General features: G+C 73.7%; 45 protein-coding genes, 7 pseudogenes and 1 riboswitch (2 of these 53 running past the window's edge). Of the genes and pseudogenes, 27 read left to right on the top strand and 25 right to left on the bottom strand.

Translation table 11 applies throughout. The features are described 5' to 3' along the window. Positions 1-881: the 3' portion of a bifunctional adenosylcobinamide kinase/adenosylcobinamide-phosphate guanylyltransferase gene (locus ACOBQU_RS28360; RefSeq protein WP_423630788.1), read on the top strand. Its footprint begins 328 nt before the window's first position; 881 of the gene's 1,209 nt are visible here — the last part of the coding sequence; its start codon lies beyond the left edge, outside the window; the stop codon is at positions 879-881. 10 nt (positions 882-891) lie between these two features. Here the strand turns inward: ACOBQU_RS28360 and ACOBQU_RS28355 are convergent, their stop codons facing one another. Beyond that, complete coding sequence (locus ACOBQU_RS28355; protein ID WP_423630786.1) at positions 892-2,004, bottom strand: class I SAM-dependent methyltransferase; 1,113 nt, start codon at positions 2,002-2,004, stop codon at positions 892-894. 255 nt (positions 2,005-2,259) lie between these two features. Here ACOBQU_RS28355 and cobT point away from each other — a divergent pair, with 255 nt between their 5' ends. From cobT to ACOBQU_RS28340, 3 genes are all read left to right on the top strand, one after another. Continuing rightward, complete coding sequence (cobT, locus tag ACOBQU_RS28350) at positions 2,260-3,303, top strand: nicotinate-nucleotide--dimethylbenzimidazole phosphoribosyltransferase (RefSeq protein ID WP_423630785.1); 1,044 nt, start codon at positions 2,260-2,262, stop codon at positions 3,301-3,303. 123 nt (positions 3,304-3,426) lie between these two features. Then, positions 3,427-5,202: a phosphatidylglycerol lysyltransferase domain-containing protein gene (locus ACOBQU_RS28345; RefSeq protein WP_423630783.1), complete on the top strand. Its 1,776-nt coding sequence runs from the start codon at positions 3,427-3,429 to the stop codon at positions 5,200-5,202. After that, on the top strand, positions 5,199-5,915 hold the full coding sequence (locus ACOBQU_RS28340) for a hypothetical protein (protein ID WP_423630781.1): 717 nt from the start codon (positions 5,199-5,201) through the stop codon (positions 5,913-5,915). Before ACOBQU_RS28345 ends, ACOBQU_RS28340 begins: the two co-directional genes overlap by 4 nt. Here the strand turns inward: ACOBQU_RS28340 and ACOBQU_RS28335 are convergent. After that, entirely contained in the window at positions 5,840-6,619 is a 780-nt protein-coding gene (locus ACOBQU_RS28335) for a hypothetical protein (RefSeq protein WP_423630779.1), read from the bottom strand. The two genes, ACOBQU_RS28340 and ACOBQU_RS28335, sit on opposite strands and share 76 nt — an antisense overlap. Positions 6,620-6,719: 100 nt before the next feature. Between ACOBQU_RS28335 and ACOBQU_RS28330 the strand changes: the two genes are divergently transcribed. The 4 genes and pseudogenes from ACOBQU_RS28330 to sucB all read left to right on the top strand — a co-directional run bounded on the left by ACOBQU_RS28330 (position 6,720) and on the right by sucB (position 12,798). Further along, positions 6,720-7,502: an adenosylcobinamide-GDP ribazoletransferase gene (locus ACOBQU_RS28330; RefSeq protein ID WP_423630777.1), complete on the top strand. Its 783-nt coding sequence runs from the start codon at positions 6,720-6,722 to the stop codon at positions 7,500-7,502. Positions 7,503-7,625: 123 nt separating this feature from the next. Continuing rightward, entirely contained in the window at positions 7,626-9,179 is a 1,554-nt protein-coding gene (locus tag ACOBQU_RS28325) for a leucyl aminopeptidase (protein ID WP_423630775.1), read from the top strand. Between the two features lie 386 nt (positions 9,180-9,565). Next, positions 9,566-10,954, top strand: coding sequence for a dihydrolipoyl dehydrogenase (gene lpdA / locus ACOBQU_RS28320; RefSeq protein WP_423630773.1), 1,389 nt, complete (start codon positions 9,566-9,568; stop codon positions 10,952-10,954). Positions 10,955-11,014: 60 nt separating this feature from the next. Then, positions 11,015-12,798: pseudogene (gene sucB, locus ACOBQU_RS28315) on the top strand (2-oxoglutarate dehydrogenase, E2 component, dihydrolipoamide succinyltransferase). Between the two features lie 84 nt (positions 12,799-12,882). Here sucB and ACOBQU_RS28310 read toward each other — a convergent pair. From ACOBQU_RS28310 to ACOBQU_RS28285, 6 genes are read right to left on the bottom strand one after another with little or no spacing between them, the layout of a single operon-like run. After that, positions 12,883-13,533, bottom strand: coding sequence for a contact-dependent growth inhibition system immunity protein (locus ACOBQU_RS28310; RefSeq protein WP_423630771.1), 651 nt, complete (start codon positions 13,531-13,533; stop codon positions 12,883-12,885). A gap of 16 nt (positions 13,534-13,549) precedes the next feature. Then, positions 13,550-13,849, bottom strand: a complete 300-nt coding sequence (locus ACOBQU_RS28305) for an RNase A-like domain-containing protein (protein ID WP_423630770.1) — start codon at positions 13,847-13,849, stop codon at positions 13,550-13,552. Between the two features lie 20 nt (positions 13,850-13,869). Continuing rightward, the gene (locus ACOBQU_RS28300) at positions 13,870-14,445 is read right to left on the bottom strand and encodes a hypothetical protein (protein ID WP_423630768.1); all 576 of its coding nucleotides are present in this window, start codon (positions 14,443-14,445) and stop codon (positions 13,870-13,872) included. A gap of 17 nt (positions 14,446-14,462) precedes the next feature. After that, positions 14,463-16,208 carry an RNase A-like domain-containing protein gene (locus tag ACOBQU_RS28295; RefSeq protein ID WP_423630766.1) on the bottom strand — a complete coding sequence of 582 codons (1,746 nt, stop codon included), beginning with the start codon at positions 16,206-16,208 and terminating at the stop codon, positions 14,463-14,465. Further along, the gene (locus ACOBQU_RS28290; protein ID WP_423630764.1) at positions 16,208-16,522 is read right to left on the bottom strand and encodes a WXG100 family type VII secretion target; all 315 of its coding nucleotides are present in this window, start codon (positions 16,520-16,522) and stop codon (positions 16,208-16,210) included. The genes ACOBQU_RS28295 and ACOBQU_RS28290 overlap by 1 nt, the downstream gene beginning before the upstream one ends. A 59-nt stretch (positions 16,523-16,581) precedes the next feature. Further along, positions 16,582-16,983: a WXG100 family type VII secretion target gene (locus ACOBQU_RS28285; protein ID WP_423630762.1), complete on the bottom strand. Its 402-nt coding sequence runs from the start codon at positions 16,981-16,983 to the stop codon at positions 16,582-16,584. Between the two features lie 350 nt (positions 16,984-17,333). Between ACOBQU_RS28285 and ACOBQU_RS28280 the strand changes: the two genes are divergently transcribed. The 3 genes and pseudogenes from ACOBQU_RS28280 to ACOBQU_RS28270 all read left to right on the top strand — a co-directional run bounded on the left by ACOBQU_RS28280 (position 17,334) and on the right by ACOBQU_RS28270 (position 22,259). Then, entirely contained in the window at positions 17,334-17,978 is a 645-nt protein-coding gene (locus ACOBQU_RS28280; protein ID WP_423630760.1) for a GntR family transcriptional regulator, read from the top strand. Between the two features lie 416 nt (positions 17,979-18,394). Further along, positions 18,395-21,090: pseudogene (gene aceE, locus ACOBQU_RS28275) on the top strand (pyruvate dehydrogenase (acetyl-transferring), homodimeric type). A 192-nt stretch (positions 21,091-21,282) separates the two neighbouring features. Then, positions 21,283-22,259 (top strand): annotated as a pseudogene (locus ACOBQU_RS28270) (helix-turn-helix transcriptional regulator). Here ACOBQU_RS28270 and ACOBQU_RS28265 read toward each other — a convergent pair. Continuing rightward, positions 22,250-23,185 (bottom strand): SDR family oxidoreductase, encoded by a 936-nt coding sequence (locus ACOBQU_RS28265; RefSeq protein ID WP_423630759.1) that lies wholly within the window; start codon positions 23,183-23,185, stop codon positions 22,250-22,252. The pseudogene ACOBQU_RS28270 and the gene ACOBQU_RS28265 sit on opposite strands and share 10 nt — an antisense overlap. A 133-nt stretch (positions 23,186-23,318) precedes the next feature. On the opposite strand from ACOBQU_RS28265, the gene ACOBQU_RS28260 reads away from it, so the two are divergent. After that, on the top strand, positions 23,319-23,840 hold the full coding sequence (locus ACOBQU_RS28260; RefSeq protein ID WP_423634764.1) for a DUF4240 domain-containing protein: 522 nt from the start codon (positions 23,319-23,321) through the stop codon (positions 23,838-23,840). A 101-nt stretch (positions 23,841-23,941) separates the two neighbouring features. Here ACOBQU_RS28260 and ACOBQU_RS28255 read toward each other — a convergent pair whose 3' ends face one another. Continuing rightward, complete coding sequence (locus ACOBQU_RS28255; protein WP_423630757.1) at positions 23,942-25,078, bottom strand: PP2C family protein-serine/threonine phosphatase; 1,137 nt, start codon at positions 25,076-25,078, stop codon at positions 23,942-23,944. Positions 25,079-25,193: 115 nt separating this feature from the next. Beyond that, positions 25,194-25,682 (bottom strand): GNAT family N-acetyltransferase, encoded by a 489-nt coding sequence (locus tag ACOBQU_RS28250; RefSeq protein WP_423630755.1) that lies wholly within the window; start codon positions 25,680-25,682, stop codon positions 25,194-25,196. Between the two features lie 182 nt (positions 25,683-25,864). On the opposite strand from ACOBQU_RS28250, the pseudogene ACOBQU_RS28245 reads away from it, so the two are divergent. After that, positions 25,865-26,742 (top strand): annotated as a pseudogene (locus tag ACOBQU_RS28245) (TIGR01777 family oxidoreductase). Between the two features lie 298 nt (positions 26,743-27,040). Beyond that, positions 27,041-28,480 carry an NAD(P)/FAD-dependent oxidoreductase gene (locus ACOBQU_RS28240; RefSeq protein ID WP_423630753.1) on the top strand — a complete coding sequence of 480 codons (1,440 nt, stop codon included), beginning with the start codon at positions 27,041-27,043 and terminating at the stop codon, positions 28,478-28,480. Between the two features lie 186 nt (positions 28,481-28,666). On the opposite strand, the gene ACOBQU_RS28235 is transcribed toward ACOBQU_RS28240, so the two are convergent. Further along, positions 28,667-30,109: a regulator gene (locus ACOBQU_RS28235; RefSeq protein WP_423630751.1), complete on the bottom strand. Its 1,443-nt coding sequence runs from the start codon at positions 30,107-30,109 to the stop codon at positions 28,667-28,669. A gap of 264 nt (positions 30,110-30,373) precedes the next feature. On the opposite strand from ACOBQU_RS28235, the gene lipB reads away from it, so the two are divergent. The 4 genes from lipB (at position 30,374) to ACOBQU_RS28215 (ending at position 33,501) form a co-directional block, all read left to right on the top strand. Continuing rightward, positions 30,374-31,189: a lipoyl(octanoyl) transferase LipB gene (gene lipB, locus ACOBQU_RS28230; protein WP_423630749.1), complete on the top strand. Its 816-nt coding sequence runs from the start codon at positions 30,374-30,376 to the stop codon at positions 31,187-31,189. 123 nt (positions 31,190-31,312) lie between these two features. Next, complete coding sequence (gene lipA / locus ACOBQU_RS28225; RefSeq protein ID WP_423630747.1) at positions 31,313-32,278, top strand: lipoyl synthase; 966 nt, start codon at positions 31,313-31,315, stop codon at positions 32,276-32,278. Positions 32,279-32,565: 287 nt separating this feature from the next. Beyond that, positions 32,566-32,769: a hypothetical protein gene (locus ACOBQU_RS28220; protein ID WP_423630745.1), complete on the top strand. Its 204-nt coding sequence runs from the start codon at positions 32,566-32,568 to the stop codon at positions 32,767-32,769. A 30-nt stretch (positions 32,770-32,799) separates the two neighbouring features. Then, the gene (locus tag ACOBQU_RS28215) at positions 32,800-33,501 is read left to right on the top strand and encodes a DUF4191 domain-containing protein (protein WP_423630743.1); all 702 of its coding nucleotides are present in this window, start codon (positions 32,800-32,802) and stop codon (positions 33,499-33,501) included. Positions 33,502-33,628: 127 nt separating this feature from the next. On the opposite strand, the gene ACOBQU_RS28210 is transcribed toward ACOBQU_RS28215, so the two are convergent. After that, positions 33,629-34,096 (bottom strand): RDD family protein, encoded by a 468-nt coding sequence (locus tag ACOBQU_RS28210; RefSeq protein ID WP_423630741.1) that lies wholly within the window; start codon positions 34,094-34,096, stop codon positions 33,629-33,631. 235 nt (positions 34,097-34,331) lie between these two features. On the opposite strand from ACOBQU_RS28210, the gene glnA reads away from it, so the two are divergent. Together glnA and ACOBQU_RS28200 are read left to right on the top strand one after the other, a co-directional pair. Then, positions 34,332-35,741: a type I glutamate--ammonia ligase gene (gene glnA, locus ACOBQU_RS28205; RefSeq protein ID WP_423630739.1), complete on the top strand. Its 1,410-nt coding sequence runs from the start codon at positions 34,332-34,334 to the stop codon at positions 35,739-35,741. Positions 35,742-35,988: 247 nt separating this feature from the next. Next, positions 35,989-37,814: pseudogene (locus tag ACOBQU_RS28200) on the top strand (TerD family protein). Between the two features lie 11 nt (positions 37,815-37,825). Here ACOBQU_RS28200 and ACOBQU_RS28195 read toward each other — a convergent pair. The 11 genes and pseudogenes from ACOBQU_RS28195 to ACOBQU_RS28145 form a co-directional block, all read right to left on the bottom strand. Then, the gene (locus tag ACOBQU_RS28195) at positions 37,826-38,569 is read right to left on the bottom strand and encodes a GAF and ANTAR domain-containing protein (protein ID WP_423630737.1); all 744 of its coding nucleotides are present in this window, start codon (positions 38,567-38,569) and stop codon (positions 37,826-37,828) included. Further along, positions 38,566-39,387, bottom strand: coding sequence for an ANTAR domain-containing protein (locus ACOBQU_RS28190; RefSeq protein ID WP_423630735.1), 822 nt, complete (start codon positions 39,385-39,387; stop codon positions 38,566-38,568). The genes ACOBQU_RS28195 and ACOBQU_RS28190 overlap by 4 nt, the downstream gene beginning before the upstream one ends. Positions 39,388-39,436: 49 nt before the next feature. Beyond that, positions 39,437-39,844, bottom strand: coding sequence for an STAS domain-containing protein (locus ACOBQU_RS28185; RefSeq protein ID WP_423630733.1), 408 nt, complete (start codon positions 39,842-39,844; stop codon positions 39,437-39,439). A gap of 111 nt (positions 39,845-39,955) precedes the next feature. Then, positions 39,956-40,785: pseudogene (locus ACOBQU_RS28180) on the bottom strand (ABC transporter ATP-binding protein). Beyond that, positions 40,782-41,831, bottom strand: coding sequence for a FecCD family ABC transporter permease (locus ACOBQU_RS28175; RefSeq protein ID WP_423630731.1), 1,050 nt, complete (start codon positions 41,829-41,831; stop codon positions 40,782-40,784). Before ACOBQU_RS28175 ends, ACOBQU_RS28180 begins: the two are co-directional and overlap by 4 nt. Then, positions 41,828-42,871 (bottom strand): ABC transporter substrate-binding protein, encoded by a 1,044-nt coding sequence (locus tag ACOBQU_RS28170; protein WP_423634763.1) that lies wholly within the window; start codon positions 42,869-42,871, stop codon positions 41,828-41,830. Before ACOBQU_RS28170 ends, ACOBQU_RS28175 begins: the two co-directional genes overlap by 4 nt. Before the next feature lie 148 nt (positions 42,872-43,019). Then, a riboswitch (cobalamin riboswitch) is annotated at positions 43,020-43,145 on the bottom strand. A gap of 75 nt (positions 43,146-43,220) precedes the next feature. Beyond that, positions 43,221-43,712, bottom strand: a complete 492-nt coding sequence (locus ACOBQU_RS28165) for a VOC family protein (RefSeq protein WP_423630729.1) — start codon at positions 43,710-43,712, stop codon at positions 43,221-43,223. 4 nt (positions 43,713-43,716) lie between these two features. Further along, positions 43,717-44,580 carry a helix-turn-helix domain-containing protein gene (locus tag ACOBQU_RS28160; RefSeq protein ID WP_423630727.1) on the bottom strand — a complete coding sequence of 288 codons (864 nt, stop codon included), beginning with the start codon at positions 44,578-44,580 and terminating at the stop codon, positions 43,717-43,719. A gap of 76 nt (positions 44,581-44,656) precedes the next feature. Continuing rightward, positions 44,657-45,631, bottom strand: a complete 975-nt coding sequence (locus tag ACOBQU_RS28155) for an asparaginase (protein WP_423630725.1) — start codon at positions 45,629-45,631, stop codon at positions 44,657-44,659. 91 nt (positions 45,632-45,722) lie between these two features. Beyond that, entirely contained in the window at positions 45,723-47,081 is a 1,359-nt protein-coding gene (locus tag ACOBQU_RS28150; protein WP_423630723.1) for a DUF2252 domain-containing protein, read from the bottom strand. 282 nt (positions 47,082-47,363) lie between these two features. Continuing rightward, positions 47,364-47,720 (bottom strand): hypothetical protein, encoded by a 357-nt coding sequence (locus ACOBQU_RS28145; RefSeq protein ID WP_423630721.1) that lies wholly within the window; start codon positions 47,718-47,720, stop codon positions 47,364-47,366. Positions 47,721-47,888: 168 nt separating this feature from the next. Between ACOBQU_RS28145 and ACOBQU_RS28140 the strand changes: the two genes are divergently transcribed. The 4 genes from ACOBQU_RS28140 (at position 47,889) to ACOBQU_RS28125 (ending at position 51,620) form a co-directional block, all read left to right on the top strand. Next, positions 47,889-48,257 carry an arsenate reductase family protein gene (locus ACOBQU_RS28140; protein WP_423630720.1) on the top strand — a complete coding sequence of 123 codons (369 nt, stop codon included), beginning with the start codon at positions 47,889-47,891 and terminating at the stop codon, positions 48,255-48,257. A 223-nt stretch (positions 48,258-48,480) separates the two neighbouring features. Further along, positions 48,481-49,518, top strand: coding sequence for a glutamine synthetase (glnII, locus tag ACOBQU_RS28135; protein ID WP_423630718.1), 1,038 nt, complete (start codon positions 48,481-48,483; stop codon positions 49,516-49,518). 374 nt (positions 49,519-49,892) lie between these two features. Then, positions 49,893-50,531 carry a winged helix-turn-helix domain-containing protein gene (locus tag ACOBQU_RS28130; RefSeq protein WP_423630716.1) on the top strand — a complete coding sequence of 213 codons (639 nt, stop codon included), beginning with the start codon at positions 49,893-49,895 and terminating at the stop codon, positions 50,529-50,531. 84 nt (positions 50,532-50,615) lie between these two features. After that, positions 50,616-51,620 carry an NAD-dependent epimerase/dehydratase family protein gene (locus tag ACOBQU_RS28125; RefSeq protein WP_423630714.1) on the top strand — a complete coding sequence of 335 codons (1,005 nt, stop codon included), beginning with the start codon at positions 50,616-50,618 and terminating at the stop codon, positions 51,618-51,620. A gap of 481 nt (positions 51,621-52,101) precedes the next feature. Here ACOBQU_RS28125 and ACOBQU_RS28120 read toward each other — a convergent pair whose 3' ends face one another. Next, positions 52,102-54,291 (bottom strand): MMPL family transporter, encoded by a 2,190-nt coding sequence (locus ACOBQU_RS28120; RefSeq protein ID WP_423630712.1) that lies wholly within the window; start codon positions 54,289-54,291, stop codon positions 52,102-52,104. A gap of 243 nt (positions 54,292-54,534) precedes the next feature. Between ACOBQU_RS28120 and ACOBQU_RS28115 the strand changes: the two genes are divergently transcribed. The 3 genes and pseudogenes from ACOBQU_RS28115 to ACOBQU_RS28105 form a co-directional block, all read left to right on the top strand. Beyond that, positions 54,535-55,812 carry a sensor histidine kinase gene (locus tag ACOBQU_RS28115; RefSeq protein WP_423630711.1) on the top strand — a complete coding sequence of 426 codons (1,278 nt, stop codon included), beginning with the start codon at positions 54,535-54,537 and terminating at the stop codon, positions 55,810-55,812. Further along, positions 55,797-56,446, top strand: a pseudogene (locus ACOBQU_RS28110) (LuxR C-terminal-related transcriptional regulator). Before ACOBQU_RS28115 ends, ACOBQU_RS28110 begins: the two are co-directional and overlap by 16 nt. Positions 56,447-56,531: 85 nt before the next feature. After that, a protein-coding gene (locus ACOBQU_RS28105) for a DUF1996 domain-containing protein (protein ID WP_423630709.1) crosses the window boundary here: on the top strand, positions 56,532-56,691 show its 5' portion. The gene runs 1,415 nt beyond the window's last position; only the first 160 of its 1,575 coding nucleotides appear in the window; it begins with the start codon at positions 56,532-56,534; its stop codon lies beyond the right edge, outside the window.

Below are 56,691 nucleotides of genomic sequence, written 5' to 3'. Positions count from 1 at the left end.
CGATGGACGCGCCCGGCACCGGCTACGAGGTGACGGGCCCCGACGGCGACCGGCTGCTGTACCTGCCGCCGGGCTGCGCGCCCGCCGGGACCGGCGGCGAGAACGGCACGCAGACCGCGTACGAGATGGTGCTCGCCGACGTGGCGGGCCGCCCCGACGGGCTCGCGCGGCTGCGGGCGACCGGGGCGGTGGGGCCGACGACGGACGTGATCGCGGTGCACGTCGGGCACGACGTGCCGTCGGGGCCCGAGCTGGCGCGCCGCCTCGCCGCGGCGGGGGCGCGGGCGGTGCCGGACGGGACGACGCTGACCGTCGGCGCGTACGAGGAGGTGCCGGACGTGCCGCGCCGCACGCTGGTCCTCGGCGGGGCCCGCTCCGGCAAGTCCGTGGAGGCCGAGCGGCGCCTGGAGGCCTTCCCGGACGTGGAGTACGTCGCCACGGGCGGCCTGCGCGGCGGTGACACCGAGTGGGCGGAGCGGGTCCGGGCCCACCGCGAGCGGCGCCCGGGCTCCTGGCGGACCACGGAGACCTGCGACCTGGTGCCGCTGCTCGCCGCGCAGGGGCCGCCGCTGCTGGTGGACTGCCTGTCGCTGTGGCTGACCCACGCCATGGACGAGGTGAACGCGTGGGACGACGACGAGTGGGCGGGCGGCGGCGAGCGCGCGCTGCGCAAGCGGGTCGCGGAGCTGACGGACGCGGTGCGGGCCACCCGCCGCACCCTCGTCGCCGTGTCGAACGAGGTCGGCTCCGGGATCGTCCCCGCGACCGCGTCGGGGCGCCGCTACCGCGACGAGCTGGGCCGCCTGAACGCCGCCTTCGCCTCGGAGTGCGAGCACGTACTGCTGGTGGTGGCGGGGCAGGCGCTGCCGCTGCGGGGGTGAACCCGGCCCGTCACTCCTCGGCGGGGCGGTGGGCGATGACGCGGTAGGTGTTGGCGAAGCCCGTGCGGGTCAGCAGCGGCGCCAGCAGGTGGTCGGCGGCGGCCGCCGCCGCGAGCAGGGGCACGGCCGCCCACCAGCAGGCGCGGCGCAGGCGGCGGCGGTGCGGCCCGGGGGCCTTGGCACGCCACGGCACGTCGGGGGCGGGGGCGAGGCGGCCGACGAGCAGGGCCGCCGCGGCGGTCAGGTCGGCGGGGACGTGGGCGGCGCGGCGGTCGGCGGCGACCACGGTGAGGCCGAGGCCGGTCAGCGCGTCGCGCAGGTTGGCGAGCGGCAGCAGGTGCGGGTGGCGGGGCTGGCCGTGCGCCGTCCACCAGCGGCCGAGCAGGCGGGCGGCGCGCGAGGCGGGGTCGTACGCCTCGATCACCAGGTGCCCGCCGGGGCGCAGCGCGCGGTGCGCGGCCCGCAGCTCCGCGCGCGGGTCGGCGGCGCGTTCGAGCTGGTGGAACAGGCTGACCACGTCGTAGCGGCCCTCCAGCCGGGGCGCGAGGTCCCGCAGCCGCCCCCGGTGGGCCTCCTCCACGTGCCCGGCCTCGCGGGCCGCCTCGACCTCGGTACCCGGGTCGAGCCCGTCGAAGGCGGTGTACGGCAGGACGTGCCGGGCGGCGGCCGGGAAGTGCCCGGCTCCGGTGTTGACGTCGAGCCAGCTCTCGGGCTCGGCGAGGCGGGCCAGCGCGCGGGCGCGGGCGCGGTGCCGCCGGGCGGCCAGGGCGTGGGCGACGCGGTGCGTGTGGGAGTGCGTGTGGGAGTGCGCGTGAGGGGCGTACGGGCAGTCGAGCGCCTCCTGGGCGTCGCGGCCGTAGACGTCGCGGCCCTGGGGCGTCAGGGGCGGGTTCTGGAAGACGTGCCCGCACGCCTGGCACTCGTCGAGGGTGAACGTGCCGGGCTTGCGGCCCAGGAGGTCGGTGGTGCGCAGGCGCGTGCGCGGGCGGTCCGCCCCGCACCAGGGGCAGTCGGCGCGGCGCGGCTCGTGGAACCGCTCGGTGCCCTGGGCGAGTTGGGCGAGCCAGGCCGGGCGGCGGGCGGCGACCCGCTGGGCGGCGGTGGCCTGCTGGGCGGCGTCCATGGCGGTACTCCTGGGGCTGACGGGGACGGCTCCGGGGGCCGCTGGGGGCGGGCGGGCTCCCGTGACGGGGGGGCGGGGGCGGGGGCGGTGCCCGCGCGGCCGCGCTGACTCCGCGGAGTCAGTGGATCACACGAGGTGACCCGCTCCGCCGGTTCGCCTGACGGCGTGTCACTTCGGGAGGGGCGGGGAACGGGGGCGCGGGAGCGCGCGGGGCCGTGCGCACGGGCGCACGGGCGCGCCGGTACTGTTCGCCGAATGAGCTCGCTGATTCTCGACGACTTCACCGACCTGATCGAGCGGCCCGACGGAGGGGTGCGCCGCGACGCCGAAGAGCGCAGGGAGCGCCAGGGCCTGCCGCCCGGCGCGCTCGGCCGCCTCGACGAGCTCGCCGAGTGGCTGTCGGCGGCCCAGGCGGCCGTGCCGGTCAAGCCGGTCACCCGGCCGCGGGCGCTGCTCTTCGCCGGTGACCACGGCGTTTCCGAGCTCGGCGTGTCCGCGCGGCCCGCGGGCGGCGCCGCCGACCTGGTGCGGGCGGTCCTGGACGGCACCAGCCCCGCGGCGGTGCTGGCGCGCCAGGTGGACGTGCCGGTGCGGGTCGTCGACATGGCCCTGGACTGCGATCCGGACGAGCTGCCCGCCGAGGTAGCGGGCCACCGGGTGCGGCGCGGCTCCGGGCGGATCGACATCGAGGACGCGCTCACCGTGGACGAGGCCGAGCGCGCGGTCCGCGCGGGCATCGCGCTCGCCGACGAGGAGGCCGACTCCGGCACCGACCTCGTCGTGCTCGGTGACATCAGCGTGGGCGGCACGACGCCCGCGGCCACGCTGATCGCGGCGCTGTGCGGCACGGACGCGTCCGTGGTGACCGGCCGGGGCGGCGCGCCGATCGACGACCTGGCGTGGATGCGCAAGTGCGCGGCGGTCCGCGACGCGCTGCGGCGCGCCCGGCCAGTCCTCGGCGACCAGGTGGAGCTGCTCGCCGCCGTCGGCGGGGCCGACCTGGCCGCGATGACGGGGTTCCTGCTCCAGTGCGCGGTGCGCCGTACGCCGGTGATCCTCGACGGGGTGGTGGCCGCGGCGGCGGCGCTGGTGGCGCAGCGGGTCGCCTTCCGCGCCCCGGACTGGTGGCTCGCGGGCCACGACAGCGGGGAGCCCGCCCAGGCCAAGGCCCTTGACCGGATGGCCCTGGAGCCGCTGCTCGGCCACGGCGTGAAGCTGGGCGAGGGGGCCGGGGCACTGCTGGCGGTGCCGCTGGTGCGGGCCGCGGCGGCGCTGTCCGCGGAGCTGCCGGAGGCCTGACGGCCGTACGCCCGCCCGGGCCCCCGTACGAAGGCGCACAGCGCACGGAGGCGCACCCCCCGCGCCTTCGTGCGCTCGGCGTGCACCCATATCACACCACAACACCCCATAAGATCCCCTTTTATGGGAGTCGAACGGTCGGAACGGTCAGCGGACACGAAGAACCCGAGGTCGACGCGGACTTCGCGGCGGGCCGCGGCGGCAGCCGTGTGGTACCTGCGGGCCGTCGCCTTCGTGAACTTCCTCAGCGCCGTCTGGGTCTCCCTGGGGCAGGACCTGCGGCGCCACAACACGGAGAACTACTTCACGCCGTACCTGCTCACGGCGGGCTTCGCGTCCGGTGTCTTCACGATGTTCCTGGCGATCACGATGCGCCGCCGCAAACGCGCCGCGTGGATCCTCAACACCGTACTGAGCGGCCTGTTCCTGCTCCTGTTCGCGGTGGCGATGCTCTTCCCGGAGATCAGGCAGTACGCGCAGAACTGGATCTCGCTGGTCCTCACCGCGGGCTTCGTCGCCGCGCTCGTCGTCGGCCGCCGCGAGTTCTACGCCAAGGGCGACCGCTCCAACCCGAAGCTGGCGGCGGCCGTCGCCGTCGGCGGGCTGCTCGTCACGTCGCTGCTCGCCGCGCTCCTGGTGACCGTCACCAACCACGCCCACGACGAGCAGCGCTCCACCTTCCTCGACCGCTGGCGCTACGGCACGATGCGCCTGGTGTCGCTGGCCGCCGACGACTCCCGGTTCCCGGGGATCTCCACGCCCGGCTGGGTCAACGTCACCATCAACGTCCTGAGCACGCTGCTGCTCATCGCCGTCCTGTACGCCGCGTTCCGCTCCCGCAGGGCCGTGGACCCGCTCACCGAGGACGACGAGGAGCGCCTGCGGGCGCTGCTCGCCAAGCACGGCGAGCGGGACTCGCTCGGCTACTTCGCGCTGCGCCGCGAGAAGAGCGTGGTGTGGTCCCCGACCGGCAAGGCCGCGGTCGCCTACCGCGTGGTGAGCGGCGTCTCGCTGGCCTCCGGCGACCCCATCGGCGACCCCGAGGCCTGGCCCGGCGCCATCGAGCCCTGGCTGGCCGAGGCCCGCGAGCACGGCTGGACCCCGGCGGTGATGGGCGCCAGCGAGGAGGCGGGCACGATCTACGCCCGGCACGGCCTGGACGCCCTGGAGCTGGGTGACGAAGCCGTCGTCGAGGTCGCCGAGTTCACCCTGGAGGGCCGCGCCATGCGCACCGTCCGGCAGGCCTACAACCGCGTCAAGCGCGCCGGGTACGAGGTGCGCGTCCGCCGCCACGCGGACATCCCCGAGGACGAGCTGGCGCACCTCCTCCGGCGCGCCGACGACTGGCGCGACGGCGCCACCGAGCGCGGCTTCTCCATGGCCCTCGGACGGCTCGGCGACCCCGCCGACGGGCAGTGCGTGATGCTGGAGTGCACCGACGGCGAGGGCGAGTTGAAGGCCCTGCTGTCCTTCGTGCCGTGGGGCCCGAACGGCCTCTCCCTGGACCTGATGCGGCGTGACCGGGACTCCGACAACGGCCTGATGGAGTTCATGGTCATCGAACTCCTCCAGCGGGCCGCCGAGATCCACATCACGCAGGTGTCGCTGAACTTCGCGATGTTCAGGTCGGTCTTCGAGCGTGGCTCGCGGCTCGGCGCGGGCCCGGTGCTGCGGCTGTGGCGCTCGCTGCTCAGCTTCTTCTCCCGGTGGTGGCAGATCGAGTCGCTGTACCGCGCCAACGCCAAGTACCGGCCCATCTGGGAGCCGCGGTTCCTGCTCTTCGAGAAGAGCGGCGACCTGCCGCGCATCGGGATCGCCGCCGCGCGCGCCGAAGGCTTCCTGGAAGCGCCGGGCCTGCCGAAATGGCTGCATCGCTCACACCTGGAGTCCCGAAGATGAACACCCTGACCCGGCTGGTCCGTGCCGAGTGGGGCGAGCTGTACTCCACGGTGCGCGGCGCGCTCGCCGCCCGGCGCTGGCGCGCGATCCCGATGACGCTCGGCGCCATCTGCCTGACCTCGCTGTTCCAGTACGTGCAGAACCAGCCCTGGGGCTACCAGTTCATCCAGAACATCGGCTCCGTGCGGGCCGAGGAGCCGCTGTGGCTGGCCCTCGTCCGCACCCCCCTGTCCCTGTTCGTACCCGCGCTCGACCTGCCGGTGTGGGGCGCGCTCGCCCAGATCCTGCTGGTCTTCGGCATCGCCGAGATCTGCCTCGGCCGGTGGCGCACGCTCGTCGTCGGGTACGCGGCCACGCTCGCGGGCACCCTGTACGCGCGCCTCGGCATCGCCCTCGGGCCCGGCCACCCGATCGGCCTGCCCGCGTCCGACGCGCAGGTCGTCGACACCGGGCCCTCCGCGGCCGTCGTCGGCCTCGCCGTGTTCGTCTGCTGGCGCCACCGGGCGTACGTCACCGCGGCCCTGGTGATCGCCCTCATGGTCGTCGAGGTCCTGGTCAAGGACAACCTCGCGGGCAAGGAGCACCTGGCGGCCATCGCGGGCGTGCTGATCGTGTGCGCCGTCGACACGGCGGTACGTCACCGGGGTTCCCGGCGGCGCTCGGGCACCCCGGGGCCCGGGGCCGGGTCGGGCTTGCCGCCGATCCAGTCCTGAACCCGGCGGCGCGGGCCCGTCCAGCGGCGGTCGTGGCGGAAGGCGCGCAGGCTCGCGCGGGCCCGGGCGCGCGGCCGGTCGCGGTAGAACCGCCGCGCCCAGGCCGAGCCGGGGCGGGCCAGACGGACGGCGCCGACCAGCGCCACCAGCGGGACGACCATGCCGATCAGGGCGGTGCGCAGCTTGCCCTTGGCCATCGTGATCAGGGCGAAGCCGCAGTTCACAACGGTGTTCAGGGCGAACGCCACCCGGTTGTGGCGCTCCGCCACGGAGAGGTCGTTGACGCCGAACGGGGTGAAGCCGGTGAGGACGAGCACCACCAGGGCCGCCGTGAGGATCACCACCTCCACGCTCTTGCGGCCCTGCTCGCTCCAGTACACGTCGTCCAGGTGCAGGATCAGCGCGAACTCGTCCAGGACCAGGCCCGCGCCGATGCCGAAGAGCACGGCGGCGCACATCGAGCCGACGCTGTGCCGCCCCGCGGCGACCGCCCAGAAGCCGCCGACCAGCATCAGGAAGATGCCGGGCACGACGTGGTGGACGTGCACGTCGCCCGTGGTGATGTTCCGGAAGGGCCCCTTCTCCGCGCGGATGAGACGGGTGATCGTCCGCGTGACCACGAACGAGCCCACGAAGGAGACCAGCGCGAGCAGCAGGGGCAGTTTCCCCGGCTCCACGACGTTCCGGTACCACCAGCCGTCCATGGCCCCCATCCTGCGGTTCGCGGCCCCTTCTCGCAGGCCGGGAGGCCCGTGCGCGCGGGGCCGCGGCGGTCGCCGGGCCCGGTCCGGGTAACCTCGCCCAATGCCCAGACCCACCCCCGCCGACGGCCTCCGCTTCGCCCTGGGGACGCTCACCGTGATCCCCGTGCGCGTCCGCCGCTGGGACCGCGCCGCCGCGCGCGCGGGCATGCTGTGCGCGCCCGTCGCGGGCCTGGTGCTCGGCGGTCTTGCCGCGGCGGTCGGCGGCGCCCTGCTGCTGCTGGGCGCGGGCCCGCTGACGGCCGCCGTCGCCGGGGTCGCCGTCACGGCCGCGGGCACGCGCGGGCTGCACCTCGACGGGCTCGCCGACACCGCCGACGGCCTCGGCAGCGGCAAGCCCGCCGACGACGCCCTGCGGATCATGAAGCAGTCGGACATCGGCCCGTTCGGCGTGATCACCCTGGTCCTCGTGCTGCTCGCCCAGGTCGCGGCGCTCGCCGAGCTGTACGACGAGGGCGCGGCGCACGGCGCCACCGCCGCCGTCATCGCCGCGGTCACCGCCCGCACCGCCCTGGCCCTCGCCGCCCGCACCGGTGTGCCGCCCGCCCGCCCCGAGGGCCTCGGCGCCGCCGTCGCGGGCACCGTCCCGGCGCCCGGCGCCCTCGCGGTCCTCGTCCTCACGGTGGCCGCGGCCGCCGCCGCGGCGGCCCCCTGGGGCGCCGCCGCGATGGCCCGCACCGGCGGCGCCGTGCTGCTCGGCTGCGCCGCCGCCGAACTGCTGCTGCGCCACTGCGTACGCCGCTTCGGGGGCGTGACCGGCGACGTCTTCGGCGGCCTCGCCGAGACCGCGGCGACCGCCACACTGGTGGTCCTCAGCCTCGGCTGACCCCACCGAACACGGACGGTGAGGCGCACCGCAGCGCTTACCGGCGTAGGCTCGCGAGCGGGCTCACCACCCCGCAGCCCGCGAAGTCACCGTAAAACTCAATGAAAGTAGGGCTTCAGCACCGTGACTGCTCTGACTCTCAGCACCGCCGCGGCGTCCGGCCTGCGTGCCGACGCGATCGTCGTCGGTGTCGCGAAGGGCGCCGAGGGGCCGGTCGTGGCCCCCGGCGCCGAGTCCGTGGACAAGGCGTTCGACGGCAAGCTCGCGACCGTCCTTTCGACCCTCGGCGCCTCGGGCGGCGAGGGCGAGGTGACGAAGCTGCCCGCGCCGTCCGGCTTCAAGGCGCCGGTCGTCCTGGCAGTCGGCCTCGGCCCGGCCCCCGAGAAGGGCGAGGCGTTCGACGCGGACGTGCTGCGCCGCGCCGCGGGCACCGCCGCGCGCGCCCTCGCCGGTTCGAAGAAGGCCGCGTTCGCGCTGCCGGTCGAGGGCGCCGACAGCGTGTCCGCGATCGGTGAGGGCGCCCTGCTCGGCGCGTACTCCTTCGACGCGTACAAGGGCGCCGCCAAGGACGCCAAGGCCCAGGGCAAGGCCGCCAAGGACGACAAGGGCGCCGACAAGGCCCCCCTCGCCGAGGTCGCCCTGCTCGGCGCCAAGCCGCGCGACAAGGCCCACAAGGCCGCCGTCGAGCGCGCGCTCGCCGTGTCCGAGGAGCTCAACCGCGCCCGCGACCTGATCAACACCCCGCCGAACGACCTCGACCCGGAGGCCTTCGCCGCCGTCGCCACCGCCGCGGGCAAGGAGCACGGCGTCAAGGTCCAGGTGCTCGACGAGAAGGCGCTCGCCAAGGGCGGCTTCGGCGGCATCCTCGGCGTCGGCGCGGGCTCCGCGGCCCCGCCGCGCCTGGTGAAGCTGTCGTACACCTCGCCGAAGGCCAAGAAGCACCTGGCCTTCGTCGGCAAGGGCATCACGTACGACTCGGGCGGCATCTCGCTGAAGCCCGCCGGTCACAACGAGACCATGAAGTGCGACATGGCCGGTGCCGCGGCCGTCTTCGCCGCCGTCGTCGCCGCCGCGCGCCTCGGCCTCGAGGTGAACGTCACCGGCTGGCTGGCGCTCGCCGAGAACATGCCGTCCGGCTCGGCGACGCGCCCCGGCGACGTCCTGCGCATGTACAGCGGCAAGACCGTCGAGGTCCTGAACACCGACGCCGAGGGCCGCCTGGTCCTGGCCGACGCGCTCACCAAGGCCAGTGAGGACAAGCCCGACGCGATCGTCGACGTGGCGACGCTGACCGGCGCCATGGTCCTGGCCCTGGGCGACCGCACCTTCGGCATCATGGCCAACGACGACGCCTTCCGGGCCTCGCTGCACGAGATCGCCGAGGAGGTCGGCGAGCCGTCCTGGCCGATGCCGATGCCGGAGCACCTGCGCAAGGGCATGGACTCCCCCACCGCCGACATCGCCAACATGGGCGCGCGCATGGGCGGCGGCCTGGTGGCGGGCCTGTTCCTGAAGGAGTTCGTGGGCGAGGGCATCACCTGGGCCCACCTGGACATCGCGGGCCCGGCCTTCAACGAGGCCGCCCCCTTCGGCTACACCCCCAAGGGCGGCACCGGCTCCGCCGTCCGCACCCTGGTGCGCCTCGCGGAGCGCACCGCCGCGGGCGACCTCGGCTGAGCAGCGCTCGTCTGAGCAGTGCTCGTTCCGTACGGCCCCGGGGTGCCCTCGCTCCCGGGGCCGTGCGGCGTGCGCGGGGCGCCCCGGGGCGTCCCGCGGCGGGCGTCCGACGGCGTCCTGCCGGGCGTCTTACGGCGTCCTTGACAATTTCGCTGTCAATGAAATCCCACGGGCGCAGGCGGCCCTGACCCCCCGCTACCGGTGGTCAGCCGCCCGCACGCCCGGCCCGACGTCCCGCCTGCCGTCGACAAGTGCGAAGATGGGTTCTCGGCAGGACAGGGCCCCCACCACAGGGCCGAAGAAGAGCGGCCGAATACCAGCCGACCGACCGGTGGTCCCCGGCAAGCGGGGTCCGGCGCACGGCGCACATGCATGGAGGACGTGACGTGGCGAACGACGCCAGCACCGTTTTCGACCTAGTGATCCTCGGCGGTGGTAGCGGCGGTTACGCCGCGGCCCTGCGCGCTTCCCAGCTGGGTCTGGACGTCGCGCTGATCGAGAAGAACAAGCTGGGCGGCACCTGCCTGCACAACGGCTGCATCCCGACGAAGGCCCTGCTGCACGCCGGTGAGATCGCCGACCAGGCGCGCGAAGCCGAGCAGTTCGGTGTCAAGGCCACCTTCGACGGCATCGACATCAAGGGCGTCCACAAGTACAAGGACGACGTGATCGCGGGCCTGTACAAGGGCCTCCAGGGCCTGGTCGCCTCCCGCAAGGTGACCTACATCGAGGGCGAGGGCCGCCTGTCGTCCCCGACCTCCGTGGACGTGAACGGCCAGCGGATCCAGGGCCGCCACGTGCTGCTCGCGACCGGCTCCGTGCCGAAGTCCCTGCCGGGCCTGGAGATCGACGGCAACCGCATCATCTCCTCGGACCACGCCCTGGTCCTGGACCGCGTGCCGCAGTCCGCGATCATCCTGGGCGGCGGCGTCATCGGCGTCGAGTTCGCCTCCGCGTGGAAGTCCTTCGGCACCGACGTCACCATCGTCGAGGGCCTGAAGCACCTGGTGCCGGTCGAGGACGAGAACAGCTCCAAGCTCCTTGAGCGCGCCTTCCGCAAGCGCGGCATCAAGTTCAACCTGGGCACCTTCTTCGAGAAGGCCGAGTACACCGAGAACGGCGTGCGCGTCACGCTGGCCGACGGCAAGACCTTCGAGGCCGAGGTGCTGCTCGTCGCCATCGGCCGCGGCCCGGTCTCCCAGGGCCTCGGGTACGAGGAGCAGGGCGTCGCCATGGACCGCGGCTACGTCCTGGTGGACGAGTACATGCGCACGAACGTGCCGACGATCTCGGCCGTCGGCGACCTCGTCCCGACGCTCCAGCTCGCGCACGTCGGCTTCGCCGAGGGCATCCTGGTGGCGGAGCGCCTGGCCGGTCTGAAGACCGTGCCGATCGACTACGACGGCGTGCCGCGGGTGACGTACTGCCACCCGGAGGTCGCGTCGGTCGGCATCACCGAGGCGAAGGCCAAGGAGATCTACGGCGCGGACAAGGTCGTCGCCCTCAAGTACAACCTCGCGGGCAACGGCAAGAGCAAGATCCTGAAGACCGCGGGCGAGATCAAGCTCGTCCAGGTCAAGGACGGTGCCGTGGTCGGCGTCCACATGGTCGGCGACCGCATGGGCGAGCAGGTGGGCGAGGCCCAGCTCGTCTACAACTGGGAGGCCCTGCCCGCCGAGGTCGCCCAGCTCATCCACGCCCACCCGACGCAGAACGAGGCGCTCGGCGAGGCCCACCTCGCCCTCGCTGGCAAGCCCCTGCACTCGCACGACTGACCTCAGTCACACGGGCGCGACGACCAGACTTTCCGCAATTCGTAAGGAGCAACAGAAACCATGGCGGTTTCCGTATCCCTTCCGGCGCTCGGCGAGAGCGTCACCGAGGGCACTGTCACCCGCTGGCTGAAGGCCGAGGGCGAGCGCGTCGAGGCCGACGAGCCGCTGCTCGAGGTGTCCACCGACAAGGTCGACACCGAGATCCCCTCCCCGCCGCCGGTGTCCTGGCGTCCATCAAGGTCGCCGAGGACGAGACCGTTGAGGTCGGCGCCGAGCTGGCCGTCATCGACGACGGCTCCGGCGCCCCCGCCGAGGCCCCGGCCCCGGCGGCCGAGCCCGCCCCGGCCGCCGAGCCGACCCCGGCGCCCGCCGCCGAGGAGGCCCCGGCCGCCCCCGCCGCCCCGGCTGAGGCGCCCGCCGCCCCGGCCGGTGGCGCCGCCGAGGGCACCGACGTCACGCTGCCCGCGCTCGGCGAGTCCGTCACCGAGGGCACCGTCACCCGCTGGCTGAAGGAGGTCGGCGAGTCCGTCGAGGCCGACGAGCCGCTGCTCGAGGTCTCCACGGACAAGGTCGACACCGAGATCCCGGCGCCCGCCTCCGGCGTGCTGCTCGAGATCGTCGTCGGCGAGGACGAGACGGCCGAGGTCGGCGCCAAGCTCGCCGTCATCGGCGCCCCGGGTGCCGCCCCCGCCGCGGCCCCGGCCGCTCCCGCCGAGGCCCCGGCCGCCCCGGCGCAGCCCGCCGCCCCCGCGGCTCCGGCCGCCCCGGCGCAGCCTGCCGCTGCCGCCCCGGCTCCGGCGCAGCCCGCGGCGCCCGCCGCCCCGGCCGCCCCGGCTCCGGCCGCCCCGGCCGCGCCCGCCACCCCGGCCCCGGCCCCGGCGAAGCCCGCTGCCCCGGCCTCCCCGGCCTCCCCGGCCGACGACGGCGCGTACGTCACGCCGCTGGTGCGCAAGCTCGCCGCCGAGAACGGCGTGGACCTGGGCGCGGTCAAGGGCACCGGCGTCGGTGGCCGCATCCGCAAGCAGGACGTGCTCGCCGCCGCCGAGGCCGCGAAGGCCGCCCCGGCCGCCGCTCAGGCCGCCCCGGCCGCTTCGAAGGCCCCGGCCATCGAGGCGTCCCCGCTGCGCGGCCAGACGGTCAAGATGACCCGCATGCGCAAGGTCATCGGCGACAACATGATGAAGGCGCTGCACGGCCAGGCCCAGCTCTCCAGCGTGGTCGAGGTCGACATCACCAAGCTGATGAAGCTGCGCGCCAAGGCCAAGGACTCCTTCGCCGCCCGCGAGGGCGTCAAGCTGTCCCCGATGCCGTTCTTCGTCAAGGCGGCGGCGCAGGCGCTGAAGGCCCACCCGGTCATCAACGCCCGCATCAACGAGGACGAGGGCACCATCACGTACTTCGACTCGGAGAACATCGGCATCGCCGTGGACTCCGAGAAGGGTCTGATGACGCCGGTCATCAAGGGCGCCGGTGGCCTCAACCTGGCCGGTATCGCCAAGGCGACCGCCGACCTGGCCGCGAAGGTCCGCGCCAGCAAGATCACCCCGGACGAGCTGTCCGGCGCGACCTTCACCATCTCCAACACCGGCTCGCGCGGCGCCCTGTTCGACACGATCATCGTGCCGCCGAACCAGGTCGCCATCCTGGGCATCGGCGCCACGGTCAAGCGCCCGGTGGTCATCAACCACCCGGACCTCGGCGAGACCATCGCCGTGCGCGACATGACCTACGTGACGCTGTCCTACGACCACCGCCTGGTGGACGGCGCGGACGCCGCCCGCTACCTGACCACGGTCAAGGCCATCCTGGAGGCTGGCGAGTTCGAGGTCGAGCTCGGCCTGTAAGGCCCCGCGCGGTAGCAGCACGCGTACGGCCCCTGCCCGGAACACTCCGGGCAGGGGCCGTACGCGTTGCCCGGGCGCCGCCGATCACCCCAGCCGGGCGGCGATGAGCGCCAGCCAGCCGCTCGGGCCGTACGGGGCCGGAACGTCGACCTCCATGCCCAGCTCGGCGACGCCGACGGCGTACTCCGCCTCGTCGAGGCCCAGGGCCAGCAGTTCCCTGATCTCCCCGACGAGCCGGGCGACGAGCTGGCGATCGGTCGTCGCGGCGTAGTCGTCCACCGCCGCCTCGTGCCCGTCGAACTCGTCCGGCATGTCCTGCGAGAACCAGCCGCCGAGGAACTGCCCCAGCTCCGGGAAGCGGGCGTGCCACTCCCAGTGCGTGGCGGGGCTCGCCGGGGCCGGGACCAGGCCCTCGTCCACGCTGCGCCGGATGTGGTCGGCGAGCAGCGCCAGCCAGTCCAGGACGTCCGCGTCGGCCAGGCCGACGTCCGGCAGGGCGTAGAACTCCCCGAGCCGCACCCGCAGCCGCCCCGGCGGGGTGCGCGCGTACTCCCGCAACTGGCTCTCGGCGACGGCGAGCGCCCAGGGGCGGGTGTGCCAGGTGTGCCGCAGATAGGCGGTGAGGGCCGCGCTCGGCTCCTCCCGCGTGTCGTCGGCGGCCTGGCCGACGTAGGCGCGCAGGACCTCGTCCAGTTCGCCGTAGCCGCGGTCGTGTGCGAGGGGTGTCAGCGCCACGGTGAGTTCACTGCCTTCATACGTAGACGGGGAAACTGGCGTGCACGGCGAACCCGTGCGCCGCCGTCGGTTCGCGGCGCAGCACCACGCGGGCGGCCCGCACGTCGACGGCACCGCGCCCCGCCAGCATCATCGCCTGCGTCAGCACCCGCCCCACGGGCTCCGCACGGGACGGCCACGCCGCCTCGATCACCAGCCGCCGCCGCGTGTCCCGCGCCAGCCAGCGGTGGATGACCTGCTCGTTCCGGTTGACCACGTGCTGCGTTGCCCACTGGGCGGTCTCGCGGTCGGGGTAGGTGGCGGTACGGGTGCGCACGGTGCTCCTTCCAGGGCGGGTCACAGCGGGAGGAAGGCCCAGACCATCCCGACCTCTGCCTCGGATACGAGGATCATGCCCAGCTCCAGGTCGTAGTCGGCGAAGGGGGAGCAACCGGATGTCCCCTGGTAGTAGTCCATGGTGGGGGTCTCGGGCTCGGTGTTAACGTAGAAACGGGATCCTTCGGGAAAACGCGACAGAACGACCTCGGCCTTTCCTTCGAGCCCCGGCCTGCGTTCCTCAAAGTCTGGGTACTCGCCGACATCGAGCGAAAGTGCCGTAAGAACCACGAGGAACCGCTTGGCGGAGGCACGCGGAATCTCACACAGTCGGAGCCTGACCGCTTCTCGCTTCTCCGCGTCCTCCGGCAGCAGAGTGAAGGGGTGAAACGGGTCATCGAGCCGGTCGAACTCGCCCTCGGTGGCATAGAAGTCGTTCACGGCCCAGCCACGGGCGTCCGGCACGTCACCCCGCATCGCCGTGTACACATCACGCACCCAGTCCTCGTGCTCCCTGCGCACCACCTTGACGATGCGGTAGCCGTACTCGTACATGCCGATCGCCTCGGCCCACGACCGCTCATTGAGTTCGGCCATCACAGTCTCCTCGCACTTCACTTGGGCATGGACGTCAGCACGACGAACGGCGGGTCCAGAGACGGTTCGTACTTGAGCACCGTCGAGACGCCGTGGGCGTCCTTCGGCGGCGTCGGATGTCCATTCACCACCGGCGCCGTCCGCCCCGTCACGACGGGTGCCCCCACGGGGCCATCGACTACCGACGGCACTTTGAACTCTTTGGTGACACCCACCTTTGGCGGTTGCTTCAGCCACTGATCTATTTCTGCCGAATTACTCCGAATGTTGTACTGGGTATATTTCTGGGCAGATTCAAGGTCGGTGAAGCTGGAAGCCCCAGGAATACCAATCCTGCCTTGCCCGTTCGCCTCGTCCCGCAACCGCTGCGTCAGCTGCATATCCGTCTTGCCGACGTGCTTGTCCACGCTGTGGCCACCGTACAGTTCCTCCTCCGTCGCCAGGTCGAGGCTGTACTTGTACGGCACCGGGCTCTCCGGGCGCTGCCAGCTGTGTTCCTTCTTGAACTCGTTCAGGGAGCGCGCGCCGTACGCCTCCGCGCGGGCCTCCTCCGCGCGGAACGTGGGGGCGCTGAGCAGCGCCTCGTCCAGCTCGATCTCCAGGGTCTTCAGCTTGGTCGCGGCCTCGTCGAAGGCCTGGTGGTAGGACTCCACCACCGCGTCGGCGGCGGCCTTGTCCATATGGGAGCGGAACGTCATGACGATCTCGCCGAACGCGGCGGTCGCCGCGAGCCGAGCCAGCTCCAGCGGGTCGAGGCCCGTCGTCAGGTCCTTGACGGTCGCCTTCGCGGCCTCCTTGGCGAGCCGGGTCTTGGTCTCCCGGCTGGTGACGGCCACCTCGGCCAGGCGGTCGAGGGCCTCCTGCACGGTGGTCGCGGTCTGGCGCAGGACCTCGATGATGGGCCGCTGCTTCGCGGGCGCGACCTTGCGGTTCGTCTTCCAGCTACGGCCCATGGAGGCGCGGTTGCCCTGGGCGTCGTAGGTCCTGCCCCACTCGGTGGCGCCCCAGATGGTCTGGCAGAACGCCTTCATCGCGCCCTGCCACTCGTCATTGCCCTGGCTGTTGGTGATGAACTTGATGGCGCCGTTGAAGTCGTCCGACGCCGCCTTCGCGTCCTTGGCAACCGCCCGCCAGGCCACGGCCATGTCCCGGAACTCGTCCTCCCGGGCGCCGGGCGTGATCTCGTGCATCTTGCCGAGGTTGAGCCCGTGCTCGATCGCGGGCCTGATCACGTCGGCGAGGAAGTCCGGTACCTCGCCGAGCACTCCGGAGATCTGCCAGGAGTCCGCGTCCTCGCCGGTGCCGGTCCACTTGATGTCGTTGACCGGCCCGTACCGGGGCGGCTTGTCGATGACGACGGGCGGCTGCTTCTGGACCGGCGGCAGGCCCTGCTTCCTGCGCGCCTGCCAGTCCGCCTGGGCGTACTTGTTGGCGGTGTCCGTCAGCCCGACGCAGACGCCGCCCACGCTCACCACGCTCTTCGCCCAGAGTTCCAGGAACTTCTCGGTGACCGTCTTGTACGCCGCCGAGAAGGCGTCCGCGCCCCGGCCCGTGCCCGCCGACTGGCTGTACTTGTTCAGGGTGCTGACGAGCGCTGTCGCCCCCTTGTCGTAGGCGAACTGGCCGTCGCGCACCACCAGCGAGGTGTAGTAGAGGTGCTGCGGCTGTACGTCGAAGCCGCCGGGGGCCGTCTTGGGCGAGGGCGGGCGCGCGGCCGCCCGCTCCTGTTGGCGCTGTTCGTCCGTGGGCCGCCGGTCCGCCATCAGGCGCCGCCCCAGCCGCGCAGCACCGCCTGGTGCGCGGAGACATAGCTCCGGTGGCCGCCGGTGACGACCTCGTGCAGCCACTTCTGCGCGGCTTCCAGGTCCCGTGCCGAGCGGTCCCACTTGTCAAGTTCGCGCAGGAACGCCTCGCGGGCCTCGCCCTCCCAGGACGCGACCACCGGCACCAGGCGCGTGTAGAGGCCCTCCAGCTTTCCGTTGAGCAGCCTGAGGATGTCCTCCAGTTCCCCGGCCAGCTCCTCCAGCGCCCCGAACGTGACCGCTATGTGCTCTTCGTCTCCGCTGCCGCCCGGCATGCGTCTCCCCGTCCCGGCTGTCGTCCGTCGTCCCGCTCACGTCGTCGAACCGGCCGCGGTCACAGGCCGTCGAGGCCGCTCGGCGGCCGTGGCGGCGCCACCGGTTCCGTTTCCGCGGCGACCGGTGTGGACAGCTTGTCCGCCTCGGCCGCCACATCGACCTGGACCGCCCTGAAGCGGGACAGCAGGTCCAGTTCGAGCTCCGTGAAGCCGTCCCGGCTCATGCGCACGGCCTGCTCCAGCCGTTTCATGACCTCCCGGATGCGGACCGCGTCCTCGGCGGCCTCGCGGTGCAGCGCGCGGTAGTCGCGCGCGGCCGGGCCCCGCCAGCCCGTCTCGATCCGGTCGACGATGCCGTCCATGCGCCGGACCTGGCGGTTCAAGTACTCCTGCATATCGTCGAGATCGTCGGCCAGCTTCGTCAGGTCGACGTGCTTGGCCGCGAGGTCCTTGCCCGTCATCGCCTGCCCCACCCCCGTATATCCGAGTACGTTCGGGTACCCGGGATCCGGCCCATCCGCCCCCGGCGGGATTCTAGTTGCGGGTGTGAAGTGCTCCAAGGGGAGGGGGTGTTGAGGCGCAGGGACGTCCGGAACCGGCCCCCTTGGGGGCTCGTACCCGCGTGGCACAGGGTCGCGCTCGGCCCCGGTCGGGTGGTCGTCGCCCCCTCGCCCGCCAGGGCGGGAAGGGGTCCATCTGTTACGAGCTTCACCTGCCACGGCGCCGTTCCGACCACCTGCGGGGCGCCGTCCCGCCGTATTGTCTAAAGGCCCGCCGCCACCCATGGGCCACGCCCTGCTGAGGAGCCTCCATGACCGCGCCCGTCATTCACTCGCTGCGCGAACAGATTCGCGAGCACATTGTGGAAGGCATCGTGAGCGGTCGCTGGAAGCCGGGCGAGCGGATCGTGGAGCGCCGGATCGCCGTCGAGCTGGAGGTCAGCCAGACGCCCGTACGGGAGGCCCTGCGGGAGCTGGAGTCGCTGCGCCTGATCGAGTCCGCGCCCAACAAGGGCGTGCGCGTCCGCAATCTCACCGCCGCGGACCTGGAGGAGAGCTACCCGGTCCGCGCGGGCCTGGAGGCGATCGCCGCGGAGCTGGCGGCGGACCGGCTCGCCGACGACTGCTCGGCACTTGAGCCGCACGTGGCGGCCCTGTACGAGGCCGACCGGGCCAAGGACGGCACGGGGCAGGTGCGGCACACCGTCGCCTTCCACCGCGAGCTGGTCAGGGCCGCGGGGAACTCGGTGCTGCTGCACACCTGGGAAGGCCTCGGCATCGAGGTCTTCACCGCCCTGTCGATCCGCTGGCTGGGCACGGTGCAGCAGTCGTACGCCGAGGAGCACGAGGCCCTGGTGCAGGCGTTCCAGCGCCGGGACCCGCGGATCGCGGAGGTCGTGAAGGCCCATGTGCTCGGCTGCGCGCCCCGCCCCGACAGCGACGCCCAGTCCGCCTGAGCCGCGCCCGCCCCGCGCGAGCCACGCCCCGCCCGAGCCACGCCCCGCCCGAGCCACGCTCCGCCCGAGCCACGCTCCGCGCGCATCGGCGCCGCCGCCCACCCGCCCCACCCGAGCCGCGCTCATCCTGCGCGGACCCCGCTCATCCGTGGCCCCACCTGCGAGAATCCCATGAATCGAAGGCACCCGGTGCCCTTCACCATGGCACCCTGTGCCTACTTTTGCCCCAAGAGGAAAGTTTTCCTCTCAACGCTTTGATCGATCATCGATCGCGGGCTTACAGTCGACGACGGGCTCTCACCAGAGCCCCGCGCCCTGTCCTGCCAAAGACCAAGGGCACCCCCGACCCTTTCCGTTTAGGGACCCCGGGCCCCACTCAGGCAAGGGAACCCCCTCCGACTCAGGAAGGCGGCGCTATGACCGACCCCTCCCGCATCCAGCCGAGCGAGCTCGACCAGCTCCCGGACCGCGACCCCGAGGAGACCGCCGAATGGCAGGCCTCCCTGGACGCCGTGACCAAGGCGGCCGGGCCGCACCGCGCGGCGTACCTGATGCGCCGCACGCTGGAGCGCGCCGAGGGCGCGGGCCTGGCGCTGCCCAAGCTTCTTGAGACGGACTACGTCAACACCATCCCCACCGCCGCCGAGCCGGTCATCGACGGCGACGAGGAGATGGAGCGGAAGATCACCGCGTGGAACCGCTGGAACGCGGCCGCGATGGTCACCCGCGGCTCCAAGTACGGCGTCGGCGGCCACATCGCCACCTTCGCCTCCGCCGCCTGGCTGTACGAGACCGGCTTCAACCACTTCTTCCAGGGCAAGGAGGGCGACGGCTCCGGCGACCAGCTCTACGTCCAGGGCCACGCCTCGCCCGGCATCTACGCCCGCGCCTTCCTCGACGGCCGCCTCACCGAGCAGCACCTGGACAACTTCCGCCAGGAGGCGGGCGGCAACGGCCTGCCCTCGTACCCGCACCCGCGGCGCCTGCCCTGGCTGTGGGAGTTCCCGACGGTGTCCATGGGCCTCGGCCCGCTGTCGGCGATCTACCAGGCCCGCTTCAACCGCTATCTGACGAACCGCGGCATCAAGGACGTCTCGTCCTCGCACGTGTGGGCGTTCCTCGGCGACGGCGAGATGGACGAGCCGGAGTCCACGGCGGCCCTCGCGCTCGCCGCCCGCGAGGAGCTGGACAACCTCACCTTCGTCATCAACTGCAACCTCCAGCGCCTCGACGGCCCCGTCCGCGCCAACTTCAAGATCGTGCAGGAGCTGGAGGCCCAGTTCCGCGGCGCGGGCTGGAACGTGGTCAAGTCGCTGTGGGGCGGCGCCTGGGACGAGCTGTTCGCGCTCGACACCACCGGCGCGCTGGTCCGCCGTCTGCGCGAGGTGCCGGACGCGCAGGTGCAGACGTACCAGACGCGTGACGCCGCGTACATCCGCGAGGACTTCTTCGGCAAGGACCCGGCGCTCGTCGAGATGGCGAAGCTGCTGAGCGACGACAAGATCCTGGAGTGTTTCCACCTTTCCCGCGGTGGCCACGAGCCGCGCAAGGTGTACGCCGCGTACAAGGCCGCGCTCGCCCACAAGGGCGCGCCGACCGTCATCCTGGCGCAGACCGTCAAGGGCTTCACCCTCGGTGAGGGCTTCGCGTCGAAGAACGCGAACCACCAGATGAAGAAGCTGACGACGGACGAGTTCAAGAACATGCGGGACCTGCTCGAGCTGCCGATCTCCGACTCCCAGTTCGTCGACGGCCAGGTGCCCTACGGCCACCCGGGCGCCGACTCCCCCGAGGTCCGCTACCTCCAGGAGCGCCGCGCGGCCCTCGGCGGCCCGGCCCCGGCCCGCCGCACGCACGCCATCGCCCCGCTGCCCGCCCCCGCCGACAAGGCCTTCGCCGCCTTCGACAAGGGCTCCGGATCGCAGTCGGTGGCGACCACCATGGCCTTCGTCCGCCTGGTCAAGGACCTGGTCCGCGACAAGGAGTCCGGCAGGCGCTGGGTGCCGATCGTCCCCGACGAGGCGCGCACCTTCGGCATGGAGTCGCTGTTCCCCTCCCTCGGCATCTACTCGCCGAAGGGCCAGACGTACGAGCCGGTCGACCGCGACCAGCTGATGTACTACAAGGAAGCCAAGAACGGCCAGATCCTCAACGAGGGCATCACCGAGGCCGGTTCGATGGCGGACTTCATCGCCGCGTCGACGTCGTACGCGACGCACGGCGAGGCCATGATCCCGTTCTACATCTTCTACTCGATGTTCGGCTGGCAGCGCACGGCCGACCAGATGTGGCAGCTCGGCGACCAGCTCGGCCGCGGCTTCCTCATCGGCGCCACCGCCGGTCGCACGACCCTGACCGGTGAGGGCCTCCAGCACGCCGACGGCCACTCCCCCGTCATCGCCGCGACCAACCCGGCCGCGCTGACGTACGACCCGGCGTTCGCGTACGAGATCGCGGCCATCGTCAAGGACGGTCTGCGCCGCATGTACGGCGAGGCCAAGCCCGGCGAGGACCAGGACGTCTTCTACTACCTGACCGTCTACAACGAGCCGATGCCGCAGCCCGCGAAGCCCGCGGGCGTGGACGAGGGCATCGTCCGCGGCCTGTACCGCTTCAACACGGCCGAGAGCGCGGGCCTGTCCCCGCCGCCAACGCCGCGCGGATCCAGCTCCTCGGCTCCGGTACGGCGATCCACTGGACCCTGAAGGCCCAGCGGCTGCTCGCCGAGGAGTGGGGCGTGGCCGCCGACGTGTGGTCGGCGACCTCCTGGACCGAGCTGCGCCGCGACGCCCTGGAGGCGGACGAGGCGCTGCTGCGCGGCGAGGAGCGGGTGCCGTACGTGCGCCAGGCGCTCCAGGGCGCCGAGGGCCCCGTCCTCGCGGTCTCCGACTACATGCGGCAGGTCCCGGACCAGATCGCCCAGTGGGTCGAGCAGGACTACTCCTCGCTCGGCGCGGACGGCTTCGGCCTCTCCGACACGCGTGACGCGGCCCGCCGCCACTTCGGCGTCGACGCCGAGTCCATCGTGGTCGCGGCCCTCGCCCAGCTCGCCCGGCGCGGCGACGTCCCGGCCTCGGTGGTGAAGGAGGCCCGTACCAAGTACGGTCTGTAAGCCTCCGGCTCGGTATGCAGTGGGGGCGCGGGGAAGGTTTTCCCGCGCCCCTTTTTCGCTTTCCGCTTCCCGTGCCCGCCGCTTCGCGGCGGATCTTCTCCCGCCCGCCCACCCGTGGCTCGCGGCTCACCAGGCGCGGGCATGGCGCGGAGCGCTTTCCCGCCGTGCTCGGGGGCCCGGCATCATGGGGGCATGCGCGCTGCCCGGCTCATCAAGATGGTCCTGCTGCTCCAGTCGCGGGCGTCCATGACCGCCGCCGAGCTGGCCACCGAGCTGGAGGTGTCCGAGCGGACGATCACGCGGGACGCGCAGGCGCTGTCGGAGGCGGGCGTCCCGGTGTACGCGGACCGGGGGCGGGCCGGTGGCTACCGGCTCATCGGCGGCTACCGCACCCGCCTGACGGGCCTGGCCCGCAGTGAGGCGGAGGCCCTGTTCCTGTCCGGCGTGCCGGGCGCGCTGCGCGAGATGGGCCTGGAGGACGCCGCGTCCGCCGCCCGCCTCAAGGTGTCCGCCGCGCTGCTGCCGTCCCTGCGCGACGCCTCGCAGAGCGCGGCCCAGCGCTTCCACCTGGACGCCCCGGGCTGGTTCAAGGAGACCCCCGCCCCCGAACTGCTGCCCGCCGTGGCCGACGCGGTGTGGGACGACCGCCGCGTCACGGCCCGCTACCGGCGCCAGGACACCGAGGTGGAGCGGGAGCTGGAGCCGTACGGGCTCGTCCTGAAGGCGGGCGTCTGGTACCTGTGCGCCCGCGTCCCGGACAGCGGCGCCTTCCGGGTGTACCGCATCGACCGCTTCACCGCCGTCACCGCGTCCGTCGGCGGCGACGACCGCTTCGTACGCGACGAGGACTTCGACCTGCCCGCCTTCTGGGAGGAGCGGGCGGCGCAGTTCGCGCGGGCCATCCTGCGGGACGAGGCCGTGCTGCGGCTCACCGAGGACGGCGCGCGCCGACTTCCGTACGTCACCGACCGCGCCGCCGCCCAGGAGGCCCTGGACGGCGCCGAACCCGACGAGCGGGGCCGGGTGACGGTCACCCTGCCCGTGGAGTCCCCGCCGTCGCGTACACCCAACTGCTCACGCTGGGGCCGGAGGTGGAGGTGCTGGGGCCGCCGGAGCTGCGCGAGCGGTTCGCGGCCACGGCGGCCCGGCTCGCCGCGCTCTACCGGTAGCCGGTGACGTCCGCGGTCGGGCTCTCCTGGTCGACCTCCATGAGGTACCGCCAGGCGTCGGGCCGCGAGCCGTCGACGTCCGTGAAGCCGTACTCCTTGGCGAGGCCGCCGCTGGACAGCGACTGGCCGTTGAAGCGCGCCACGTCCGGGTCGGCGGCGAGCGCCGCGAGCGCGCGGCCCACGTACGTCGGCGTCTCGGAGATCGCGAAGTGCGGGTTCTGCTCCGTGCCGTCGAGCCAGTTCTCCTCGGTGACCTTGAAGTACGTGTCGAGCATGGCCTCCGAGCGCAGCCAGCCCGGCGTCAGGCAGACCGCCGTGCAGCCGTACTCCGTCAGCTCCTCGGCCAGCGCGCGGGCCATGCGCAGCGGGGCGGCCTTGGCGAGGTCGTAGTAGTAGGGCTTGCGGTAGCGCCTGTTGTACTCCTCGGTGCCGTCGGTGACCTCCACGACCAGGCCACCCGGGTTGCGGATGAGCAGGGGCAGCGCGAAGCGGCTGGTGACGATGTGGGTCTCGACGCCGAGGCGCAGCACCCGCAGGCCCTTGTCGAGGTCGTGCTCCCACATCTTCTTGTCCCACTCGACGTGCGTGTCCCCGCCCCAGATGTCGTTGACGAGGATGTCGAGGCGGCCCTGCTCGTCGTCGATCCGGCCGACGAGCGCCTCGACCCGCGCGGGGTCGAGGTGGTCGGTGGGGACGGCGATGCCGGTGCCCCCGGCGCCGGTCACCAGGTCCGCGGTCCCCTCGATGGTCTCGCTGGCGCGGCCGACCTCGCTGACGTGCTCGCGGGTGGTGCGCCCGGTGACGTACACGGTGGCTCCGGCGCGGCCCAGCTCCACCGCCATGGCCCGCCCGGCGCCGCGCGTGGCCCCGGCGACGAGGGCGATCTTCCCGGACAGGGGGCCCGGGGCTGTCTGTGTGCTGTTCATGCGCCGACCCTCCCACCGAAAGCCGACATCTTCTGTCCGGCTTTCCGAGGGGTGTGCGCGCACATCACGACACCGTCGCTTCCGGCGCACTCCGCGTGCGTCGCCACCCGGCAGGGCCGATGCTGGAGCCGTGATGGACGAGACGGAGTTCTGGGAGATCGTGGACAGCACCCGCGAGGCCGCCGACGGCGACCCCGAGGACCACGCCGACCTGCTCACCGAGCGGCTCCTCGGGTACGACCCGGACTCCGTCCTGGACTTCGCCCGGCACTTCGAGGCCCGCTACCACCGCGCCTACCGCTGGGACCTGTGGGGCGCGGCCTGGGTGCTGCTCGACGGGGCCGACGACGACGCCTTCGACTACTTCCGGTGCTGGCTGATCGGGCAGGGCCGGGAGGTCTTCGAGGGCGCCCTGCACGACCCGGACGCCCTCGCCGACCTCCTCGACGACTTCGACGAGGAGGTCGACGGCGACGGCGAGGAGCTGGGGTACGCGGCCGACGAGGCCTACGAGCAGCTCACCGGCGTCGTCGCCCCCGACCTGGGCATCCCGCCGTCCCCGCCGGAGCCGGAGGGCACCCCCCTCGACTTCGAGGACGACGCGGTGCTCGCGCGGCGGTATCCGAAGCTGTGGGAGCGGTTCGCGCGGCGCTGAGCGTCCGCGCGCCCCCATCCGCGCGCCCCTATCCGCGCGCCCTCGTCACCGCACCCGCATCACCGCACCCTCGTCACCGCACCCCCGTCACCGCCGCCGCGTCAGCGCTCCCAGGCGAAGACCAGCAGCGCCACGTCGTCCCGTACGCCGCCGGAGAAGCGGACCAGGTCCGTCCAGACCGCGTCCGTCAGGGCCGCCGGATCGTGCCGCTCCGTGGCGAACAGCGCGGAAAGGCGCGCCGCCAGCGGGTAGAAGGCGCCCGAGGCGTCCCTGGCCTCCGTCACCCCGTCCGTCACCGTGAGCAGCCAGTCCCCGGGCCGCAGCGCCACCACGGTCTCCCGGGGCGGGGCGACTCCGGCGATGCCGAGGCCGAGCGGCGGGGCCGGGGTGACCGCCAGCTCGGTGACGGTGCCGTCGCGCAGCAGCAGCGGCGGCGGATGGCCGCAGGAGACCAGGCGCAGCTCGTCCGCCCCGGCGCCGAACTCCAGGAGCACGGCCGTGGCGAACAGCTCCCCGGACGCGTCGTGCGCGAAGCCCTCGGCGGCCGCGACGGCCGCGCTGTCCTCGGCGTCGGTGACCAGGCGGCGGTCCAGGCGGGCCGCGACGCCCTCCAGGTCCCGCTCGTCGAGCACCCCCTCGCGGAACGCCCCGAGCAGCGCCGCGACGGTCCCCACGGCGGCGAGGCCGTGCCCCCGCACGTCCCCGACCAGGGCCCGCACCCCGTGCGGCCCCCGGCGCACGTCGAAGAAGTCGCCGCCGACCAGCGTGCCGCGCTGCGCCGCCCGGTACAGGCCCGCGCAGCGCACCGGCCCCACCCGCTCCGGCAGCGGCGGCAGCACCGCCAGCTGGGCGGCCTCGGCGACCGTGCGCACGGTGACGAGCTGGGCCTCGCGGCGCGCCCGGACGGCGGCGAAGAGCACGCTGAGCACGGCCACGAAGGCCACGGTGGCCGTGTCGCTCTCGCCGGGGTGGCCGAGGTCGTAGCGCGGCAGGTTGAGCAGCACGAGGACGGCGGCGCCGAGCAGCGCGGTGGCGGCGGGCCCGTACGCGAGGGCGGCGAGCGGCGGGACCGCGGCGAGCAGGAAGCTGAGGTCGAGGGCGCGCGGCGTGAGCAGCTGGACGACGACGGTCAGGGCGAGCAGGACCGGCGCGGGCCAGCGCATCCAGGGCGGGGTGGGCGCGCCGCGCTGGATGCCGGGACCGTGCGCGTCCCGCCGCCCGACCGCGGCCCTGGGCATCCGTGCTCCTTCCGGCCCGGCGACAGGGGTGCTCCTCACGCTCCTACGGAGGCGGGGCGCCCGCACGCCGGGCCGGTCAGGTCGGGTGTCGCGCGCCCCCTGACGCGCCCCGGTGTCAGAGCGCGCGGCCCATGAACACGTCGTCCACGTACTGTCCGTCCAGGAGGAACTCACCGGGCAGCACGCCCTCGACGGCGAAGCCCTCGGACTCGTACAGCGCCCGGGCGGGCGCGTTGTGGCCGAGCACCCGCAGCGTGAGGCGGCGCGCGCCCTGGCGGCGGGCCTCCTCGGTCACGGCCCGCAGGAGTTCCCGGCCCACGCCCCGGCCGCGGGCCTCCTCGGCGACGACGAAGCCGAGGATCTGGCGCACGTGCGCGTTGACGGCGAGCGGGGTGGGCAGACCGAGGCGGACGTAGCCGACGACCCGCCCGTCGACCTCGGCGACCAAGTGGTCGCGGGGGCCGAAGCGTTCGCTGAAGAACGGCTCGTACGGGGGCTGCGGGCGCGGCTGCACCGAGTGCAGGGTGGACCAGGTCTCACGGTCCAGACGGGCCAGCGCGTCGGCGTCCTCGGCCCGTGACGGGCGTATGTACGTCTGCTGCATGAGCGTCACTGTACGGCGGGCGTACGACGGCCCACCCGACGTTTTCGCGGCAGGATGACCCCATGGATCCCACGCGTCCGGAACAGTCCCCCACTACGGAGCGAGCTGCGTCTACGGAGCGGCCCGCCGCGGAGTCGTCCACGGAGCGGCCCGGCTCTCCGGAGCGGCCCGGCCGGGTCGCCATCGCCGGGGCCTCCGGTCTCATCGGCGCGGCACTCGCGCGCTCCCTGGCCGCCGACGGCCACACGGTGGTGCGCCTGGTGCGCCGCGCGCCGCGGACGCCCGACGAGGTGCGCTGGGACCCCAAGGGGGGCCGTGTCGACGCGCCGGGGCTCGCGGGCTGCACGGCCGTCGTGAACCTGGCGGGCGCGGGCATCGGCGACCGGCGCTGGAGCGCCGCGTACAAGCGGGAGCTGCGCGACAGCCGGGTGCTCGGCACCCGGACGCTCGCCACCGCCGCCGCGGCGCTCGACGAGCCGCCGCGGGTGTTCCTCAACGGCAGCGCGATCGGCTACTACGGAGACACCGGTGACCGCGCGGTGGACGAGACCGCCCCTGCGGGGAGGGCTTCCTGCCGTCGATGTGCGTGGAGTGGGAGGCGGCGGCGCGGCCGGTCCAGGACGCGGGGGTGCGGACGGTGTTCGCGCGCAGCGGCCTCGTGGTGGCCCGGGAGGGCGGCGCCTGGGGGCGGATGTTCCCGCTGTTCAGGGCGGGCCTGGGCGGGCGGCTCGGGAGCGGGCGGCAGTACTGGAGCTTCGTCGCGCTGGACGACGAGGTGGCGGCCCTGCGGCACCTGCTGGCGCGCGCCGACCTGTCGGGGCCGTTCAACCTGACCGCGCCCCACCCCGTGACCAACCGCGAGGTCACCGCCGCGATGGGCCGGGTCCTGCACCGGCCGACGCTGTTGCCCGCCCCGGCGCCCGTGCTGCGCGCCGTGCTCGGCGAGATGGCCGGGGACGTCCTCGGCAGCCAGCGGGTGCTCCCGGCCCGCCTGGTGGAGTCCGGCTTCGCGTTCGCGCACCCGACGGTGGACGAGGCGGTGCGGGCGGCGCTGGGGTGACGGGGGACGCGCTCAGGGGGGCGGCGGGCCAAGGGGGCGGCCGCCGTGCGGGCGACCGCCGCTCCCGTGCGCGTGACCGGCCGCCCCGGTGCGCGCCCGGCCGTCCCTCGTGCGGGCGACCGGCCGTCCCGTGCGGGCGGCTGTCCCCGTGCGTGCGACCGGCGTGCGTCCGTGCCCGGCCCGTGCGCGTCTGACCGCGGCTGGCGGGACTCCTACCCTCGACGGGGACTCGTGGATTCCGCGGCTCCGTGGAGGGCATAAGGGTCCCCAGCAGCCGCGCAACCTCCGGGAGGAGCACGTGCCAGAGCCTGCGCACCATGCGGATGTCGTCATCGTGGGAGCCGGGGTCTCGGGACTGTCGGCCGCACACCAGCTCATCAGGGCCGGAGTAAGGACCGTCGTCCTGGAGGCCGCCCCTTACGCTGGCGGCCGGATGTCCACCGAGAAGGTGGACGGGTTCCGGCTCGACCGGATCGGGCAGTTGCTCACCACGTCGTATCCGGAACTACGCCAGACGCCGGGCCTGGACGCCCTCGTCCTGCGGCCGTTCGCCCCCGGTCTGCTCGTGCACAGCGACGGCAGGCACCACCGCGCGGCGGTGCCCGCGCCCGGAGGGAGCACAAGGGGCGCACTCAGCGCGGCACGCGCCCTCGCAAGCGCCCCCAGGGTGCCGCGCCCGTCCCGAGCGGCCCCCCGCACCGCCCGCGCTCCCCGCGCTCCCCGCACCGCCCGCGCCTCCCGCCAGGCGCCGGGGACCACCCCCGGCCCCACCACCCGCCCGCCGTCCCGCACCGCCCCCCTGAGCAGCGCCCTCGACCACGCCCGCCTCGGCGCCGCGCTCGCCCGCGTCGGCGCGACCCCCGTGCGGAAGCTGCTCGCGCGCCCCGAACTCCCGGCCGCCCAGGCCCTGGCCGCGCGCGGCCTGCCCGCCCGCACGGTCGACGGGTTCCTGCGTCCGCTGCTGGCCGCGCTGCTGTGCGACCCCGGCCTGACCACGTCGAGCCGCTGCGCCGACCTGGCCCTGCACGCCTTCGCCCGGGGCGGCCTGTGCCTGCCCGAGGGCGGCGCCGAGGCCCTGCCGGAGCTGCTCGCGGCCACGCTGCCGCCGGGCACGGTCCGCACCGGCGTACGCGTCACCTCGGTGGCCGCCAACCGCGTCACCACCGCCGAGCACGGCGAGCTGACCTGTGCGGGAGTGCTGCTCGCCACCGGCGCGCGGGCCGCCGCCGAACTCCTGCCGGGGCTGCGGGTGCCGTCCTTCCACCCGGTCACGGTGGTACACCACGCGGTGCCCGAGCCGCCGCTCGCCGGGCCCGCGCTGCTCCTGGACGCCGACCGCCGCGGCCCGGTGGCCCACACGGCGGTCATCAGCAACGTCGACCCCACGCGCGCCCCCGCGGGCCGCACCCTGGTCTCGTCGACGGTCCTCGGGCCGCCGCCGGAGGACCTGGACCGCACGGTGCTCGCGCACCTGGCCGAGCTGTACGGCACGCCGACCGACCGCTGGGAGCCGCTCGCCGTCCACCACACGCGGGAGGCGGTGCCCGCGATGCCGCCGCCGCACGACCTGCGCCGCCCGGTGCGGCTGCTCTCGGGCCTGTACGTGTGCGGCGACCACCGGGACACCAGCACGGTCCAGGGCGCCCTGCACTCGGGCCGCCGCGCTGCCGCGGCCGTGCTGGCGGATCTCGGCGTCAACCTCGCCCCTGCGGAGGGCCGCCTACCGGCTGCGGCCTAGCGCTGCGCCGTGTTCGTCTGCGACTACGTCGTGGCTGGTCGCGCAGTTCCCTGCGCCCCTTCCAGGGGCTGCGCCCCTTCCAGGAGCGCCCCGAAGGGGCGCGGGGAACTGCGCGACCAGCCCCCACCCACCCGCAGCGAAAAAAGGGGAAGGGGGCGCCCCAAAGAACGCGGCGCCCCCCCAAAATCAGCCGAGCGCCGCGACCTTGTCGCGGTAGCCGCGCACGGGCGCCGCGTCCCGGTACGGCTCAAGCCGCCGCTCGAACTCGCGCACGTACTCCACCGCCCGCACCGAGCGCATCTCCCCGGCCGCCTGCGCGGCCTCCGCGCCGAGCTGGCAGGCCTGCTCCAGCTCACCGAGGCCGAGCCGCGCGGTGGCGAGGACCACGCGGCAGAACAGCCGGGAGCGCGCGTACCCGGGCGCGCGCAGCTGGAGCGAGCGCTCGGCGTGCTGGGCCGCCGCGCGGTACTGCTGGAGGTCGCGGTTGCAGTGCGCGAACTCGTCGGCGAGCTGAGCCTCGTCGAAGAACCGCGCCCAGTACGGCACCTCGTCGCCGGGCCGCGCCGACTCCAGGGCGCGCTCGGCGCGCACCATGGACGCCGTGCAGGCGCGCACCTCGCCGAGCACGCCGTGCCCGCGCGCCTCCACGGCGTGCAGCAGGGCCTGCACCACCGGCGGGGCGGACGAGCCGACGCCCTGCTGGGCGACCCGGGCCAGCTGGACGGCCTCGCGGCCGTGGCCCAGGTAGACGGCCTGGCGGCTCATCGTGACCAGCACATAGGAGCCGTACGCCCGGTCGCCCGCCGCCTGCGACAGGCGCAGCGCCTGCACGAAGTAGCGCTGGGCGAGGCCGTGCGCCGCGATGTCGTACGACGTCCAGCCCGCGAGCCGGGTCAGGTCGGCGGCGGCCGCGAAGAGCCGCCGCCCGGCCTGTTCGTTGTACGTGCCGCGGAGCATCGGCTCGGCCTCGTGCTCCAGGTAGCGGACGAGGGCCTGGCGGGCGTGGCCGCCGCCGTAGGCGTGGTCGAGCGCGCGGAACAGCTCGCCGACCGAGCGCAGGGCCGCGATGTCGCCGCCGGACACCCGGTGGCCGGGGCCGCGGTCGGTCTCCCGGCGCTGGCGGGGCACACCGGGGCGGCCCTGCGAGGGCACGCGCGGGGCCTGCTGGGGCTCGCCGCGGGCCACGCGCTCGTCGGCCCGGCCGATCAGCCAGTCGCGGCTGGGCACCACGAGCCCGGCCGGGGTGAACGCGATCTTGCGCAGCTCGGCGTGGCTGCCCGAGTCCTTGCGCCACAGGCCGCCGACGATGTCGATGGCCTCCTCGGGGGTCGCCGCGAACTCCAGGCCGGCGTAGACCGGCGCGCAGGCGTCGAGCCCGAGGTCCTGCGCGGACAGGCGGCGGCCGAGGCGGCGCGTGAAGACCTCGGCGATGAGCGCGGGCGTGGTCCCTCTCGGTTGCTGCCCGCGCAGCCAGCGTGTCACCGATGTCTTGTCGTACCGAAGATCGAGACCGTGCTCTAGCCCTAGCTGATCAACGCGTCGGGCCAGGCCCGCATTGGAGAATCCGGCTTCCGCGATGAGTGCGGCGAGCTGGCGGTTGGGGGTGCGCTGCGGGGGTCGTTCCGTCATCGGCTGTGCGGTCTCCTGCCTTCCGGGCCTGCCTTGAGCAGCCCTTATGGCCTCGTGAACGGCGCGAATGTAACGGCACTTGCAGCCCTCATCGCGACCTTCAAGCCGCATTCATCCGATCGTGTGAGGATTGGCCGGAGAGCTGACGGGACTCCGTCCGCCGTACAGTGACGGGGGCGCGATCCGTGCACGGTGAAGGCTTCCGTGGACGGAGGGGCTCGAAGAGACTGCTGTGCACGGTGATGTTTTAGGGAGGCTCCCGCCGTGGGCGAGATGCGATTCATTCGGCTGGGCTTCGGGCCCGACGCGGTCGAGTACCAGGAGGCCTGGGACGAGCAGCGCCGGATCCACGCCGCCCGCTTCGCGGACGAGGCCCCGGACACCTGTCTGCTCCTGGAGCACCCGCCGGTCTACACGGCGGGCCGCCGCACCGAGGACAGCGAGCGCCCGCTGGACGGCACGCCGGTCGTGGACGTGGACCGCGGCGGCAAGATCACCTGGCACGGACCGGGCCAGCTGGTGGGCTACCCGATCCAGAAACTGCCGCGGCCGGTGGACGTCGTAGCACACGTACGCCGTCTGGAAGAGGCACTTATCCGAACGTGTTCCGACTTCGGTCTGGAGACCACCCGGGTCGAGGGCCGCAGCGGCGTGTGGGTCCTCGGCGACCCGGTGGAGCGGCGCCCGGCGCTCGGGGGCCTCGACCTGGACTTCGACCCGCGCCTGACGGACGACGAGTTCGACCCCCGCCTGAACGGCCCGGAGTACGCGCCGTCCAACGCGGGCCAGCGCCGCGAGGACCGGAAGATCGCCGCCATCGGCATCCGCGTCGCCAAGGGCGTCACGATGCACGGCTTCGCCCTGAACGTGAACCCGGACAACACCTGGTTCGACCGGATCGTCCCGTGCGGCATCCGCGACGCGGGCGTCACGTCGCTCGCGGGCGAGCTGGGCCGGGACGTCACGATCGCGGACGTGGTGCCGGTGGCCGAGAAGCACCTGAAGGACATCCTGGAGAACGCGGAGCTGAAGCCGCGCGCCGTCGAGGGGGCCGCGCGGGCCCCGCGGGTCCCGGCGTAGCCGCGGGGGCCGCCCTCGGGGGGAATGCACCCCGGTTCCCGAAGGTTGCCCGGAGGCAGGGCCGAACACAGCACGGGCGTACGCTGGTGTACGCCGAGGAATCGAAGTTGTAGGGAGCCGGTCGTGTCCGCAGTCGCACCCGACGGACGCAAGATGCTGCGCCTGGAGGTCCGCAACGCCCAGACCCCCATCGAGCGCAAGCCCGAGTGGATCAAGACCCGGGCGAAAATGGGCCCCGAGTACAACGCCCTGCAGAAGCTCGTGAAGAGCGAGGGCCTGCACACGGTCTGTCAGGAAGCGGGCTGTCCCAACATCTACGAGTGCTGGGAGGACCGCGAGGCCACGTTCCTCATCGGCGGCGACCAGTGCACGCGGCGCTGTGACTTCTGCCAGATCGACACCGGCAAGCCGCAGGCCCTGGACCGCGACGAGCCGCGCCGCGTCGGCGAGTCCGTGGTCACGATGGACCTGAACTACGCCACGATCACCGGTGTCGCCCGCGACGACCTGGAGGACGGCGGCGCCTGGCTGTACGCGGAGACGGTCCGCCAGATCCACGCGATGACCGCGGACCGCGAGGGCGGCCACACCAAGGTCGAGCTGCTGATCCCCGACTTCAACGCCGAGCCCGAGGCGCTGGCCGAGGTCTTCTCCTCCCGCCCCGAGGTGCTCGCGCACAACGTGGAGACGGTGCCGCGCATCTTCAAGCGCATCCGCCCCGGCTTCCGCTTCGAGCGCTCCCTGAAGGTCATCACCGAGGCCCGCGAGGCGGGTCTGGTGACCAAGTCCAACCTGATCCTCGGCATGGGCGAGGAGCGCGCGGAGATCAGCGAGGCGCTCCAGCAGCTGCACGACGCGGGCTGCGAGCTGATCACGATCACCCAGTACCTGCGCCCGTCGGTGCGCCACCACCCGGTGGAGCGCTGGGTGAAGCCGCAGGAGTTCGTGGAGCTGAAGGAGGAGGCCGAGGAGATCGGCTTCTCCGGTGTGATGTCGGGCCCGCTGGTCCGCTCCTCGTACCGCGCGGGCCGTCTGTACCAGATGGCGGTCGAGCGGCGCGGGGCGTTCGTGGCGTCGCAGGCGGTCTGAGGGCCGCACGCCACCCGCCGCCCGGCGCGTGTGAATCCGCGCACAAGCGACTACCCCCCAGTAGAGGCCCCGCTGACACGGCCCCCACGGTCCCCGCAGGTCGGGGGTGCCGTAGGGGCCGCGTCAGGGTTTTGGCCCCTCGCGTCAGGGTTTCATCCGTGTTTGACCACTCGGTCACGCACTGGTAACACCCTTCAGTGAGCCTGGAATCACCGCACGCACAGCCTTACCCAGAGCCCGTCTCGTAGCGCTCCCCCGTCCACCGTCGCTTCCTGGAGGGCAGCATCATGCAGGCCGCGCCCGTTCGCGCCACCGCCATCCCGTCCGTCACGGACGCGCTCCGCGCCGTCGAGTCGCTCCTCCTGGCCGGCGGCCAGCGCACCGCCCGCCGCAACGCCTGGGCGTCCGTCCTGGAGGACCGGCGCCGGGCCAGGGACCGGATCGAGGCGCTGCGCGTCCTCGAGCAGGTGGGGACGACCCGCACGTCATAGTCCCCCGCGCGGCCACGTAGACTTCACGACATGGCGAGGAAGGAAACCCCCGCGGCGGACGCCGCGAACCCAGGGCGGCTCAAGCAGATCGCCCTGACGTACAAGATGACCCGGCGGACCGACTCCAAGATCGGTCTCGTCATCGCAGCTGTGGGAATCGTCACCTTCGGTGTCTTCCTCGCGTTCGGCTTCTGGATCGACCACCCGGTCTATCTCGGCATCCTGGGCTTCGTGCTCGCCTTCCTCGCGATGGCGATCGTCTTCGGCCGCCGGGCCGAGCGCGCGGCCTTCGGCCAGATGGAGGGCCAGCCCGGAGCGGCGGCCGCGGTGCTCGACAAGATCGGCCGCGGCTGGACCACGACCCCCGCGGTCGCGATGAACCGCAGCCAGGACGTGGTGCACCGCACCGTCGGCAAGGCGGGCATCGTCCTCGTCGCCGAGGGCAACCCGAACCGCGTGAAGTCCCTGCTGTCGGCCGAGAAGAAGAAGATGGCCCGCATCGTCGCGGACGTCCCGGTCCACGACGTGATCGTCGGCACCGGCGAGGGCCAGGTGGAGCTGAAGAAGCTGCGCACGACGCTGCTCAAGCTCCCCCGCGTCCTCCAGGGCCCCCAGGTCACCGCGACCAACGACCGCCTGAAGGCGATGGGCGACCTGATGTCGAACATGCCCCTGCCCAAGGGCCCCATGCCGAAGAACGTGCGCATGCCACGCGGCCCGAAGATGCGCTAGGCGGCCCGAAGATGCGCTAGCCGCGCTCGCCTCTCCTCTGTACGCCGATGGGGCGCCCGGAAGTCTTCCGGGCGCCCCATCGGCGTACAGAGGAGACCGGGAACCGGACGGGAACCCGGGCCGGAGGCTAGATGCGCACCTGGACCGCGCGGGCGAGGCGGTCGTGGAGGCCGCGGCCGTCGCGGTCCCAGATGAGGGCGGGGACGCCGAGGCACAGCAGCAGGCTGCGGACGACCACGCGGCCGAAGCCGAGGCGGCCGCCGTCCTCGGCGATCACACGCAGGCCGAGGAGGCGCTTGCCCGGCGTGCTGCCGACCGTGCCGACGGTCAGCACGCTCATCACGAACAGCACCCCGAGCGCCCAGTTGCCCATCGCCTGCGCGTCGCCGCGGGCGAAGAGGCCGTACGCGATCACCATGCACAGGACCCAGTCGACGACGATCGCGCCGATGCGGCGGCCGGGGCGCGCGATGGAACCCGGGCCCTCCTCGGGCAGGCCGAGCTGCTCTCCCCGGTATCCGAAGTCGACGCCCGCCTGCTCGGCTGCCGCGCGGGGGCCGGAGAGCCACGATCCGATTGCTTGCCTGTTGTCCACCCGTCCACGGTACTGCGCCCCTTTTGATCCGCGAACGGCCGGGTCCCGGTCGGGAGGCGGTCCGGGGGCGGTCCGGGAGGGCGCTCCACACCGGCCCGGTTAACTTCGGCGAAACAAACGGGTCACGCTTGAGAAATGCCCCGTCCTTATGGTCGGGTCCAGCGTGTGCCACCGCACTGGCCGCACGAACGAGCTGCAACCCCGCTCCTCCTTGGGCGGGAGTAGGAGGAGCTGGATGTTCCAGAACGCCGACGACGCCAAGAAGTTCCTCGCGGATGAGGACGTGAAGTTCGTAGACGTCCGCTTCTGCGACCTGCCGGGTGTGATGCAGCACTTCACGGTGCCGGCCGAGGCGTTCGACCCCACGGAGGAGCTGGCCTTCGACGGCTCGTCCATCCGCGGCTTCCAGGCGATCCACGAGTCCGACATGGCGCTGCGCGCCGACCTGTCGACGGCTCGCGTCGACCCCTTCCGCCGCGACAAGACCCTCAACATCAACTTCTTCATCCACGACCCGATCACGGGCGAGCAGTACTCGCGCGACCCGCGCAACGTGGCGAAGAAGGCCGAGGCGTACCTGGCCTCCACCGGAATCGCGGACACCGCGTACTTCGGGCCGGAGGCCGAGTTCTACGTCTTCGACTCCGTCCGCTTCGAGACCTCCGCCAACCGCTCGGTCTACGAGATCGACTCCGAGGCGGGCGCCTGGAACACCGGCGCGATCGAGAACAACCGCGGCTACAAGGTCCGCTACAAGGGCGGCTACTTCCCGGCCCCGCCGGTCGATCACTTCGCCGACCTGCGCGCCGAGATCTCCCTGGAGCTGGACCGGCAGGGCCTGAAGGTGGAGCGCCAGCACCACGAGGTGGGCACGGCGGGCCAGGCCGAGATCAACTACAAGTTCAACACCCTCCTGGCCGCCGCCGACGACCTGATGCTCTTCAAGTACATCGTGAAGAACGTCGCGTGGCGCAACGGCAAGACCGCGACCTTCATGCCGAAGCCGATCTTCGGCGACAACGGCTCGGGCATGCACGTCCACCAGTCCCTGTGGTCCGGCGGCGAGCCCCTCTTCTACGACGAGCAGGGCTACGCGGGCCTCTCGGACACCGCCCGCTACTACATCGGCGGCATCCTCAAGCACGCCCCGTCGCTCCTGGCCTTCACCAACCCCACGGTGAACTCCTACCACCGCCTGGTCCCCGGCTTCGAGGCCCCGGTCAACCTGGTCTACTCCCAGCGGAACCGCTCCGCGGCGATGCGCATCCCGATCACGGGCTCCAACCCGAAGGCCAAGCGCGTCGAGTTCCGCGCCCCCGACCCCTCCTCCAACCCCTACCTCGCCTTCTCCGCCCTCCTCCTCGCGGGCCTCGACGGCGTCAAGAACAAGATCGAGCCCGCCGAGCCGATCGACAAGGACCTCTACGAACTCGCCCCCGAGGAGCACGCGGGCGTCGCCCAGGTCCCCACCTCCCTCCCCGCGGTCCTCGACGCCCTGGAGGCGGACAACGAGTACCTCCAGGCGGGCGGCGTCTTCACGGCGGACCTCATCGAGACCTGGATCGACTACAAGCGCGCCAACGAGATCGCCCCGATCCAACTCCGCCCGCACCCGCACGAGTTCGAGCTGTACTTCGACATCTAGGACCCCGGCCCCCGGCTCCCCCTGCGGGAGCCCCGGGGGCTTGGACACCGGCTGTGACGTGTGAAGGCCGCCGCCCGCGGGTGGTGGCCTTCGGCGTGTCCCGGGCGGGGGGCGGTTCCGTTTCCGGGGCCGTCGGTTCGTGGTGGATCCGCCACGAACGGGGGGTGACCCGTGCGAAAATCCCCCACGATCCACATCTTCGCGGACAGGTCCGGCGCCCTGCCGCGCTCGGGAGGGGAGCCCCAGCATGGTCCTGTTGTCGTCGAGCCCGAAGTGGCCCACGCTGCCCGACTACGTCCACGACTGGGCGCTGGTGGACGTGGAGACCTCCGGGCTGCGGCCGGGCCGTGACCGCGTCCTGTCCCTGGCCGTCGTCACACTGGACGGGCGCGGTCGGCGGACGGGCGAGTTCTCCACCCTGCTCAACCCCGGTTGCGATCCGGGCCCGGTGCACATCCACGGCCTCACGCCCGCCCGCCTCTCCGGCGCCCCCGTCTTCGAGGACGTCGCGGCGACGGTGGGAGCGCTGCTGAGCGGCCGTGTCCTGGTCGCGCACAACGCACAGTTCGACTACGACTTCCTGGCCCACGAATTCGCCCGCGCCCGCTCCTGGGTGCCGGTCGGCAGACGCCTGTGCACCCTGTCCCTCAACCGGCTGGTCGCGCCCGCGACCCCCGACCTCAAGCTGGGCACCCTCGCCGCCCACTACGGCGTGCGCCAGGAGCGGGCCCACGACGCGCGGGACGACGTACGGGTCCTCTCCGGCATCCTGCGGGGTTCGCTGAGCGCCGCCGAGCGGCTCGGCCTGCCGCTGCCGCTCCTGGAGTGCCCACCGCGCCAGGACTACAAGCCGTACGTCCCCAAGACGCCCTGCGCCTACCGCAATCCGGGCCGTCTGGAGGCGGGCGGGCCGCTGGTCCAGGGCATGAAGGTCGCCGTGACCGGGGAGACCGAGGTCGCCCGCGAAGAGCTGGTCGCCCGCTCGGTGGCGGCGGGGCTCAACGTGATGGGCTCCGTCAGCGGGCAGACCAGTGTCGTGGTGACCAATGACCCCGGCGGCTCCTCGGGCAAGCTGCGCCGCGCCGCGGCCGAGGGGGTCCCCCTCGTGGACGAGGCGGCCTATCTGCGGCTGCTGGAGGACGTGCGGCCCGGTCAGGCCAAGGGCACGGCCCGCGCCCCGAGGGGGCGGGGTGAAGCCGCGCCGGGGGCGCCCCAGCCCGCCGCCGCGCCCGCCATCCCCGCGCAGCGCGCCACCGCTCCCGCCGCCGCGGCGGGGCTGCCGCTGGCCGGGCGCCGGGTCCTGGTGCTGGGGGAACCCACGACGAGGCCGTGGCGGCGCGCTCGCGCGTGCTCGCCCTCGGCGCCTCCGCCGCGGTCAACCTGTCCGCCAGCGTCACCGACGTCGTCGTCCTCACCGGCGGCGAGGCGGACCGGCGCATGAGCCGCATCGCCGCCCTCGGGCTGCGGGTGCACGACGGCGGCTGGCTGCTCGCGCCGACGGCCGTGCCGGTGTCGGCGCGGGGCGCGGACGGCACGCCGTCGGACACGGCGGAGGTACTGGTCCGGGGCGCCGTCATCGACCTGCCCCACCCCGACGCGGCCTGGACGGTGGCCGCCACGTGGAGCCAGCACGCCGCCTGCGCGGTCGACGTCGTCGCCTTCGCCCTCGACGAGCGCGAACAGGTCGTGGGCGACGAGGACTTCGTGTTCTACAGCGCGCCCGAGCACCCGGACGGCACCGTGCGGCTCGCCCTGGACGGCCCCACGGAGCAGGCCGTCACCGCCGACCTCGGGCGCCTGCCCCTGGAGGTGCGCCGGATCGTCGTCGCCGCCGCGATCGACGGCGCCGCGACGTTCTCCGACGTCGGCGCCATCGAGGTGACCGCCGCCCGTGGCGTCGGCGCGGCCGCGACGGCCCGCGCCACGCTCGACGCGGCCACCACGGAGCGCACCATGATCCTCGCCGAGCTGTACCGCCGCGCCGACGGCTGGCGACTGCGCGCCGTGGGCCAGGGCTACGACCACGGCCTGGCCGACCTGGCCCGGGGCTATGGCGTCGATGTCGCCGACTGATCGGGCACCGCTCAGGAGCGGGGCGGTGGGATGGTCGCCGTGTCGAAGGAGCCGTTGATGATGCGTGCCGCCAGGTCCACCAGGCGGAGGTGGTGGGCGCGCGCGTAGGCGCGGTACGCGGCGAAGGCCTCGTCCACCGAGGTGTTCCAGCGCTCCGCCAGGACGCCCTTGACCTGCTCGATCAGGATGCGGCTGGTGAGCGCGCTCTCGACCTGGCTCTTCTCCATGTGCGCCCGCTCCAGGGTGCGCTGCTGGAGGATGGCGATGGTGGAGACGTCGGCGAGGGCCTGGGCGAGCGCGATGTCGTCGTCGCCGAGCGGGTCGGCGGTGGTCTGGAAGAGGTTGAGCGCGCCGACGACCCGGTTCCGCAGCCGCAGCGGCAGCGCGTGCGTGGCGGCGTACCCGGTCGCGCGGGCCCGCGGTGCGAACTGCGGCCAGGCCGCGACCGCTTCGGCGCCGGTCAGGTCGATGTTCGTACGGGGGCACGCGGTGCGGTAGCACTCCACGCAGGGGCCCTGGTCGTGCTGGAGCGCGAACAGCTCCAGGAGCCGGGACTGCTCGTCGGACGCGGCGATGACCTGGAGTTCGCCGCGTACGTCGGCGAGCATCAGCCCGGCGGCCGACACGTCGAGCAGTTCCACGCAGCGGGTCGCGAGGCGCTGGAGCAGGTCGATGACGTCGAAGTCGTCGATGAGGGAGTCTGCGACCTCCACGAAGACTTCCGCGAGGCGTCGTTCGCGGGCCATGCCGATCATCCCTCTCCGCCTTCGGGCGTGTGCGGCCCGTTCTCGTCGTCTCCATCGTCGTGGAAAACGCCGCGGAAATCGCCGTCGCGGTCGGCGTCCGGTTCGCTGTCCGGTGCGGTGTCAACTGCGGTGTCCAGTGGGGTGTCCGGTGCGGTGTCGAAGCCGCCGTCGAAGCGGAGCCTGCGGGCCACGACGTCGGCGGCGACCTCCCCGAGGGTCCGGCCGCTGCCGTACGCGTGCGCGCGCAGCCGCAGCAGGGCCTGCGCCACCGGCACGTCCAGCTGGACGCTGACCATCCCGGTCGCCTGGTGCACCACCGCGCGGTACAGGCCGCCCGCCTCGCCCTCCGGCTTCCCCGCGCCGCTCAGCAGCGCCCCCGTCAGCGCCGCCGCCAGCGCGATGGCGTCGGCGTACTGCTGTTCCGAGAGGCGGCGGCCGCCGCACAGCACGGTGAGCACCCCGAGGCGTACGGCCCCCAGGCCCAGCGGGAAGCAGCTCACGCCCCGTACCCCCAGCTCAAGCGCGGACGGCAGCAGCGCGGGCCACCGGTCGGGACGCACCCGCCTCAGGTCCGGCTCGATCACGGGCGCGCCGGTGCGCACGGCGTCGGGCCCCGGCCCCTCCCCCAGCGTGAACTGGAGGTCCTCGAAGCGCTCGCTCAACTCGGGGAAGCACCACAGCAGTTCGGCCATGCCGTCCGTCCCCAGCAGCAGTGACACGGCGACGCCCGGGACGCCGAGGGCCCGTGCGCACGCCTCGGCCGGGTCGCCCGTGCCACCGGGGTCCCGCAGCGAGCGCAGGACCTCCGCCATGCCGAGGCTGATCACCCGGCCCCGTCCCGGCGCGGCGCCCGTGCCGCCGGGCGCTCGGCGGCCACTAGGCCGGTCCTCCCGGCTCGCCGCCCTTCGGGCCGCGTCGCGACGGGCTGCCCACCCAGGCGTCCTGCGCCGAGGCGTACCAGGGGAAGCGGGGCGTAAGCCCGGTCGCCCGCAGCACCAGGCCCGCGCTGACCGGGCCGCGCACGAGGCGCACCCAGCCGTGCCGGGCCCGGCAGTCCGCCCAGGCGGCGCAGAGCGGGGTCAGGGCGCTGCCGTCCATGAACGTCACGTCGCTGAGGTCGACGATCAGGAAGGGGCGGCCGATGCCCGCGCGGGCGTCGGCCAGGGTCAGGCCGAAGTCGGTCGACGTCGTCAGGTCCAGCTCGCCGTGCGGGTGGACCACCCGGCACTCGGTGAACAGGTCGGGGGTCGCGGGCCGTGCGGAAGGGTCGGGATGTGGGCACATCTGCCCCATCTCCTCTGACGCTGGTGGTGCTGTGCGGGTGCGCAGGGCCTCTGTTGCGCGGAACGGGACTGCACGGAGAGGGCCGGGGATCGGGGCGTCCGCGGTTCGAGCCTACCGCCGGTGGGGAGCGGGCACGTTCGGTTCCGGGCGCAGGTACGTGATGGTGGGGTGGTCTGTGGTAGGGGTCGGTGGGGTCACCTTCGCGCGGACGCCGTAGACGTCCGCTATCAGTGGCTCCGTGATGATCCGCGCGGGCGTGCCGTGGGCGTGGGCGCGGCCCTCCTTCAGGATCAGGATCTCGTCGCAGAACATCGCCGCCAGGTTGAGGTCGTGCAGGGCGATGACGGTGGTGACGGGGAGGGCGGTCACCAGGGTGAGGAGGTCCAGCTGGTGGTGGATGTCCAGGTGGTTGGTGGGTTCGTCCAGGAGGAGTTCGCGGGGCGTCTGGGCGAGGGCGCGGGCGATGTGGGCGCGTTGGCGTTCGCCGCCGGAGAGGGTGTGCCAGGGCTGGGCGGCGCGGGCGGTGAGGTCCGTGCGGGCCAGGGCCTCGTCGACCGCCCGCTCGTCGTCGGCCGTGGGCGGTGACCAGGCGCGGCGGTGCGGGACGCGGCCGAGGCGTACGACGTCCCGTACCATCAGGTCGGACTGGGTGTCGGCCTGTTGTTCCACCACGGCCAGGCGGCGGGCCACCGTGCGGCGGCCGAGGTCGCGCAGCGGTGTGCCGTCCAGGGTGACCACGCCGGAGGTGGGGGCGAGGACGCCCGCCAGGAGGCGCAGCAGCGTGGACTTGCCGGAGCCGTTGGGGCCGAGGACGCCGAGCGTCTGGCCGGGGCGGGGGCGAGGGTGATGCCGTCCACGATCAGGCGGCCGTCCGCGGCCCGGGTCACCCGCTCCGCGCGCAGGCCCGTGCCGTCCTCGCCGAGCCCCGGGTCCGCCCTCACGCCGTCCTCCTCGTCCGGTACAGCACCACCACGAACGCCGGGACCCCGATCAGGGAGGTGACCACCCCCACCGGCACCTCCTGCGGGTCGAGCAGCGTACGGGCCAGGGTGTCCACCCAGATCAGGAAGACCGCGCCGGTCAGGGCCGTCACCGGCAGCAGTCGGGCGTGGGTGGCGCCGACGAGCGCGCGGGCCGCGTGGGGCAGGGTCAGGCCGACGAAGCCGATCGCCCCGGCGGCGCTGACCAGGGCCGCCGTCAGCAGGGCCGTCACGGACAGCAGGATCAGGCGGACCCGGGCCACGTGCACCCCGAGGGAGGCCGCCGCGTCCTCGCCGAACGCGAACGCGTCGAGCGTACGGGCGTGGCCCAGGCAGATCGTGAGGGCCACGGCGAGCACGGCCGCGCACGCCGCCACGTCCGTCCAGCCCGCCCCGCTCAGCGAGCCGAGCAGCCAGAACAGCACGCCCCGGGTGGTCTCCGCGTCGGCCGACGTCAGGATGACGAAGGAGGTGACGGCGGAGAAGAACTGCATGGCGGCGACCCCGGAGAGGACCACGCGGTCCGCGGTCGCGCCGAGGGCCCGGCTGAGCAGCAGCACGAACGCGAAGGCGCCGATGGCCCCGGCGAACGCCCCGGTGGACAGCGTGAGCACGCCCCCGCCGACGCCGAGGACCACCACGGCGACGGCGCCCGTGGACGCCCCGGAGGAGACGCCGAGGACGAAGGGGTCCGCGAGCGGGTTGCGCAGCAGGGACTGGAGCACGGCGCCGCACACCGCGAGGCCCGCCCCGCACACGCCCGCGAGGAGGGTGCGCGGCATGCGCAGGTTCCAGACGATCCCGTCGCGCAGCGGGGTGAGTTCGGGCTCGCCCCAGCCGAGGTGCGCGGCCACCGCCGACCACACGTCCGGCACGGAGATGTCCGCCGGGCCGATGGTGACGGAGACGGCCACGGACAGCAGCAGGGCGGCGAGCCCCACGGCGCCCAGCAGGGTGGCGCGCGCGGCGGCGCTCACCGCGCGGGGCCGGACGTCCGCCGCGCTCACCGCGCCAGGCCGAACGTCCGCAGGCCCGCCGCGACCTGCTCGATGCCGTCGACCGTGCGGATCGTCGGGTTCAGGGCCTGGCCGCTGAGCAGCACGTACCGCTTCTTCTTCACGGCGGTGAGGTTCCTGGTGACGGGGTGGGACTCCAGGAACGCGATCTTCGCGCGGGCGCTCTCCGCCGACTGCGCCTTGCGCGTGAGGTCGCCGATGACCAGGACGTCCGGGTCGCGGTCGGCGACGGTCTCCCAGTTGACCTGGGGCCATTCGGCGCGGGTGTCGGCGAAGGCGTTGCGCAGGCCGAGGGTGCGGGTGATGACGCCGGGCGCGCCGCAGCAGCCCGCGATGTACGGGGCCTTGGAGTCGGAGAACCAGTACGCGACGGACGTCCGGGACCCCTTCGGTGCCTTCGCCGTGCGGGCGGCCTTCGCCGTGCGGGCGGCCTTCGCGGTGCGCGCCTTGAGGTCCGCGATCAGGCGTTCGCCGCGCTCCTCGACGTCGAAGATCCGGGCGAGGTCGCGGATCTCGCCGTAGACGGTGTCCATGGTGAGGGTCCGCACGCGCTTGCCGTCGCCGTCGCCGCTGTTGTCCTTGCCCGCGCAGTCGGTGGGCGAGACGTAGACGGGCACGCCGAGCCCGGTGAACTTGGCGCGGTCGGCGACGCCGCCCTTGCCGACGGTGTACAGGAACGACGCGCTGACGAAGTCCGGCTCCTTGGAGAGGACCTTCTCCAGGGAGGGGTAGCGGTCGGCGAGGCGCTCGACCTTGGCGTTGGCCGCCTTCAGGTCGGGGCGGACCGGGTCGGTCCAGGTGCCGGTCCCGGCCATGCGGTCGGCGAGGCCGAGGGAGAGCAGGATCTCGCTGGAGCCCTGGTCGAGGGAGACGGCCCGCCGGGGCGGCGCGTCGACGCGGACCTTCGCGCCGCAGGCGGTGACGGTCACCGGGAAGCCGTCGGCCCCGGCCCGGTCGTCGTGGCGGGCGGCGGGGCCGCCGCAGGCCGTGAGGAGGACGAGCCCCGCGGCGAGCAGGGCGGTACGGCGCACGCGCCGCGCGGGGCGGTGAACGGCGGCGACGGCGACGGCGACGGCGGGCGGGACAACGTGGGGCACAGGACTTCCCGGGTCTCATGGCTCATGCGCGGAGCCTGGTCTGCGAAACCCCGCCGCCCGGCGCCCGGGCGGCGGTGCCAGCAGGTCTTCGGACTCGAGTTCGTCCGGACGGGGCCGCCTTCCCGGGCGTCCGCACGCCCAGTGGCCGCTGGCCCCGCCCGTCCCCCTCACCGCTGCGCGTCAGTTCCGGATTCCCACCGGATTCCCTGGCCCGGGTGCGGGCGCGACTGGCGTGCGCAAGCTATCACCCCGCCCCGGCGGGCAGGGCCGTCGCCCCTGGCCGTCACCCCTGGTCGGGGCGGGGCTCACCGCGGTAGGTCCCGAAGGACCACTTGTTGCCCTCGGGGTCGGCGATGGTGAACTCGCGGCTGCCATAGGGCTGGTCGGCGAGCGGCCGCAGCACCTTCGCGCCCGCCGCCGTGACCCGCCGGTACAGGTCGTCGACGCGGTCCGTGACGACGTACGCCCCGAACGTGCCGGGGTCCAGGCAGTACGCGGAGGACGCGGGGTCGTGGTCGCCGAGCATGATGCCGCCGCCCTCGGGCCAGTCGAGCTGGGCGTGGGCGACGCGGCCGCCGTCCTCGTGGACGGCGGTGCGCAGGAAGCCGACGGTGGAGACGAGGAAGTCGATCAGGGCGGGGGCGTCGTGGGCCTGGAGGGAGGGCCAGACGTCGGGGGCGCGCAGGTTCCGGCCGTCGGCGGGTGTGCCGGAGTGCGCACCGCTCTGGTGCGTTTCATCAGCTTTGGTGGCGTTTGCGGCGTTGATGTCGTTCATGGGGTCAGTCTTCGCCGTCGCGGTGTCCCCCGGCTTGGATATTCCGGCACTCTTCGGCGAGCCAGGCGCTGGGGCTGAGGCCGGTGTACTGGCGGAAGTCCCGTACGAGGTGGGAGTGGTCGTAGTAGCCGCTGTCGGCGGCGACGCGCGCGAGGTCCAGGGGCGCGCCCGCGGCGAAGGCGCGGGCCGCGCGGCCCTTCGCGTGCTGGAAGCGCATGAGGCGGGCGGCCTGCTTGGGGGTGACGCCGGTCTCGGCGCGGAACAGCGCGGTCAGGCGGCGCTCGCTGAGCGCCACGTGCGCGGCGAGGCCGGGCAGCGTGCCCGCGCCGCGGCGCCGGGCGAGCCAGGCCCAGGCCTCGGCGACCTCCGGCCGCACCGCGCCGGACCCGTCGGCCGCGCGGCGGGCCAGGTAGGCGTTCAGGCGGGCGAACCGCTCGCCCCAGGTGTCGGCCGCGCACAGTTGCTCCCGTACGTCGGCGGCGGCCCGCCCGAGGACGTCCGTGCCGTCGGTGACGAGCCGCCCGGTCAGTTCGGCGGCGGGCAGGCCGAGGAGGGCGCGGGCGGCGAGCGGGTGCAGGGCGAGCTGGATGCCCGCCTCGTGCTCGGGCCGCACCACGTACGCGGGGCTCTGGTGCAGGCCGCCCACGACGATCTCGGTGCGGGCGGCGCCGGGCCCGGCGGCCTGGTCGGGGGTGGCGCCGGTGACGACGGGCCCGTCGAGCGAGAAGATCAGCGTCAGGTACGGGGACGGCAGGCCCCGGTGCAGGCCCGGGGTCTGGCCCCGGCTCCGGTAGCCCACGGCGGAGACGACCCCGCCGCCGTACGGGGGCGGGGTGGCGCGGACGAACTCGCTGGTGGCGGGGCCCATGGGTCCATTGTGGCCGCGTGCCCGGCCCGTGCGCGCCCCTCCGCCGCCCGTGCCCCCGCGTCCGTGCGTCCGTGCGTCAGCCGTGCTGGAGGCGGCGGAAGGCGGCCCGGGTCGCCTCCCGGTCGGCGCCGTCCGCGAGGAGCGCGTACAGCAGCAGCCGGGCCTTGGGGGCGTCGAGGGGGCCCGCGGAGAGCAGGCCGCGGGAGAGCAGGTCGGCCTCGGAGCCGGGGCCGCGGTAGGTCTCGCTGAGCAGCGGGCCCGCGCCGGTGCGGGAGGCCAGGACGACGGGGATGCGGTCGGCGAGCTTGGCGAGCGGCTCGACCAGCCACTTCGGCGCGTGTCCGGCGCCGAACGCGGCGACGACCAGGCCGTCGAAGCGGTCGTCGACGGCGTCGAGCAGTTCGCCGCCGTCGCCGATGCTGAGGGTGACCAGCGCGACGCGGGCGGGCTCGCGCAGCCGCAACGGGCGCTCCACCGTGGGCCCCTGGGGTCTGAGCAGGATGCGCGGGACGCCCTCCACGACCCGGCCGAGGGGGCCCGCGCCGGGCGAGGCGAACGTGGTGAGCGACGTCGTGTGCGCCTTGCGGACGTGGCGCGCGGCGTGGATCTCGTCGGCGAGGACCGTGACCACGCCGAGGCCCCGGCAGCCCGGGTCGGCGGCGACCGCGAGGGCGGCGGCGAGGTTCGCGGGGCCGTCCGCGCCGGGCAGGTCCGGGCGGCGCATCGCGCCCGTGACGGCCACCGGGGTGCCGGGCGCGCACACCACGTCGAGCAGGAACGCCGTCTCCTCCAGGGTGTCGGTGCCCTGGACGACCACCACGCCGTGGCCCGCGGCCGTGGCCTGGTCGACGCGCTCGGCCAGGGCCGCGAGGTCCGTCAACGTCAGGGAGGAGCCAGGGAGTTGGCGTACGTCGTGGAGCTCCACCGTGACGCCGTCGGGCACCGGGACGGTCGCGAGGGTCTCGGCGCCCGTCAGGCGGGTGGGGCCGCCGCCCGCCCTCGCCGAGATGGTGCCGCCCAGGGTGAACACGCTTACGGTTGCTGGGGTCATGAGGGGGGTGATCCCCCGCCCCGCCCCTTTCCGAAACCACGGGGCACCGCCCTCCCCGGCCCCCCGTGCATCGCCGCCGCGCGGCTCGTCCTCAGGTGCCGGACGGGCTCGCGGCGTCGCCGTTCGCCGTCACCACGCCCGCGGCTATCGCGGCCGTCAGGGCCTTGTGGTCCCGCTCGTTCTGGCTCGCGTAGCGCATGGCGAAGTCCGCTGTCGCCTGGTCGAAGGTGTCGCCGCCGCCCAGGTACGCGGCGATGGCGATGCGGTCGCCGGAGCGGGCGTGGGCGCGGGCCAGGGCGGTGCCGCACAGGCGGGCGTAGTCGACCAGTCCGGCGGGGCCGAGGTCGCCGAGGTCGACGGAGCCCTTCATGTCGCGCAACTGGCGCCAGTAGTAGGCGCGGCCCTGGGGGCCGGTCATCCAGCCGAGGAAGATGTCCCCGGCGGCCTGGAGCAGGCGCTGGCCGGAGACCACGCGGTGGCCGGGGTGGACGTAGGGCCCGGACGGCAGGTGCTCCTCCAGGACGGACCGGACGGCTTCCTTGATCTGGAGGAACAGCGGGTCGCCCGCGTCGCGCCCGGTGAGCAGCACGACGAAGCAGCGGGTGCCGACGCTGCCGACGCCGACGACCTTGCGCGCGGCGTCGACGAAGCGGTAGCGGTCCAGGAGCAGGCGGCGCTCCTCGGCGAGGGTGGAGCGGTAGTCGCCGAAGATCTTGCGCAGGGCGGCCGTGTCGGGGGCGCCCGCCGGTTCGAGCAGCGGCGGGTCGTGGACGATGCGGCGGCGGCCGTCGACGACCTCGGTGAGCTTGCCGAGCGCCTGGAGGCTGGTGCGGCGGCGGGCGCGGTCGAGGCGGGCGGCGGCGCGCTCGCGGTCGCGGTCGGAGCGGATGAGGGACAGCAGGCCGTCGGGCTCGACGCGCTCGTACCAGACGTCCAGCTCGCCCAGGCGGGCCAGACGGCGCATCCGCTTGCGGTAGGCGGTGGCGGCGGCGAGCGCCGCGCCGCGGGCCTTGTCGTCGCCCAGGCCCCTCTCGCGGGCGGCCACGGCGACGCTGGCGGCGAGCCGTTTGACGTCCCACTCGAAGGGGCCGGGGTAGGTCTCGTCGAAGTCGTTGAGGTCGAAGAGCAGGCGGCGCTCCGGGGAGGCGAACACGCCGAAGTTCAGCAGGTGGGCGTCGCCGCAGAGCTGGACCGTGAGGCCGGTGTGCCGCTGGGCGGCGAGGTCGCCCGCCATGACGGCGGCGGCGCCGCGCAGGAAGGCCAGCGGGGACGCGGCCATCCGCGCGTAGCGGATCGGCACCAGGTCGTGGACGCGGTCGGTGGCCTGGCGCTCCAGGACGGCCACCGGGTCGGGGCGGTCGGCCGAGGGGATCCAGGCGCCGTGGGAGGAGCGGGGGGCGCGCTTGCGGGCGGCCTTGCCCCGCTGGGCGCGCTCGGCGGGCGTGCTCATGGCGAACCCCTCTCCTCGGTCGGCCTCCTCCTGGGCTGGCGCGGCCTCCCTTCAGGAGCAGCCAATGCGCGGGGGCGCGGGGGCGCATGCCGGGTACGCCGAACGGGTGAGGGTGGCCTCGGCTGCGCAGCCCCCGATCCCGCCCCTTCCCGAACCAGGGGGCCAGCCCCCTGGCACCCCCGGAAATAGGCCTCCGGCCTCGTCCTCAGACGCCGGACGGGCTGAAACTCAGCGGCGACTGGCACCTTCCAGCCCGTCCGGCGTGGGGGTGGCCCGCGAGGGTCAGCGGGAGTAGCGCATCAGGGCCCGCACCATGTGGCACGTCGTGTCCGACGGCGGGTGGATGCCCACCGTCTCCGCCATGGAGCGGATGCGGACGTCGCTGGCCTGGTTCGGGACGAGGACTCCGGAGTCGAGCAGGGCTATGGCCAGGCGCATGGCCTTGAGGCGGCGGTTGTGCGTGATGTACCAGTCGCGGGGGCGTCCCGGCGGCAGCGGGCGCTTCGCCAGCGGCGCGTACGGCAGGTCGAGGAGCGCGGTCTGGGTCGCGCGGCGGCGCGCGGCGGGCTTGCGGGAGCGGGTGCTGGCGGCGGACGTGGAGTGTGCGGACGGTACGGACGGGACTGCGGCAGCGGGCACAGGCATCCTCCTGTCGCGGTGCGGAAACCCTTCGCGGGCCCCCTCGAACATTGCTTCCATTCTACGTCCCGGCACTGACAACGGCCGCTCCCCAGAACGGCAATCTCCGCTGGCCAGAGGGGGTTTGAGGGCGCCTGGGGCGGGTGGTTCAGGGGTAGCGTGTGCGGCATGGAGATCTGGATCAACCCCGCCTGTTCGAAGTGCCGCGGCGCGCTCACGCTGCTCGACGCGGAGGGCGCCGACTACACGGTGCGCCGCTACCTGGAGGACGTGCCGACCGCCGACGAGATCCGCGACGTACTCGGCAGGCTCGGCCTCGAACCCTGGGACATCACCCGCACCCAGGAGGCCGCCGCCAAGGAACTCGACCTGAAGGACCGGACCCGCTGGCCGAGGGACGCCTCCGGCCGCGACGCCTGGATCGAGGCGCTCGCCGCCCACCCCAAGCTGATCCAGCGGCCGATCATCACCGCGGACGACGGCACGGCGGTGGTGGCCCGCACGGAGGAGGCGGTGCGCGACGCGCTGTCCCGGTAGGCGCCCCCGGACCCGCTGGGGACGCGAGGTGGGCGCGCCCCCGCGTCCGGGCGACGGCCGCGGGGGCCCGGCACGTGACTCCGGTCACTGCCGCCCCAGGTAACACGGGGTTCACACAGGGGCAACGGCGGGGACATCGCGCGTTGACAGGCTGCCGTCCATCGCCACGGACCGCAGCACCCGCACGACTGCGCCGTACCTAGTGTCCCCAAGGATGAGTCCCGTGACCTTCAAGGCTGAGTACATCTGGATCGACGGCACCGAGCCGACCGCCAAGCTCCGTTCGAAGACGAAGATCCTGCTCGGCTCCCGGCCGCCGCGCGAGGTCGCCGAGCTGCCGCTGTGGGGCTTCGACGGCTCGTCGACGAACCAGGCCGAGGGCCACGCCTCCGACCTCGTGCTCAAGCCGGTCTTCTGCTGCCCGGACCCGATCCGCGGCGGCGACCACCTGCTGGTCCTGTGCGAGGTCCTGAACACCGACATGACCCCGCACTCCTCCAACACGCGGGCGCCGCTGGCGGAGGTCGCGGAGCGGTTCGCGGCGCAGGAGCCGGTCTTCGGCATCGAGCAGGAGTACACGTTCTTCGCGGGCGACCGCCCCCTCGGCTTCCCCGCCGGGGGCTTCCCCGCCCCGCAGGGCGGCTACTACTGCGGTGTCGGCGCCGACGAGATCCACGGCCGCGACGTCGTCGAGGCGCACCTGGACCACTGCCTCGCCGCGGGCCTCGGCATCTCCGGCATCAACGCCGAGGTCATGCCCGGCCAGTGGGAGTTCCAGGTCGGCCCGCTGTCGCCGCTGGAGGTCTCCGACCAGCTGTGGGTGGCGCGCTGGCTGCTCTACCGCACCGCCGAGGACTTCGACGTCTCCGCCACCCTCGACCCCAAGCCGGTCAAGGGCGACTGGAACGGCGCGGGCGCGCACACCAACTTCTCCACCCGGGCCATGCGCGAGGGCTACCCCGCGATCATCACCGCCTGCGAGTCCCTCGGCGAGGGCTCCAAGCCGATGGACCACGTCAAGAACTACGGCGCGGGCATCGACGACCGCCTCACCGGCCTGCACGAGACGGCCCCCTGGAACGAGTACTCGTACGGCGTCTCGGACCGCGGCGCCTCGGTCCGCATCCCCTGGCAGGTCGAGCGGGACGGCAAGGGCTACATCGAGGACCGCCGCCCGAACGCCAACGTCGACCCGTACGTGGTGACCCGGCTGCTCGTCGACACCTGCTGCGCGGCGCTGGAGAAGGCCGGACAGGTCTGACCCGATCTGTACGTTCTGCCGGATTTCGCGAGGGGCGTCCACCGATGTGGTGGGCGCCCCCGCGTGCTGCCCAACGCCCCTTGCGCGAAGCCGGATTTCACACCACGCGCACGCCAACAGCGCGTATCAACGTGCGAGAGAGATCCGCCGGACCCGCTCTCATCTGCTTCAATGGGGCCATGGGCAGCTTCCAGAACACCGCGACGGGTCACCACGACCTTGAGCCCTTCTGGCCTTCCCGCCAGCACCACGACTTCGACCGGGTGTGTTGCCGCGCGCTGAACGCGCGGGCCCTCTAAAGCCGTTCCCGGCCTCCGGCCTGTCGCGCACGACGTACGTCCCCAGACGACTCCTTAGCGCGAAAGAGCTGACTCATGGCGAACTCCCGTCCCTTCACGACCGCCGCCACTGCCGCCGCCACCGCCTCCGCCGCTTCCACGGCCTCCACGGCTCCCGTGGCGACCCCCACCGCCTCCCGTCCGCGCGGACGGCTGCGGGCCGTCTCGCCCGACGAGGTGGCCCGGATCTCCGACCTCGCCGACTTCTCCGGCTTCCTGCCGCCGGGCGCGACCCTGCTGCCCGCGCCGCAGCACACCCTGCCCACGCTGCCGGGGCAGCCGCCCATGATCGGCTACCTGGTGCTGGTGCCCGCGGGCCAGGAGCAGCTGTCCGCCGCGGCCCCCGCCGCCGAGTCCGGGTCGGCGTCCGGCGCCGACGCGGGCGGCGGGCCCGTACGCATCGACACCGCGCGGCGCTCCGCGCACGTCGACGGGCGCCAGCTGGACCTCACGTACCTGGAGTTCGAGCTGCTCGCGCACCTCGTGGCGCACCCGCACCGGGTGCACACCCGCGACCAGCTCGTGACGACGGTGTGGGGGTACGGCCACGTGGGCGACGGGCGGACCGTCGACGTCCACATCGCCCGCCTGCGGCGCAAGCTCGGCGCCGAGCACCGCTCCACGATCCAGACGGTGCGGCGCGTCGGCTACAAGTACGCCCCGCCGACCGCCTGACCCCTCCTCCCGCAGGTTCTCCCGCGTTCTCCCCCAGGCAGAAACGCCTTCCCCGGGCCCGGCCCGACGAGGCAGAGTCGGCGCATGAGACTACTGATCCTCGGCGGTACGGAGTTCGTGGGGCGCGCGGTCACCGAAGGGGCGCTCGCGCGGGGCTGGGACGTGACCGTCTTCCACCGCGGGCGGCACGCCGCCCCCGACGGGGCCCGTGCCGTCCACGGCGACCGCACCACGGCCGACGGGTTCGCGGCCCTCGACGCCCACGCCGCCCACGACGGCGCGTGGGACGCCGTCGTGGACACCTGGTCCGGGGCGCCGCGCCACGTCCGGGACGCGGCGCGGCGCCTGCGGGAGCGGGCCGGTGCCTACGCCTACGTCTCCAGCATGTCGGTGTACGCCTATCCGGGGCGGGCCGGTTCCGACGAGTCGTACCCCGTCGTGGACGGCGACCCGGACGCGGACGCGGTGGCGTACGCCGAGGACAAGAGCGGCGGCGAGCTGGCGGCCGTCGACGCCTTCGGCGCGGAGCGGACGCTGCTCCTGCGGGCCGGGCTCATCCTCGGCCCGTACGAGAACATCGGGCGGCTTCCCTGGTGGCTGAACCGCGTCGCCCGCGGCGGGCCCGTGCTCGCGCCCGGGCCGCGCGACGCCGTGATCCAGTACGTCGACGTGCGGGACCTCGCCGAGTGGACCCTCGACGCGGTCGCCGCCCGTCGGCACGGGCCCTACAACCTCCTCTGCCCCCGGGGGCACGCCACGATGGGCGACCTCCTCGACGCCTGCGTGGACGTGGCGGGGGCGCCCGACGCCCAGCTGCGGTGGGCGGCGCCGGAGGACGTGGTCGCCGCCGGGATCGAGCCGTGGGAGGAGCTGCCGGTGTGGATTCCGCCGGGGGAGCTGTACGACACGGTGCACGACACCAGTTCGGCCAAGGCGGTGGGGGCGGGGTTGTCGTGCCGACCGCTGCGGGAGACCGTGCGCGACACGTGGGGCTGGCTCCGGAGCCTCGGCGGGGAGGCGCCGCTGCGGCCCGACCGCCGCCGGGTGGGCCTCGCCGCGAGCCGCGAGGCGGCCTTCCTCGCCGGGTGACCAGGCAACCGGCGGCCCCGACAGCCCCGGCAGCCGCCACGCCTCCGTCCCGCCGCTACCGCGGCGGGTACCTTCCCGCCCACCCACCCCATGCGCCACCGCTGCCAGCGGCCCCGTGCCGAGCGAGCGCCGCCGCGACGCCGGGACGCGGACACCGACGGCGATCAACCACCGAGAGAAGCGCCCCCACCGGCCGCACGGGCGGGAGGGAAGGAATCCGGCGTGACGGGGCGCGGACGCCGACGGCGGGCAAGCCCCGCAAGGAGCGGCCACCGGCCACCAGGCCCGCACGGGCGGGCGGGTGGGAAAGAAACCGCCGCGACGGCCCGCAGGCGCCGACGGCGGGGAACCCCCACAAGGGGCGGTCCCCGCCGAGCGGGCCCGCACGGGCGGGCGGGTGGGCGAGGACACGCCAAGGCGACCGGCCGCCGTCAGGGGCGGGGGCCGGTCGCCAGGGCCGCAGGGGTGAGGGGCGGGCCCCTTAGGGGACCGGGACCCTGGGGGCCCGCACGGGCACCGGCGTCTCGTGGGACACCTGCGGCAACCACCGGAGGTACCGCGGCGTGGACCAGTTCCGCTCCCCCAGCAGCGTCATCAGGGACGGCAGCAGCACCATGCGCACCACGGTCGCGTCCAGCAGGACGGCCACCCCGAGCCCGACGCCCATCTGCTGCATGTCCTGCATGGACAGCATCCCGAAGACCGCGAACACGGCCACCATGATGACGGCGGCGCCGGTCACGGCCCCGGCGGTGCGGGTGATGCCCTCGCGGATCGCGGCCCGGTTCGGCAGCCCCTGGTCCCGCGCCTCGCGGATCCGGGAGACCACGAACACGTGGTAGTCCATGGACAGGCCGAACAGGACGACAAGGACGAACAGCGGGATCCAGTTCTCGACGGCGCCGACCTTCTCGGAGCCGATGAGCGAGGCGCCCCAGCCGTGCTGGAAGACGGCCGTCATCACCCCGTACGCCGCGCCCACCGACAGCAGGTTGAGCACGATCGACGTCACCGCGATGACGACGGACCGGAAGCTGAAGAGCATCACCAGGAACGTGACCGCCGCGATGAAGGCGAAGACCGGCACGATGCCCCGGCCGAGCTGGTCGGTGAAGTCCTCGGAGTTGGCGAGGTCCCCGCCGACGTACGCCTCAAAGCCCGCGGCGTCGGTGCCGCTCACGGTCTCCTGGACGTCGTCGACGTCCGCGCGCAGGTCGCGCAGGGCCCGCTTGGCCTCGCCGTCGGTGCCGCTGCCGGGCAGCGGCACCTCCACCTCGGCGACGTTCCGCGCGCGGTGCACGGTCAGTTCGGCGCCGTCGCCCGCCTTGGCGGTGAGGGTGCGCAGCGCCTCCCGTACGGGCGCCGCCTGGATGTCGTCGGCGCGGACGACGACACGGGCGGGCGCGGGGCCGCCGGGGAACTCCTCGGTGATCTTCTTGTAGGCGACGGACAGCGGCGCGTCGGAGCCGAACTGCTTCTCCAGGCCGAGCTGTTCGGTCTTCATGCCGACGGCGGGCGCGGCGAGCGCCAGCAGCAGCGCCGACGCGGCGACCGCGAAGAGCGCGGGCTTGGCGAGCACCGGCCGCAGCACCTTCCCGGCGATGGAGCCGCTGGCGTGGGCGCCCTTCTGGGAGCGGCGGTTGAGGAACGGGATGCGTCCGGCGTCGATGCGGTCGCCGAGCCAGGCGAGCAGCGCGGGCAGCACCGTCACGGAGCCGAGCATCGCCACGCACACCACGAGGATCGTGGCGGTCGCGAAGCCCTTGAAGAGCAGCAGCCCGGAGAGGAACAGACCGGCCATGGCGACCATCACGGTGAGCCCGGACACCAGGACGGCGCGCCCGCTGGTGGCGGCGGCGATGCGCAGGGCGGTCTCCGCGTCGCGGCCCGCGGCCCGCTCGTCGCGCTCGCGCCGCAGGTAGAACAGGCAGTAGTCGACGCCGACGGCCATGCCCATCAGGAACATCACGGAGTACGTCGTCTCGAAGATGTGGACGGCGTGGCTGGCGAGGCCGAGCAGCCCGAACGCGGCGACGCAGGCGGTCACGGCGAGCCCCACGGGCAGCAGCGCGGCGACGACGGCGCCGAAGGCGACCAGGAGGATGCCGAGCGCCAGCGGCACGGCCGTGAACTCGGCCTTCTTCAGGTCGTCGGCGAGCAGGTCCTTCAGGTGCTTCTGGGAGCTGGCGTCGCCGAACTGGTGGACCGTGACGCCCTGCGCGGCGCCCTTGTCGCGGGCCTCGTCGACGGCGTCGAGGACCGGCTGGATGCGGTCGGTGGCCTTGTCGGACTTGCCCTTGACCTCGAAGCGGAGCAGCGCCTCCCTGCCGTCCTTCGACGGCAGCGGCTCCTTCAGGGCGCGGATCTCACCGGTGGCGGTGAGGGCCTTCGACAGGTCGGCGGCGGCGTCCCGCCAGCCGTCCGGGGTGCGCGAGCCGACCATGACCAGCTCGCCCGCGGGCTCGTCGATGTCGGCGTCCTTGAGGATCTCCGCGGCCCGGCCGGAGTCGCCGGTGCCCATCTCGTCGTCGGGTGCCGTGATGGTCCCGGCGGCGCCGCCGACGACGGTGGCGAGCACCACGAACAGGAGCCACCCGAGTATCGCTGTCTTGCGGTGGTGTGCGCTCCACACCCCGAGCCGTGCCGCGAGGTTCCGTCGGCTGGCACTCATGGCCTTCGCCCCCAGTAGTAAACGTGATGTAAGCCGAGCTGATGTGCCCACGCTAGGAATCCGGCGGGGTGCGCCCCAGCCGCCGAGCCCCCCTGTGCGCGAAGCACAGGGCGAGGTCGGGGGGTGTCGCCAGGTACACCCCCGCCCGGGTGGGGGAGCACCTGACCCGGCGGGCGGGACCAGGGAGACTGGGCACGGTGAGGCCGCACCGAGGCCGGAGTTCAGGACGAGGAGAGAAGCACCATGAAGTCGTCGAGAGTGGGCCGGGGCCTGCTCGCGGGAGCGCGGGGCCTGTATCTGGCGATCGTCTCGCTGGCTGGGTCGATCGTGCTCTTCGTGCTGGCGGTCGTCTCGATCGCGCTGATCCTGCTGGGCATCGGCGTGTTCACGACGCCGGTCGTGCTGGCCGCCGTCCGCCGGTTCGCGACGCTGACCCGCTGGCAGGCCGGGCAGTGGGCGGACGTGCGCATTCCGCTGCCCTACCGCGAGGAGCCCAAGAACCCGCGCCGGGGCGTCGTCGGGCAGGTGGAGCGGTGCTCGCGCCTGCTGAAGGACCCGGCGACCTGGCGGGACCTGGAGTGGCTCCTGGTCAATATGACCCTCGGCTTCGTCATCGCGGTCATCCCGCCCGCCCTCATCGGCTACGCGGCGCACGGCTGGGTGCTCGCCCTCGGCGTGTGGAAGCCGATCTACGAGGCGGGCAACGGCGAGTGGTTCGCCTTCATCCACGTCACCTCGCAGTCCTCGGCGAACGCCGCGGCCGCGCTCGGCACCGGCTTCCTCGTGCTCGGTCTCTTCGTCAACCCCCTGCTGGTCCGCGCCCACTTCCTGCTGGCCCGCACCCTGCTCGCGCCGACCGCGTCGATGCGCGAGCGCGAACTGGCGCTGCGCGTGGACCGCCTGGAGGAGACCCGGCACGACGCCGTGGACACCTCCGCCGCCGAGCTGCGCCGCATCGAGCGCGATCTGCACGACGGCGCGCAGGCCCGCCTGGTCGCCATGGGCATGGACCTCGGCACCATCGAGGCGATCGTGGAGAAGAACCCGGCGAAGGCCAAGGAGATGATCGCCAAGGCCCGGCAGAACTCCGGCGAGGCGCTGAACGAGCTGCGCGACCTGGTGCGCGGCATCCACCCGCCGGTCCTCGCCGAGCGCGGCCTCGGCGACGCGGTGCGGGCGCTGGCGCTGCGCCTGCCGGTGCGGACGGACGTGGACGTGGAGCTGCCGGGCCGCGCCGACGCGTCGGTGGAGTCGGCGGCGTACTTCGCGGTCAGCGAGACCCTGACGAACGCCGTCAAGTACGCGGAGGCGGACCGCATCTGGGTGGACGTGCACCACGCGCAGGGCATGCTGCGCATCGCGGTCACCGACAACGGCAGGGGCGGGGCCAGCATCGGCGCCGGGTCGGGCCTGAGCGGCATCGAGCGGCGGCTCGGTACATTCGACGGCGTACTGGCCGTCAGCAGTCCCGTTGGCGGTCCGACCATGGTGACCATGGAGATCCCTTGCGAGTTGTCCTAGCCGAAGACCTCTTCCTGCTGCGCGACGGCCTCGTGCGGATGCTGGAGGCGTTCGACTTCGAGATCGCGGCGGCCGTCGAGACGGGTCCGGAACTGACCCGGGCGCTGGCCGAGTTGCAGCCGGACGTCGCCGTCGTCGACGTCCGGCTGCCCCGTCCCACACCGACGAGGGCCTCCAGTGCGCGCTCGCCGCGCGGCGGGAGCGGCCGGGCCTTCCGGTGCTCGTGCTGTCGCAGCACGTGGAGCAGTTGTACGCGCGCGAGCTGCTCGCCGACGGCACGGGCGGGGTCGGCTACCTCCTGAAGGACCGGGTGTTCGACGCCGACCAGTTCATCGACGCGGTGCGCCGGGTCGCGGCGGGCGGCACCGCGATGGACCCCTCCGTCATCCAGCAGCTCCTGTCGCGCCGCACGGCGAGCGACCCCCTTGAGGCGCTCACGCCGCGCGAGCGCGAGGTCCTGGAGCTGATGGCGCAGGGCAGGTCGAACGCGGCGATCGCGGCGCAGCTCGTGGTCACCGAGCGGGCCATCGCCAAGCACACCTCCAATATCTTCGCGAAGCTCGACCTGCCGGTCTCGGACGACGACAACCGCCGTGTCCTCGCGGTTCTCGCGTATCTCGACCAGGGCCGCTGATCAACTCCCGTGCGGCGGTCGGGAGATCACGGATTCCTCCCGTCCGCCGTTGAACACGCCGGGCGTGTGGTGCGTACGTAGTCCCATGGGACGCACCACACGACGCACGTCACGAAAACGGTCGAAGCTCGCCGGGCGGGCGGTCGCCGCGTCGGCGGCGCTCATTCTGGGCGGCGGTGGGCTCGTCGCCGTGAATGTCTACGCGAACGCCGAGGAACCCGGCGGTCCGGCGCCCCGGGCCCAGG

This window comes from Streptomyces sp. G45 (genome assembly GCF_049542095.1).
Taxonomy (GTDB): domain Bacteria; phylum Actinomycetota; class Actinomycetes; order Streptomycetales; family Streptomycetaceae; genus Streptomyces.
Note: the sequence above shows the minus strand (reverse complement) of the source record. Positions and strands in the feature narration are given on the sequence as shown.

Excerpts from the sequence above, each read along its gene's own strand:
- ACOBQU_RS28345 (WP_423630783.1), top strand. The coding sequence starts at position 3,427 with ATGGGAGTCGAACGGTCGGAACGGTCAGCGGACACGAAGAACCCGAGG.
- ACOBQU_RS28295 (WP_423630766.1), bottom strand. The coding sequence starts at position 16,208 with ATGGCGGACCGGCGGCCCACGGACGAACAGCGCCAACAGGAGCGGGCG.
- ACOBQU_RS28285 (WP_423630762.1), bottom strand. The coding sequence starts at position 16,983 with ATGACGGGCAAGGACCTCGCGGCCAAGCACGTCGACCTGACGAAGCTG.
- ACOBQU_RS28155 (WP_423630725.1), bottom strand. The coding sequence starts at position 45,631 with ATGACCCCAGCAACCGTAAGCGTGTTCACCCTGGGCGGCACCATCTCG.
- ACOBQU_RS28125 (WP_423630714.1), top strand. The coding sequence starts at position 50,616 with ATGAGACTACTGATCCTCGGCGGTACGGAGTTCGTGGGGCGCGCGGTC.
- ACOBQU_RS28300 (WP_423630768.1), bottom strand. The coding sequence starts at position 14,445 with ATGGCCGAACTCAATGAGCGGTCGTGGGCCGAGGCGATCGGCATGTAC.
- ACOBQU_RS28290 (WP_423630764.1), bottom strand. The coding sequence starts at position 16,522 with ATGCCGGGCGGCAGCGGAGACGAAGAGCACATAGCGGTCACGTTCGGG.
- ACOBQU_RS28355 (WP_423630786.1), bottom strand. The coding sequence starts at position 2,004 with ATGGACGCCGCCCAGCAGGCCACCGCCGCCCAGCGGGTCGCCGCCCGC.
- ACOBQU_RS28165 (WP_423630729.1), bottom strand. The coding sequence starts at position 43,712 with ATGAACGACATCAACGCCGCAAACGCCACCAAAGCTGATGAAACGCAC.
- ACOBQU_RS28150 (WP_423630723.1), bottom strand. The coding sequence starts at position 47,081 with ATGAGCACGCCCGCCGAGCGCGCCCAGCGGGGCAAGGCCGCCCGCAAG.
- ACOBQU_RS28220 (WP_423630745.1), top strand. The coding sequence starts at position 32,566 with ATGCAGGCCGCGCCCGTTCGCGCCACCGCCATCCCGTCCGTCACGGAC.
- ACOBQU_RS28140 (WP_423630720.1), top strand. The coding sequence starts at position 47,889 with ATGGAGATCTGGATCAACCCCGCCTGTTCGAAGTGCCGCGGCGCGCTC.
- ACOBQU_RS28185 (WP_423630733.1), bottom strand. The coding sequence starts at position 39,844 with ATGTGCCCACATCCCGACCCTTCCGCACGGCCCGCGACCCCCGACCTG.
- ACOBQU_RS28330 (WP_423630777.1), top strand. The coding sequence starts at position 6,720 with ATGCCCAGACCCACCCCCGCCGACGGCCTCCGCTTCGCCCTGGGGACG.
- ACOBQU_RS28195 (WP_423630737.1), bottom strand. The coding sequence starts at position 38,569 with ATGATCGGCATGGCCCGCGAACGACGCCTCGCGGAAGTCTTCGTGGAG.
- ACOBQU_RS28255 (WP_423630757.1), bottom strand. The coding sequence starts at position 25,078 with ATGCCCAGGGCCGCGGTCGGGCGGCGGGACGCGCACGGTCCCGGCATC.
- ACOBQU_RS28235 (WP_423630751.1), bottom strand. The coding sequence starts at position 30,109 with ATGACGGAACGACCCCCGCAGCGCACCCCCAACCGCCAGCTCGCCGCA.
- ACOBQU_RS28160 (WP_423630727.1), bottom strand. The coding sequence starts at position 44,580 with ATGGGCCCCGCCACCAGCGAGTTCGTCCGCGCCACCCCGCCCCCGTAC.
- ACOBQU_RS28120 (WP_423630712.1), bottom strand. The coding sequence starts at position 54,291 with ATGAGTGCCAGCCGACGGAACCTCGCGGCACGGCTCGGGGTGTGGAGC.
- ACOBQU_RS28250 (WP_423630755.1), bottom strand. The coding sequence starts at position 25,682 with ATGCAGCAGACGTACATACGCCCGTCACGGGCCGAGGACGCCGACGCG.
- ACOBQU_RS28130 (WP_423630716.1), top strand. The coding sequence starts at position 49,893 with ATGGCGAACTCCCGTCCCTTCACGACCGCCGCCACTGCCGCCGCCACC.
- ACOBQU_RS28215 (WP_423630743.1), top strand. The coding sequence starts at position 32,800 with ATGGCGAGGAAGGAAACCCCCGCGGCGGACGCCGCGAACCCAGGGCGG.
- ACOBQU_RS28265 (WP_423630759.1), bottom strand. The coding sequence starts at position 23,185 with ATGAACAGCACACAGACAGCCCCGGGCCCCCTGTCCGGGAAGATCGCC.
- ACOBQU_RS28340 (WP_423630781.1), top strand. The coding sequence starts at position 5,199 with ATGAACACCCTGACCCGGCTGGTCCGTGCCGAGTGGGGCGAGCTGTAC.
- glnA (WP_423630739.1), top strand. The coding sequence starts at position 34,332 with ATGTTCCAGAACGCCGACGACGCCAAGAAGTTCCTCGCGGATGAGGAC.
- cobT (WP_423630785.1), top strand. The coding sequence starts at position 2,260 with ATGAGCTCGCTGATTCTCGACGACTTCACCGACCTGATCGAGCGGCCC.
- ACOBQU_RS28280 (WP_423630760.1), top strand. The coding sequence starts at position 17,334 with ATGACCGCGCCCGTCATTCACTCGCTGCGCGAACAGATTCGCGAGCAC.
- ACOBQU_RS28115 (WP_423630711.1), top strand. The coding sequence starts at position 54,535 with ATGAAGTCGTCGAGAGTGGGCCGGGGCCTGCTCGCGGGAGCGCGGGGC.
- ACOBQU_RS28335 (WP_423630779.1), bottom strand. The coding sequence starts at position 6,619 with ATGGACGGCTGGTGGTACCGGAACGTCGTGGAGCCGGGGAAACTGCCC.
- ACOBQU_RS28260 (WP_423634764.1), top strand. The coding sequence starts at position 23,319 with ATGGACGAGACGGAGTTCTGGGAGATCGTGGACAGCACCCGCGAGGCC.